Below are 57,671 nucleotides of genomic sequence, written 5' to 3'. Positions count from 1 at the left end.
GATCGATGGCATCGACGCCCGTGATCGTCACCCCCCTCAGGTCGTCGGCAGTACCCAGCACTCCATCATTGCCGGGCAGCGTCACGTTGGCCCAGGTACCGGTGCCGTTGAGGAAGTCCAGGCGATCGGATGGCTCAGTAACACCACCATCGCCAAACACCAGCAACATCGCCGCAGCGCGTTTGCCTTCCAGCGTGGTCGCCGTAGTGATCGTGTCATGCGTGCCATAGGCCGCGATGAAGTTGATCAACGACTCCGGATGCTTGAGGTGCTGCACCAGATCGACCCAGCTGTTGTACGGCTTGAGTTGGGTATCCCCGGTTTGGCTGTAGATGTCGCGGCGGATCGCGTTGAGTGAGGGTATCCCCACATCACGGCCACGGGCGATGTTGATCGCCGGCAAGTCGAGTGGCAGGCCGAGCAGGTTATTGCGCAGCGCCTCGGTGACGAACTCGTCGATTTCGTTACCGGCTTGCCGAGTCACCCCACGAATGATCGCACTGGTCGCATCCTCTGGCGACACGCCACTGGCGGCGTACGCCAACGGGTTGAGGAACGCCGCGATCAAGCCCAGTTGCTGATCGGGATTAGCGCTGGCCGGATCGCCTACCACGCTGAAATCGATATCGAAGCGATCGACGGTCTCGGTCAGCATCGAGTGGCCAAACCGGTACACGGTGTGGGCGAACTCGGCGACGATCGAGGCATCGAGGTCGACGTCATAGACCTGGGTCGGTGCGAAGAACAGGTCAATGTTGGGCTGGATGGTCCGCGCAAACTCCTCGAACACCAGGTGCTGATACTGCATTTCGGTGCCGAACTTGGCCGCCTGGAACAAGCGCTCGCCATTCCACTCCAGCGCATCGAACTCAGCCTGGTTAGCTGGCAACGCACTCACCGGAGTGAGCAACCACTCGTTGAGGAAGGCCACGTCACCCGAATCGAGCACGGTATCCTTGGTTTGCTGGACCAGGCGGTTGTGCTCGGAGTGGAAGATCGCATGCACCGCGGTCAGGCCGATGTTCTCGTTGACCCGGCCGTCGCCAGCGATGTAGTGCGCATCCAGCAGCTCGTTGTCGTAGAAGCCCGGCGCAGGTGTACCACCCACGATATTGTCCGCATCGGGCGCGAGCGCTGCGCCGGTCTGGCCGTCCACCGGCACTGCATTGTGGTTAACGTCGATGAGAAACTGGTGACCGGTGCGCACAGCATTGGTCAGATCAATGGGAGCATCCCGGTTGCCTTCGACCAGTTGAGTGACGTCATCAGCTGTCCCGGCAATGCCGTCAGCACCGTTACCGATGCGAATCACCACCTGCGGCATGCCGTTCGGCCCCTTGATGAAATTGCCGTAGGCGTCGGTCGCCAGCAATGGCACGTTGTCGAAATCGGCATCCGTGAGATTGATGCCGAGCAGATCATGGGCTTGCGCCTTGACCACTTTCCAGGTGGCCATGCCGCCGATCTCGACATCGTCGACAGAGCCGAACACGCCATCGGCGCCCAGATCACGATTGGTGATCAGCTTGCCGGTGGCCACCGGATCGCCAGCTGCGTTGAGCCCATAGGCACGCAGGAACACCTGGTGCGACGGGTGCGAGCTATAGGTCTGGTTCTGGTCCACGAATGGCGTGGTGGTGTTGGTTTGCTCATGGATGTCGTCGGCAGTGCCGAGAACCCCATCCGCCCCTGGCAGGTTGGTCGCGCGGGTCAGCACCATGAAGTTGGCACTGCCGCCTGGCACAAACAACGGATCATCCTCTTTCAGCGGAATGAAGATGGTGCCCGAACCGCCTTTGGTGACCAGGTCCAGGCCATGATCGAAGAACTGCCCGAAGAAGGTCATCCAGGCGTTGAACGGCGCGGACAACCCCGCGTCCGCCGCGACGTTCTCGAAAAAGTACACATCGTGATCATCGGCAGTACCGAACTGACCATCCAGTCCGGGGCTGGCGACTATCCGTACGCCATCCTTGAGTACGTCGTCATTAAGCGGACCCACCACGCCGAAGTCGAGATGCCCGTTCAAGCCCGGGTCGAAAGCCGTGGCATAGGCCGCCGGGTTGTTCGACGTCTGATCGACGATCAGGTTACTGATGGTGCGTGGTTGCGAGTCAAACACATTGCCGCTGTTCTGCGCATACGACGATCCAGGGACAGCCGGCGAGCCGGGGCCAAAGAAGCCGGCAGGAACACCTTCGGCCGGATTGAAGACCGGATCGGTCAATCGCGGAAAGACGTTATCGGCGGCACCAAACTCGGTGTGGTTGTTGCCGTTGAGGTTCATCAGGTTGTTGTTCGACCCGTCGACCGAACGCAGGCCCAACGGCGCGCGGATGTTCGGGATCAGCGAGAGGATGTCCTGACCGGCCGCATCAGCCTCGGCAATCTTGATCTGGTCAAGGATGAAGTTGAGGTCGGAGCGGACCATGTTAAGGCCCGCGCCACCCGCGGTGGCATCGACTACAGGTACCAGCGGCGTTGGCGTGATCGGTGCACCGGCAACTACGGTAGCCGTCGGCGTGGAGAACAGGATCTCCGTGGTGCCGTGACCGTCCTGATAGATCGCCTTGACCCGCAACGACAAGCCGGCGAGGTCAGGAGAGACCTTGAACGCGGTGCCGTCGGCGCTTTGGAACGCCAGGTCGCCTGCCGGCAACAGGATGATGTCCTCGAATACGCCGCTGCCTGGGGTTGCCTCGAACTGCCAGATGTAGGACACCGAGGAGTTGGTGATCAAGCCCAGCGGATTACCCGCCGCGATGTTGTTGCCATCGCGCACCCCGGCCACGCTGACCGTCAGCGTGTCGCCCACCGTTATCGCCCCGCCGTTGCCATCCGTGACGGTCGGGCTGCCAGTTGGTTGTAGATTCTGCCCCGGCACCAGCACTAGCTGATCATCGGCGAATTGCAGGCGTTCGATATGCAGCAGGGTATCGGTGCCGTCGCGCCCCACTACGCTATCTATCACTGTATAGACATCGTCCGCCAAAGTGGCCGTGCCGCGGTCGTCAACAGTAACCGTATACTCGTCCTGAAGCCCGGAGAAGATGGCGGTGTCGAAGGCCGCCCCGCCCGTCGAGGTGCCGGGCATGACTTCCCGCACGGCCTTGAGCTGACCAGGGTTATAGGTGCGGTCCAGCATGAACGGGATCATGTCGACCATGCTGTCAAAGCTGGCAATCTCGGGACCGGTATGGTTGACGTCGCCGGCGGCATAAACGGCAATTCTGACGTTGATCCATTTGTCGCCGTCGATCAGGTCATCGCCACCGCGGCCCTCGATCAGGTCGCTGCCATTACCGCCGAGGATGATGTTGCCAGTGGCAAATCCGGTGGTCGGCAATCCGGCATCGGCCAGGAACTGGTCCAGTCCGCGGATCAACGCGACATTGGTCAGCGCACTGCCCGTGGCACCACCGTGGTTGATGATAGTGTCCGCATCGACATCATCGCCTTTGAGCACATCGCCGAAACTCGAACCGGACAGTCCCTCGACCTCGGCAAAACGGTCGAGAATCGAGGCTGGCGAGGCGCCGACCGGATTGAACACCCCGGCATTCTGATTTGGTGTATTGCCGTGTGGCTGCGCCAGTGCGGCCATGCTCAGGTCAGCGGTCACGCCGACCCTGTCATTCTTGTAGGTCACCCAGTCGAAGCCGGACATACCGTCCATCTTGTCCTGGGCATCGCTGCCGACAAAGATGTCATCGCCACCCTCGCCGATCATTTCGTCAAAGCCGCCACCACCGACAAAGATGTCGTTACCGATCACATCGTCATTGAGCAACGGCGAGAAGTTGTCGCCAGGCGCACCGTCCTGGGTGCCCTTCTCGATCCAGTCATCACCTTCGTTGCCGGTAGGTGGCAGGTTGGTCTTGGCACCGAGGATGAAGTCGTCACCCTGACCGCCGAAGGTGATGCTGATGTCTTCGGTGGTGATGATGAAGTCCTGGCCATCGCCACCCAGGATCAGGTTGCCTGCAGCAAGCATGCTGCCGGCCACGATCACATCGTTACCGGCATTGCCCTCCAGCCGGTTGTCGCCGAACGAGTCGGAGATGATGTCATCGCCCGCGCCGCCCAGTACCGCATCGTTCCCGGCACCGCCTTCGAGGCGGTCGTTGCCGGCGTCGCCGTAAACGGTGTCATCGCCTTCACCGGAAATGATGATGTCATTGCCGGCGGTGCCGCCCATGACGATATGGTCTTCACCGGTGTACTGCAGATAGTTAGTGTCCGCACCGGGGGTGTCGGGGTTGTCGCGGATCACCAGCGGCACGACTTCCACGCCGTTGATCATGATGCCGCCCGTCGGATCGGCGCGGCTATCCAGGCCAAGGCCGGTGAACTGAGTGGCCTGATTCACTTCGAGAGTGAACGTCGGCGTCAGGAACACGGTGTTCGCCAGGTGGGTGACATCGGTATTGAGCATGATCAGCTTGGCAAAGGAGTTGTTCTCCAACTCGGCGCCGAAGTTCAGGCCCGCGGTACGCGACAGGTAGTAGAAGCGGTCGCCGTTCTGCAACGCCTCCATCTGGGTTTCAAACACGAAGTTGAACGTCGAGCCGAGCATCCCGCCGAACGGCATCTTCTGTTCGGCGAGGCCACCGACCCAGAAGTCGATGTCGTCGACGCCTGTGATCGTCACGCCCGTCAGGTCATCTGCAGTACCCAGTACCCCATCCTTGCCGGCCGTCGTTACGTTGGCATAGTCACCGGTGCTGTTGAGGAAGTCCAGGCGGTCAGCCGGCGAACCCGCAACATTGAATACTAGCGCAAAGGCTGCAGCGCGTTTGTCTGCCAGCGTGAGCGCCGCCGTGATCGTGCTATGCGTGCCATAGGCCGCGATGAAGTTGACCAGCGACTCGGGGTGTTTGAGGCTGTCCGCCAGGTCAGCCCAACTAATGTACGGTTTGAGTTGACTGTCGCCGGTGGATGCGTAGAACTCACGCCGCGCCTCGTTCAAGGTGGGGATGCCGGTGTCGCGACCACGCGCCAGGTTCAGGCTCGGCAAATCGAGCGGCAGACCGAGCAGGTTGTTGCGCAACGCTTCGGTGACGAACTCATCGAGTTCGTTGCCGACCTGGCGGGTCACACCGCGAACGATCGCCCCTGCCGCCTGGTCCGCAGTCACCCCGCTGCTGGCGAACGCCAGCGGATTGAGGAAGGCCGCGATCAGGCCGAGTTGCGAGTCCGGGTTGGCCGGGTCAGTGAGGAGCGGATTGAACGCAGGGTCGAAGCGATCGACGGTCTCGGTCAACATCGAGTGACCGAAGCGGTACACCACGTGGGCGAACTCGGCGAGGATTGCCGGGTTGATCGAGGTGTCATACCCGCTGGGCGCAAGGAATTCGTCGACCTGCGGCTGAATGGTCCGCGCGAACTCCTCGAACACCAGGTGCTGGTACTGCATCTCGGTGCCGAACTTGGCGGCCTGGAACAGGCGTTCGCCGTCCCACACCAACGCTGCAATCTCGGCGGGTGTAGTCGGAATCGCGGCCACGTCGACCGCCAGCCACTCATTGAGGAAGGCCAGGTCGCCGGCGGCTATGAGGGTGTCCTTGGTTTGCTGGACCAGGCGGTTGTGCTCGGAGTGGAACACATGGTGCACGGTGGTCAGGCCGATGTTCTCGTTCACCCGGCCGTCGCCGGCAATATAGTGGGCGTCGAGCAGTTCGTTGTCATAGGTCAGGTTGTTGCCGACCCCGTCAGTTGGCTGCGCATTGCCGATAGCGCCATCAGCATCCGCCTGCAGAACCCCATTGGCGACGACTGGCGCGGCATTGTGGGCGATGTCGTCGAGGAAGCCATGCCCGGTGCTCACGGCGTTGGCCAGACTGATCGGAGCAGCCCGATTGCCTTCGACCAGTTGAGTGACGTCATCAGCTGTCCCGGCGATGCCGTCAGCGCCGTTGCTGATGCGAATCACCACCTGCGGCATGCCGTTCGGCCCGCGGATGAAGTTGCCGTACGCATCGGTTGCCAGCAACGGCACGTTGTGTACATCGGCGTCAGTCAGGTCAATGCCGAGAATGTCACGGGCCTGGGCCTTGACCACCTTCCAGGTCGCCATGCCGCCATTTTCGCCGCTGCCATCATCGGCAGTGCCGAACAGGCCATCGGCGCCGAGGTCGCGGTTGGTAATCAAGCGCCCCGTTGCAACAGGATCGCCGGCCGCGTTGAGGACGTACTCGCGCAGGAACACCTGATGCGACGGGTGCGAGCTGTAGGTCTGGCTCTGGTCGACGAATGGCGAGGTGGTGTTGGTCTGGCCATCATCGGTGGTGCCGACTATTCCGTCCGCGCCGGCGGTACGCACCGCACGTGGCAGCACCATGAAGTTGGGGCCACCCGTTACGAACAACGGATCGTCCGCTTGCAGCGGAATAAACACGAAGTCGGTAGCGCTCTTGGTGACCAGGTCGAGTCCGTGGTCGAAGAACTGGCCGAAGAAGGTCATCCACGAGTTGAAGCTGGCGGTCAGGCCGACGTCCGGCGACACATTGGGAAAGAAGAACACATCCTTGTCATCGGCCGTGCCGAACACGCCATCCAGCCCGGGGCTGGTGACTATCTGAACGCCATCCTTGAGTACGTCGTCATTACCCGCACCCACCACGCCGAAGTTGAGCACACCGTCCAGGCCCGGGTCGAACGCTGAGGCATAGGCCGCCGGGTTGTTGGCGGTCTGGTCGACGATCAGGTTACTGATAATCCGTGGTTGCGGATCGATCACCGTCCCTGTCCCGGCATATGCATCCAGAAACGAGGGATCAAGCAGGCGCGGGAAGGCATTGTCCGCAGTGCCAAACTCGGTCTGGCCGGTGACCAGGTTGTTGAAGCTGCCATCAACGGTACGCAGGCCGAATGGCACCTGAGAGTTGGGAAGCAAATCAATGAGGCTTGCGCCGTCGGCATTCGCTTCTGCGATAAAGATTTGCTTAAGGATGAACTCCAGGTCCGACTTGCTGAAATTGGCCATTTTGGATTGCCCTCGATCTATTTGGGTAAAGGCACGGGACGAGAAAATCCTCCCGCGCCAAGTCAAGTGCTGGCTTGCGCAGTGTGTTGGTTATGTTTTTTAGAGAGAGCTCTGGCGTTACCCGAGACCCGGGATACGCGCCTGGAATTCGCGAAATGAATTGCTCGCTTGGCGATCAGGCAGAGCGGATTCGAGCCCTGGGCGGGCCATGGAATCTGGAAGTGAAGGCGAACGTCCTGGTCAGCCCCTTCCCTCTGCAAAAGAACGAAATGATCGACATAACTCTGCTCCTCTCAGGAGAGTCACCGCGCCTTGCGTTGCCAAAGCGATGGCAAGCTTCAGGCGGGCGGGCCCCCCGATAACTAAGACTAAAGTTCCATAACAAACCTTTGTCAATATTACGTCGCTAAAACTGACGACTGGCGCTAGGCATCACAACTAGCTGTTTTTAAAAGATATATAGGAAGTTGAGTGCAGGTATAGAGCGAAATGTTATTTCTAACTACCGGGAGTGCAAATAACAAAGGAATAACGTCGCAGCGCGTAACTACCTAAGTACCTTTCATGTCCTTCATTCAGAAGGAGGTTGTGTCCCTCCAGCCTTGGGTGGAGAGATTGCGCGCGCCGAACCGGAGGTACGGGTGGCCGTCGAAAAAGGCCTGAAGCAAATACAGAAAGCCTGGGCCGATCGTCTCGGTAGCCCTGATGCGGCATGGGCCGTCATCGCTCAATGTGTGGAAGCGCTAGTCCTGTCCCGAGCAGTCGAGAAAGAACGAACTCGCAAGGAAATCATTGCCTCGACCCGCAAAGCTATTGAAAAGAGCTATTTCACGCCGGAAAAATAGAAAAACGTCTCCGATTATGCGAGAGCAGCTCGCAACGCCATGATCATCGCTATCGCTGCAAAACCCTGGTCGATTCAGCCCTCCCTGAATTCCCACACCGAATGCATTTCATGAGGCAATTGAGTGAAAGGAGAAAGGGAGGGCATCCATTGCCCTCCCCTCCGCGGTCCACGCTCCCTGCGACAGTACTGACCAGGACCTCAGGCGACCAGAATGAAGTCCGTCTGATCAACGGTCGCGCTGCTGACACCCACAAGGCGGATGGAGTCCACTCCGATCCCAACCACCGTGTCCGCCCCGTCAGCCGCTATGCTCACGTCGGCAGCGAACGTCGCGCTGCTGATCGCCAGCGCCGTGACATCGAGCAAGTCCTGCCCTGCGGCCGGATTGGCTCCGAAGTCCAGGATCGCATCGTTGCCGAAGCTCGGGCCAAACGCGAAGATATCGTTGCCGCCGCCGCCGAGCAGCGTGTCGTTACCGCCACCGCCGGTGAAAACGTCGTTGCCCGCACCACCCACGATCACGTTGCCGAGCGCGTTGCCAGTGCCCGCGAAGTTGCCGCTGCCGCCGAAAAACAGATTCTCGACGTTGGCATCCAGGGTGGAGCTCGCGAGCGAGCTCCAGACCGAGTCAATACCCTCACCGCCAAGCTCGGTCACCACGTCACCAAGGTCGGTGACTTCGTAGGTATCGTTGCCGACGCCACCGACCATCGTGTCGGCACCTGCACGACCGATGATGGTGTCGTTACCTGCGCCGCCGCTGAGGACGTCGTTACCCGCCCCTCCCACGATGATGTTGGCCAGCCCGTTGCCGGTGCCCGCAAAGTTGCCGCTGCCGCCGAAAAACAGATTTTCGACGTCGGCACCCAGGGTGTAGCTCGCAAGCGAGGTCCAGACCGTGTCGCTGCCAGAACCGGCGAGCTCGGTCACCACATCCCCAAGGTCGTCGACTTCATAGGTATCGTTGTCGACGCCACCGACCATCGTGTCGGCACCTGCGTGACCGATGATGGTGTCGTTACCTGCGCCACCGATGAGGACGTCGTTACCCGCCCCGCCCACGATGATGTTGTCGAGCGCGTTGCCGGTGCCCGCAAAGTTGCCGCTGCCGCCGAAAAACAGATTCTCGACGTTGGCACCCAGGGTGTAGCTCGCCAGCGAGGTCCAGAGCGTGTCGATGCCGGCACCGGCGAGCTCGCTCACCACGTCCCCAAGGTCGGTGACTTCGTAGACATCGTTGCCGCCACCGCCGGCCATCGTGTCGGCACCTGCGCCACCGATGAGGACATCAATACCCGCACCGCCCACGAGCGTATTGTCGAGCGCGTTGCCGGTGCCCGCGAAGTTGCCGCTGCCGCCGAAAAACAGATTTTCGACGTTGGCACCCAGGGTGTAGCTCGCGAGCGAGGTCCAGACCGTGTCATTGCCGCCACCGGCGAGCTCGGTCACCACGTCCCCAAGGTCGGTAACTTCATAGATATCGTCGCCGAGACCTCCAGCCATGGTGTCGACACCCGCTCCCCCGATGAGAATGTCATTGCCCGCGTCACCATTGAGGATGTCGTTGCCACCCAAGCCGTTCAGGATGTCGTTGCCATCACCTCCGCTGGCCACGTCGTCGCCTGCCGTGCCGGTGAATATGTCGGCACCGGCGGTACCGACAAACAGATCACCGACCACTGTCGTTGCGGCAGAGGTGACTCGCTCAAGTGTGCCGAGGTCATCGGTGTAACTCGCGACGACACGCAGTTGCTGACCGACCTGCGCCTGGCCGGGCGTGAAGGTCGTGCCCGTCGCGCCGGCGATGTCGGCAAAGACCGCACCGCTCCCCACCTGCCACTGACGGGTAATCACCGAGGTCGTGGTCCCGTCGGCGTCGGTGAACGCATCCGTGGCGGTCAAGCCGGAGCCTTCCGTCGGGGTCGTATCGCTGATCAGCACCGTGCCAACCGGTAGGACGTTGACGGGGCTGCCGCCGAGCGGCGCAGTTGGCGCGGTCGGCGCCGAGAACACGCTTTCCAGCACGCCGTGGGCGTCCTGATAGACGGCCCTGACGCGCAGCAGCAGTCCCTCCTCAGCCGCGGTCACCGTGAAGGTCGGACCGGTCGCGGTTCCTAGTCCGCCTCCGAGCGCAATACCGATGTCGTCGAAGATACCGGAGCCCGGGTTTGTTTCGACCTGCCATACGAAGGCGATGGGACCGGTGATCGCACCGCCCGTAGTGACATTGTCCGCATCGCTGACGGTGTCGGCCAACACCGTCAACACTTGGCCAACGGCCGGCGTGCCATCGCTGATCCTCAGCAAGCCAACCGGCTCGGTGTTCAAGCCAGCGACGAGAACCTGCGACTGATCGGCGAACTGCAGCCGCTCGATATTGCTGAGCGTGTCGATCCCGTCCCTGCCAACGACACTGTCGGTGACCGTAACGGTGCCGTCGACGTTCTCGATGACGGTGTAGTCGGCCAGAAGGCCGGTGTACAGGGCCGTGTCGAAGGAATGGCCAGGGTTAAGGGGGTCAGGCGCATCCGTCAGGATCTCACGGACGGCGACGAGTTGGCCGGGGTTGAAGGTACCATTGAGCATGAGCGGCACCAACGGGACCATGCTGTCGAACGTTGCGATCTCCGGACCTGTGCCATCAATGTTCTGCCGCACGCTGATACGTACGTTGAGCCACTTGTCACCGTCGATCAGGTCATCGCCACCATCACCTTCGATGATGTCGCTGCCGCCACCGCCGAGGACGATGTTGCCGGCGCCGAACTGATCGTCGGCTGTGCCGGCGATGCCATCCGCGCCGTTGCCGGCGGTGCCGACGAACGAGCGCAGGCCGCTGATCAGGTCGAAGTTGGTGAGCACGCTGCCCTGAGCACCGGCAGCCGCGATCACGGTGGCATCGGCTTCATTGCCACGCAGGATGTCACTGAAGTGCGATCCCGACAGACCTTCCACCTGACGGAACCGAGCCACGGTTGCGCCCAACTCCGGCAGTGGCGCCGCGAGAGCGATGTCGGCGAGGCCCAGGTCGACGCTCACGCCGAACGGGTCGTCCTTGAAGCCGGCCCAGTCGTAACCGGAACCGCCCAGGTAGCGGTCGCCCGCACCGCCGTTGCCGTACATGATATCGTCGCCGCCTTCGGCCATGAATCTGTCGGGCGAGCCGGTGCCGATGAAGATGTCGTTACCGCGTATCAGGTCGAGCCCGTTCGGGTCGAAATTGTCGCCGGGAGCACCATCGGCCGTTCCCCTCTCGATCCAGTCGTCACCTTCGTTACCCATCAGTTGTTCGTCGGCGATACTGCCCATGATGAAGTCGTCGCCCGCGCCACCGAAGACCTCCGAGGAGTCCTCACCGGTGACGATGAAGTCCTTGCCGAAGCCGCCGAGGTTCAGATTCACGCCGTTGCCACTGTGGATGACGTCGTTGCCGTCGCCGCCATGAATGGTGTCGTCGCCCCCGATGTCCGCGATGATGTCGTCGCCGTCGCCCCCGACCATGAAGTCGTTGCCGTAGCCACCCTCGAGGCGGTCATTGCCACCGTCGCCATAGAGCGTGTCGTCGCCGTCGCCAGAAACGAGAATGTCATTGACGGCCGAGCCACCGAGCACCACATGATCTTCGCCGGTGTACTGCAGGTAGTTGGTATCAGGGCCGACCGTCGCAGGGTTGTCCCGAATGACCAGCGGCGTGAGGAGGATGCCGCCGACAGGGTCGGCATTGCCCGGCAGGTTGTCGGCGGCCTCATTGACTGGCGTCAATGGATTGTCGACCAGTATGCCATCCGGCCCGGCAATCACGCTCTCGTTGAACTGCCTGGTCGGGTCGACCTCGAGGGTAAAGGCCGGAGTCAAGAACATGACGGCTGGGAGGTGGGTCGCATCGGTGTTGGCCATCACCAGCCTCGCGAACGAGTTGTTCTCCAACTCGGTGACGAAGTTAAGCCCCGCGTTGCGTTCCAGGTAGTAGAAGCGGTCGGCGTTCTGTAGCTTCTCCATCTGGGTCTCGAACACGAAGTTGAAGGTCGAGCCGAGCATGCCGCCAAACGGCATTTTTTCCTCGGCGAGGCCGCCGATCCAGAGGTCGATGTTGTCCAGACCGGTAATGGTGACGCCGGTCGGGCCACTCGCCCAGGCGCCGGTGCTATTGAGGAAGTCCAGCCGGTCCGCCGGCTCGCCGGCGCCGCCCAACACCAGGAGAGAGGCTGCGGCGCGCTTCCCGTCGAGCGTGGTGGCGCTGGTAATGGAGGCGTGCGTGCCATAGGCGGCGATGAAGTTGATCAGCGATTCCGGGTGCTTCAGGTGTTGCACCAAATCGGCCCAGCTGATGTAGGGCTTCAGGTTGCTGTCGCCGGTCGCGGTGTAGAACTCACGACGCGCCTCGTTCAGGGTCGGAAGCCCGGTATCACGACCGCGCGCGATGTTGAGGGCGGGCAGGTCGAGCGGCAGGCCCAGCAAGTTGTTGCGCACCGCTTCGGTGACGAACTCATCGATCTCGTTGCCGACCTGGCGCGTCACGCCGCGGACGATGGCACCGGCCGCCTGCTCCGGGGTCGGGCCACTGGCCGCAAACGCCAGCGGATTGAGGAAGGCCTGAATCAGGCCGACCTCGCTTGAGACGAAGTTTGGGTCTAGCCGGTCGATGGTCTCGACCAGCATCGAGTGGCCGAGGCGATAGACCGCGTGCGCGAACTCGGCGACGATCGCCGGGTCGATCTCGGTTTGATAATTCTGGTGTTCGCCAAGGAAGGGATCGATGTTCGGCTGAATGGTACGCGCGAACTCTTCGAACACCAGGTGCTGATACTGCATCTCGGTACCGAATTTCGCCGCCTGGAACAGGCGCTCTCCGTTCCAGTGCAGGGCAGCGATCTCAGCCGCGGTTGTTGGCAACACCAACAATTGGGCATCGGGCATCAGCCACTGGTTCAGGAAGTTGACATCGTTGGAGGCGATGGCCACATCCTTGGTGTGCTGGACCAGACGGTTGTGCTCCGAGTGGAAGATGGAGTGGACGGTGGTCAGGCCAATGTTCTCGTTGACCCGGCCGTCGCCGGCGATGTAGTGCGCGTCAAGCAGTTCGTTGTCGTAGAAGCCTGCGGCCACCGGGCCGCCGGCAACGAGGTCGGCATCGGCCGTCAGTGGCGCACCGGTCTGGCTGTCCACCGGAACGGCGGTGTGGGCGACATCGATGAGGAACTGGTGGCCGGTGCGCACGGCATTGACCAGGCTGATCGGCGCAGCAGGATTACCCTCGACGAGAACATCATCGGCGGTATCAGCAATACCATCCGCGCCCCTCATCATGACCATCGGGAAGCCGTTCGGGCCCTTGATGAAATTGCCGTAGGCGTCGGTGGCGAGCAGCGGCACGTTGTCGAAGTCGGCATCAGTAAGATTAATGCCAAGCAGATCGCGTGCCTGCGCCTTTACCACTTTCCAGGTAGCCATCCCACCGATTTCGACGTCGTCGGCAGTGCCGAACAGGCCATCGGCGCCCAGGTCACGGTTGGTAATCAGCTTGCCGGTCGCCACCGGATCGCCGGTGGCATTGAACTCGTAGGCGCGCAGGAACACCTGGTGCGAAGGGTGCGAGGTATAGGTCTGGTTCTGGTCGACGAACGGCGTGGTGGTGTTTGCAGCCTCGTGGATGTCGTCGGCGTTGCCGAGGATGCCATCGGGCCCGGGCAGGTTGGTGGCCCGCGTCAACACCATGAAGTTGGTCGGGCTGCCCGCAACGAACAGCGGATCGTCCGGTTGCAGCGGGATGAACACCGTGCCGCTGCCGCCCTTGGTCACCAGGTCGAGGCCGTGGTCGAAGAACTGACCGAAGAAGGTCATCCAGGTATTGAACGGTGCGGACAGACCTGCGTCCGGCGCCTCGTTAGCCATGAAAAAGGTCTGGAACGTCGTGCCGTCGGTACGGGTTCCAGTAACCACCTGCGCACCGTCCTTCAAGACATCGTCAACCGTGCCGAGGATGCCATCCAGACCGGGATCGAACGTGGCCGCGACCGCCGCCGGGTTGGTGGCGGTGTTGTCGGCGATCAGATTGCTGATGGTGCGAGGCTGCGAGTCGGTCACCAGGCCGCTGGTCTGGGCGTAAGAGGTGCCCGCCTCCGCCGTATCGAACTGCGCCGGAACCAGTCGCGGGAAGACCGTGTCGGCTGCACCGAACTCGTTCTGACCCGTCACCAGGTTGTTGAACGACCCGTCGACCGTGCGCAGGCCCAAAGGCACCCGTGCATTCGGCAGCATGCTGAGGAGATCCTCACCGGCCGCATTCCTTTCCGCGATCTGAATCTGATCGAGAATGAACTGCAGATCGGCCCGGATATAGTGCACACCGGTGCTGGCGACCGGAGTCTCGACCGGCAGCGGGGCTGCCGGTGGCGGAGCAACGCCGGCTACGACCGCTGCGGTTGGAGCAGAGAACGCCGTCTCGAGCACGCCATTTTCATCCTTATAGACAGCCCTGACGCGCAACTCCAGCCCGGCGAGATCCGGGGTCACCCTGAAGGTCGACCCGGTTATGTGCGCCAATGCTGCGCCCCCGTCCGCAAGACGGGTGATGTCCTGAAAGACGCCCGTACCCGGGACTGCTTCGAACTGCCAGTAGAAGGCGATCGGTCCGGCGATCGCACCGCCGGTAGCGACGTTGTCCGCATCAGTCACGTCGGCAGCCGATACCCTCAGCAGTTGACCCGTGGTCGGCGTAGCGTCCGGGGTGTTGCTGGCAGCATCGAGTATGGTCAGCAAGCCCAGCGGGTCGTTGTTGAGCCCGACCCCGTCTGGCAGGGTGAGCGACTCATCGTTGAACTGCAGCCGCTCCATATTGGTCAGGCGGTCGGTGCCGTCGCGCCCGACGACGCTGTCGGCCACGGTGGTCACGCCGCCCACAGTGGTGACGGTATAGTCGAGCCGGTTGCCCGTGAACAAGGCCGTGTCAAAGGCGGGGGCAGCCGTCAGGATCTCGCGGACGATGACGAGCTGACCGGGGTTGAAGGTACCATCGAGCATAAACGGGATCATGGGCTCCATGCTGTCGAAGGTGGCAATCTCCGGCCCGGTTCCATCAAGGTTCTGGCGCACACTGATGCGCACATTCAGCCACATGTCGCCGTCGATCAGGTCGTCACCGCCGCGGCCTTCGATGATGTCGCTGCCACCACCGCCGAGGACGATGTTGCCCGCGCCGAACTGATCGTCTGCCGTGCCCACGATACCGTCCGGGCCGGCTGCAGCCGCACCAAGAAACGCCCGCAGACCGTTGACGAGGTCAATATTGGTGAGCACGCTGCCTGGGACACCGGCAGCGGCGATCGTGGCCGCGTCGGCATCATCGCCGGTCAGCATGTCGCTGAACACCGACCCCGACAGACCTTCCACCTGGGGGAACGTGGTATGCACGCCTGCAACCGAAGGCGACAGGGGCGATTGTTCGAAGGCGATGCGGCTCATGTCCACAGTCACGCCGTAAGGGTCATCCTTGTAGGTGGCCCAGTCGAAACCGGACATGCCCAACATCTTGTCCGGGCCCTCACTGCCGATGAAGATGTCATCGCCGCCTTCACCGATCATTTCATCGAAGCCGCCGTCACCGCTGAAGACGTCGTTGCCGCCGGTCAACTCTGCCAGCAAAGCCAGTGGCAGGTTACCGGCGAAATTGTCGCCGGGGGCGCCGTCCTGGGTCCCGACCTCGATCCAGTCGTCGCCATCGCCGCCCATCATTTGCAGGTTCAGCCGGCTGCCGAGCATGAAGTCATTGCCGGCGCCAGCGAAGACCTCCGTAAAGTCCTCGCCGGTGACGATGAAATCGTTGCCGGCGCCGCCGAGGATGATATTGGCGCCGTTGCCGCCGTGGATGACGTCGTTGCCGGCCTCTCCGTGGATGACGTCGTCGCCGCCCATGTCGGTGATGATGTCGTCGCCATCGCCACCCTCGATCTCGTCATTGCCGTAGCCGCCTTCGAGGCGATCGTTACCGGCGTCGCCCCAGAGCGTGTCGTCGCCGTCGCCAGCGACGAGAATGTCATTGCCGGCGGTGCCGCCGAGCACGACATGGTCTTCGCCGGTGTACTGCAGGTAGTTGGTATCGGGCCCGACCGTGTTGGGGTTGTCGCGGATGACCAGCGGCGTGATCACGACGCCGTTGATGATGATGCCACCAGTGGGATCGGCATTGCCGGGCAGGTCGTCGACGGTGCCCAGTATGCCGTCCGGACCGGCAATCACGCTCCGGTTGAACTGCCTGGTGGGGTCGACCTCGAGAGTAAAGGTCGGGCTCGAGAACATGAGGGCCGGGAGATGGGTTGCGTCGGTGTTGAGCATCACCATCTTGGCGAACGAGTTGTTCTCGAGCTCGCTCAGGAAGTTGAGTCCCTGGGTGCGGTGCAGATAGTAGAGCCGGTCGCCGTTTTGCAGCTTCTCGAGCTGGTCCTCGAAGACGAAGTTGAAGGTCGAGCCGAGCATGCCGCCGAACGGCATTTTTTCCTCGGCCAGGCCGCCGATCCAGAAGTCGATGGCATCAACGCCGGTAATGGTTGCCCCATTTACCAGGTTGGCATAGACGCCGGTGCTGTTGAGGAAGTCCAGGCGATCCGCTGGCTCACCGACGCCGCCCAACACCAGGAGCGTGGCCGCTGCGCGTTTCGCGTCGAGCGTGGTGGCGCTGGTAATGGAGGCGTGCGTGCCGTAGGCGGCGATGAAGTTGATCAGCGATTCCGGGTGCTTCAGGTGTTGCACCAAATCGACCCAGCTGGTGTAGGGCTTCAGCTGGCTGTCGCCGGTGCCGGCGTAGAATTCACGGCGCGCCGCGTTCAAGGACGGGATGCCGGTATCGCGGCCGCGCGCGATGTTGAGGGCGGGCAGGTCGAGCGGCAGGCCCAGCAAGTTGTTGCGCACCGCTTCGGTGACGAACTCATCGATCTCGTTGCCGACCTGGCGCGTCAAGCCGCGGACGATGGCGCCGGCCGCCTGCTCCGGGGTCGGGCCACTGGTCGCAAACGCCAGCGGGTTGAGGAAGGCCTGAATCAGGCCGATCTCGCTGGAGACGAAATTGGGGTCCAGCCGGTCAATGGTCTCGGTCAGCATCGAGTGGCCGAAGCGAAAGACCGTGTGCGCGAACTCGGCGACGATCGACGGATTGATTGTGTCATCGAAGTCAAGGAAGGCATCGACCTGCGGTTGAATGGTGCGCGCGAACTCTTCGAACACCAGGTGCTGATACTGCATCTCGGTGCCGAATTTCGCCGCCTGGAACAGGCGCTCACCGTTCCAGTTCAAGGTCGACAGATCAGCAGGAACAGACGTGACGGGCGTCAGCAGCCACTGGTTCAGGAACGTCAGGTCGCCGGCGGCCGCTGAGGCCAGGACCGTGTCCTTGGTCTGCTGGACCAGCCGGTTGTGCTCGGAGTGGAAGATGGAGTGGACGGTGGTCAGGCCGATGTTCTCGTTGACCCGGCCGTCGCCGGCGATGTAGTGCGCGTCGAGCAGCTCGTTGTCGTAGAAGCCTGCGGCCAGCGGGCCGCCGGCAACGAGGTCGGCATCGGCCGTCAGTGGCGCACCCGTCTGGCTGTCCACCGGGCTGGCATTGTGTGCGATGTCGATGAGGAACTGGTGACCGGTGCGGATCGCCAGCGATGCGTCGATCGGCGCCAGCGGATTGCCCTCGACCAAGCCGGTCGTGGTCACGATCTGCGCAAAGCCGTTCGCCCCCCGAATGAAGTTGCCGTACGCGTCGGTCGCCAACAGCGGCAGGTCGAGGACGTCGAGATCGTCGAGATCGATGCCAAGCATGTCGCGCGCCTGCGCCTTCACCACTTTCCAGGTGGCCATCCCGCCGATTTCGACGTCGTCGGCAGTACCGAACAGGCCATCGGCGCCCAGGTCACGGTTGGTGATCAGCTTGCCGGTCGCCACCGGCTTGCCGGCGGCATCGAGTTCATAGGCGCGCAGGAACACCTGGTGCGAGGGATGCGAGCTGTAGGTCTGGTTCTGGTCGACGAATGGCGTGGTGGTGTTTGAAGCCTCGTGGATGTCGTCAGCGGTGCCGAGGATGCCATCGGGCCCGGGCAGGTTGGTGGCCCGTGTCAACACCATGAAGTTGGTCGGGCTGCCCGGGACGAACAGCGGATCGTCCGGCTGCAGCGGGATGAACACTGTGCCGCTGCCGCCCTTGGTCACCAGGTCGAGGCCGTGGTCGAAGAACTGACCGAAGAAGGTCATCCACGGGTTGAACGGCGCGGACAGGCCCGCGTCCGGCGACTGGTTAGGAATGAAAAAGGTCTGGAACGTCGTGCCGTCGGTACGGGTTCCAGTAACGACCTGCGCACCGGCCTTCAACACATCGTCAACCGTGCCGAGGATGCCATCCAGACCGGGATCGAACGCGGCCGCGACCGCCGCCGGGTTACTGGCGGTATTGTCGACGATCAGGTTGCTGATGGTGCGTGGCTGCGAGTCGATCACCAGGCCACTGGTCTGGGTGTAAGAGGTGCCCGCCTCAGCCGGGAGGAAGACTGGAGTGGTCATGCGCGGGAAAAAGTTGTCGGCTGCGCCGAACTCGCTCTGACCCAGTCTCAGGTTGTTAAACGTCCCGTCGACCGTGCGCAGACCGAAAGCAAATTCCGGGTTCGGTATCAGGCTGGCGAGCGACTGGCCGGCAGTATTCGCTTCCGCGATGAAAATCTGCTGGAGAATGAACTCAAGATCGGATTGATTAAAGTTGGCCATTTGGATTGCCCTCGATATGTCTGGGTAAAGGCACAGGACGAGAAAGTCCCGCCGCGCCGAGTCAAGTGCTGGCTTGCGCAGTTTGTTGGTTATGTTTTTTAGCGAGAGCTGGCGTTACCCGGGACCCGGGATACACGTCTGGAATTCGCGAAGTGAGTTGCTCGCCGGGTGATCAGGCAGAGCGAATCCGAGCCTTGGGCGGGCCATGGAATCTGGAAGTGAAGGCGAACGTCCTGGACAGTCCCTTTCCTCTGCAAATGAACGAAATGAACGACATGATTCGGCTCCTCTCGGGAGAATCACCGTGCCTTGCATTGCCAAAGCGATGGCAAGCTTCAGCGGGCGGACTCCCGATAACATAAGACTAAAGTTCCATAGCAAATCTTTGTCAATTTAACGTCACTAAAACAGAAGACCGGTGCTTGGCAGCTCAACTAGCTGTTTTTAAAAGACATATAGAAAGTTGAGTGCAGGTATAGAGCGAAATGTTATTTCTAACTGTTTCACCGCCACCTACGCTGCTGCATAAGGGAGCAACGCAGCGATTTCGGAAGACTCGCCATCCATAGAGCGACCAGCCTGCGTGTCCATAAGCTGTTTACGGAACTACATTTACCGTTAGCTGTTGCGCCACAAGGGCAACCGGCTTTTCGTAGTGGGAGGACCAACATGCCCAAGCAGTCGAGCATCCGTTCCGAACTGGCCGACGCGCTCTTTCGTATGCGCCGCAGTTTTTACTTGCTGGCAGGGTTCAGCGGCGTCATAAACGTCATGATGTTGACGCCAGCCGTTTATATGCTGCAGGTCTATGATCGAGCCCTGGTCAGTCGCAACGTCACAACGCTGGCGATGTTGACTGTGCTGGTGGTAGGTCTGTTCTTGCTGATGTCCACGTTGGAAATGGTCCGCACCCGCGTACTGATCCGGGTCGGCAACTGCCTCGACATGGACCTCAACCGACGCATTTTCACCGCGGCATTCGAGCGCAACCTGAGCCGCGCCGGAGGCAATCCGGCCCAGGCACTGCAAGATCTCGCCCAGGTTCGTCAGTTCGTCACCGGCAATTCCCTGTTCGCCTTCTTCGATGCACCGTGGACGCCGATCTACCTGCTGGTCGCCTATCTGATCCACCCACTGCTCGGACTGCTCACCCTGATCGGCTCACTGATTCTGGTGGCCCTGGCCTGGCTCACCGAGAAGGCGACGCAGAAGCCGCTGTCCGAAGCCAATCAGGCTGCCCTCTCCTCCGCCCAATACGCCAACAACAACCTGCGCAACGCCGAGGTCATCGAGGCCATGGGCATGCTGCCGTCGATCAGCAAGCGCTGGTTCCAAAGCCATTTGCGCATTCTGGAAATGCAGACCCTGGCCTCCGACCGCGCCGCTTTGATCAGCAGCACCGGCCGCTTCGTGCGTATCACCTTGCAGTCGTTGATCCTCGGTGCCGGTGCGCTGCTGGCGATCGAAGGCAAGATCACCCCGGGGATGATGATTGCCTGCTCGATCCTCACCGGCCGCGCACTGGGCCCGGTGGAACAGGTCATCGCGTCGTGGAAGCAATTGCTCGGCTGCCGTTCGGCCTGGGGCCGGCTTAACGAAATGCTGCACGACTATCCGCGCCGGCCACCGAGCATGTCGCTGCAGCGGCCGATGGGCATGCTGGCAGTGGAAAATGTGTATGCCGGTGCCCCCGGTACCAACAACACGATTCTGCGCGGGGTGGGCTTCAGCCTTGTCCCCGGCGAAAGCCTTGGCATTATCGGTCCATCCGCCTCGGGCAAATCCACCCTCGCCCGCCTGCTGGTTGGCGTCTGGCCGGCGCAGGCCGGCAAGGTGCGCCTGGACGGCGCGGACATATTCACCTGGAACAAGGGCGAACTTGGCCCCTGGCTCGGCTACCTGCCGCAGGACGTGGAGCTGTTCGAGGGCAACATCGCCGACAACATTGCGCGCTTTGGTGAAGTGGACAGCGAAGCGGTCATCCGCGCCGCCAAGATCACTGGCGTGCACGAGATGATCCTGCGTTTCCCGCAGGGTTATGACACCCGCCTGGGCACCGATGGCAGCCCGCTTTCCGGTGGCCAGAAGCAACGCATCGCCTTGGCCCGCGCGTTGTATGGCGAACCCAATCTGATCGTGCTGGATGAGCCGAACGCCAACCTAGACGACGTCGGCGAAAAGGCCTTGGTCGATGCGCTGGCCGAACTCAAGGGCCGCGGCGCCACCGTCATTCTGATTTCCCACCGTCCCAACGTACTCTGCGCCGTCGATAAGGTGCTGATGCTGCGCGACGGCGGCGTGCAGATGCTCGGCACGCGCGATGAAGTATTCGCAGCGCTACGCAAGGCCGCTGTAATGCCTGCAGGCGCGTCGACCCCTCTGGCCTCCGTCAAAGCACGGGAGTGACCGATCATGCAAATGAGCCAACACACCGAGATGATCAAAGCCGATACCAGGAGCATGGTAGATCTGGACGTCGGTAAACCCGCGCGATGGGGCGTGTGGCTGGTGCTCGCCGGCTTCGGCGGCTTCCTCCTGTGGTCCTGGCTGGCGCCGCTGGATGCCGGTGTAGTAGCGACAGGCACGGTCAAAGTCACCAACAATCGCAAAGCCGTGCAGCACCTCTCCGGCGGTACCGTGGAGGCCATTCTCGTTCGCGAAGGCGATCTAGTGACAAAAGGTCAGGAGGTGGTCCGCCTCGACTCGTTGCGTGCCGCTGCCGAAGAGGGTGCGGTCAGCGCCCAGTACATCGTCAGCAAGACCGTGGAAAACCGCCTGGAAGCGGAACGTGACGGCCGCGACGTGGTGAACTTCGATCCCGAGTTGCTCAAGCGCTTCAAGGACGACCACCGCCTGGAGGCCGCCATGGACCTGCAACAGCGCCTGCTGGATACCCGGCGCGCCGGACTCGCTGGTGAAATCAGCATCCTGCAGGAAAACCTGGCAGCCTCGGCAGTGCAGCTCAAGGGACTGCAGCAGGTCTATAGCGCCCGCGCCTCGCAGATCAGCTTCCTCAACCAGGAACTGCAAGGCACCCGCGTGCTGACGGCCGAAGGCTATGTGCCGCGCAACCGCCTGCTTGAGCTGGAACGCAGCAATGCCGAACTCTCCGCCGGCCAGGCCGAGAACCTCAACAACATCGCCCGCGTGCGTAGCCAGACCACCGAAATCAAGCTGCGCATCCTGCAGCGCCAGCACGATTACCTGAAGGAAGTCGAATCGCAGCTGACTGAAACCGCCAAGGAAAACACCACTCTGGCCGACCGCTTGCGCTCGCTCGACTATGAAGTGACCCACACGGTGATTCGTTCGCCGATCGATGGCATGGTCCAGGGCCTGAGCATTGCCACCGTCGGCGGGATCATTCAGCCCGGCTTCAAGATCATGGAAATCGTTCCGGTCAACGAACCGCTGCAGGTCGACGCGATGATTCCCGTGCAGGCCATCGACAAGATGGTCCCCGGCCTGCCCGTGGACATTTCCTTCCCGGCTTTCAACCACGCCAAGACGCCAAACATCCCCGGCCGCGTGAAGACCATTTCCGCCGACCGCCTGATGGACGAGGAAAGCAAGCAACCGTTCTATCTGGCTCAGGTGGAGGTCACGCCCGATGGCATGGGCCTGCTTGGCAGCAATCACATTCGCCCCGGCATGCCCGCCAGCGTCACCATAAAGACCGGCGAACGCAACATGATCAGCTATCTTCTTAAACCAATGCTCGATCGTGTGGACAGCTCATTCAAGGAACAATGAGATGGAACGACGTTGCCTGCTCTTCTGCCTGCTGGGGTTGGCCCTGCCGGCCAACGCCATGGACCTCAAGCAAGCCTGGGATCTGTTGCAGTTCCAGGGCCCTATCTACCAGGCCTCCGTGCATGAAAAAGAGGCTGGCGAGGAAAACCGCGCCATCGGCAAGGCCGGCCTGCTACCGCAGATCAATGCCTCGGGCTACCACAACAAGGTCAATGGCTCCCAAAGCCAGAACAACATCGACAGAGATCTCCACTACGACTCCAAGGGCGCTAACGTGCGCCTGCGCCAGCCGCTGTTCAACAAACAGAAGATGGCCGAATACCGCCAGGGTCAGCAGCGTGCCGACTACAGCGACGCGGTATTCGATGCCAAGACCCAGGACGCCGCGGTGCGCTTGTCCGAAAGCTATTTCGATGTGCTCCTGGCCAGCGAAACCATCGTCCTGGCCAAGTCCAAGCTGACCGCCTTCGAAGAGCAACTCGCTTCGGCGAAGCGGCGCATGGAGCTGGGGGCCGGCACCGTCACCGACATCGACGAGTCGGCCGCTCGCCGCGACCTCGCTGACGCCGAGCTGATCGAAGCGCAAGACAACCTGATCAACGCGCGCCGCAAGCTTGAGGAATATATCGGTGAAACCCCGGAGTCACTGACCACCTTGCGCCCGAGCTTCGATACACCACCGCTGCTACCGAGCAACCTGCAGGACTGGTTGGTCAAAGCCCAGACCGATAGCCCGCTGATCCATGCGCGCCGTTATAGCAGCGACCTCGCAGCAGAAGAAGTGAAGCGTGCCAGGGCTGGCCACTGGCCAACACTGGATTTCATTGCCGGCTACACCGCGGGTGAGAGCCAGTCACTCTCCGAGTTGAATCAACGCAACCACTACGGTTCAATCGGGCTGGAAGTCAATATCCCACTGTACAGCGGTGGCGGCGTCAGCGCGTTGACACGCCAGGCCAGTGCCAATAGCGATAAGGCCATAGACGAACTCGACGCCGCGCGACAGGAAGTCATCACCGAAACCACCCGTGAGTATCAAGGCATACTGAGCGGCGCCAAACGCATTCGCGCGCTGGAGAAGGCAGTGGAGTCCAACGAACGCTCGCTGGCATCGACACGCAAGGGCTTCAAAGAGGGCGGCACCAGCACCAACTCGGACGTCCTCAATGCCGAAGAGCTGCTCTTCGTTGCGCGCCACGATCTGTTCGATGCCAAATTGCGCTATTTGATGTCGCGCCTGCGCCTGGCCTCATCGGTGGGCAGCCTGGGCGACGACGATATCAACCAGATCAACGACTACCTCGGCCCGGAACTGCTGGTCACCAAATAACGTTCACCTGCCGGCCGGTCGAGCCAAATGATGGCTGACCGGCGTTTTCCTCCCATGATCCCCACCCAGTCAATGCGCCTCTCGTTTAACCCGTTCATTCATCGCTGCATCTCGGCGCAGAAAGGCAGCCGCCAGCGAAAAAACCGTCAACGTTGAAATTTGCCCACTAAGCCCTTGATTCCTTTTATGCTCGATCCAGTTCCAAATGAAAAGCCACGCCCAGCTCCAGGCTGTAAACTGTTTCCCCATGCGCAAACTTTTGTACCTGACATTCTCCATGGCATTGCTCGCCGCCTTCACGACCTACGCGATGTGGGCCGCGGACCGGCCGGTGGGTCATTACCTTTCAGACCTGCGGATCAACCTGGCTGTCGACCAGGGTACGCCTGCGGACCGTGGCAATCTGTTGGGCATCCAGCCCGAACTGTTTCCTACCGATTATCAAAGTCCCGAGCGCTTGCACCGCAAGCTCGCGGCCTATCTGCAAGCAGCCCGGGACCAGGGTTTGTTGAACGGCAAGACCGTCGTGGTGTTGCCGGAACACGTCGGTACATGGCTGATGGTCAGTGGCGAGAAGGATGAGTTGTATCAGGCCAGCACCCTCAAGGAGGCCATGAACTGGCTGGCGGTGAGCAATCCCCTGAAGTTCGCCAAGGCGTTGATCAGCGCCGAGGGTGGCAACCGTCTGGACGATGCCCACCTGCGCATGAAAGCCAAGGCGATGGCCAGAGACTACCAGGCATTGTTCGGAGGGCTGGCCAGGGAATTCCACGTAACACTGGTGGCGGGCTCCATCGTGCTGCCCGAACCGAGCATCATCGACGGCACCCTGAAAATCGGCCGCGGCGCGCTGTATAACAGCAGCGTGGTGTTCAACAGCGAAGGCCTGCCGATCGGCCAGCCCCAGCGCCAGATGCACCCGTTCTTCGCAGAACAGAACGGGATCAAGGCGAACGGCGAGCACTCGCTCAACGTCGTTGATACCCCCGCAGGAAGGCTGGGCGTATTGATCGGCCACGACAGCTGGTACCCGGAAAACTACCTCAAGCTCAACGACCAAAGCGTAAAGCTGGTTGCAGTACCGGCCTTTGTGACCGGCCGTGGAACCTGGGATCAACCGTGGCGTGGCTACAGGGGTTCGCCGGAGCCGGCCTCGGTCAACTTGAAGCCTGGAGAAGTCAGTGAAGGCCAGGCCTGGCAGCGCCTGACCCTCACGACCCAGATACCGGTCAGTCAGGCTGTCGCTGGCATGAGTGTGTTCCTGCGGGGCCAGTTCTGGGATCAGGGCAGCGCCGGACACAGTTTCCTCAGCAGCAACGGCCAGCACTTTGCCGACGGCAACGCCCAGGGTGCGCGTTTGCTGAACCTCTGGTTGTAAGCCATGAAACCGCAGCCGATGCGCCTCGGCGATCTGTCGGTGGGCTTTGTTCATAGCCTGGCCGATGCCGTGCGCAGTCATGGCGTCGATCCGCAGCCGCTGCTCGATCAATACGGCCTCGATGCAGCGCGCCTGAGCGAAGCCGGTGCCCGGTTGTCGATACCGCGCTACATGCGCCTGGGCCACAGCGCCATTCAGCTGACCGACAACCCGGCCCTTGGCTTGCGCATGGGCCACCTCAGTCGCCTGTGTCAGGCAGGCCTCGCAGGGGTCACCGCCGCCCAGGCGCCGACCGTACGCGAAGCCGCGCGCTGCCTGATTCGGTTCGAAGCCTTGTATGGTTCGAATTATCGGGGTCAATCAAGCTTTCACGAAGACGCCCAGGGCGCCTGGCTGCGTTTCTATTCGATCAGCCCCTATAACGCCTACAACCGCTTCGTGGTGGATTCGATCATCGCCGGCTGGTTGCAGCAATTATCCAGTGTCAGCCCTGCCCCGCTGCGCGCCGAACGCATCGAGATCGAATTCGAAGAACCCGGCTACCGCGCGGCCTATGACGTTTTGGGTGACTGTCCGATTCAATTTGGCGGCGAGCGCAATCAACTGCGCTTGAGCCTGGCAAGTCTCGCCCAGCGCAACCCCGAGCATTGCCCGAGCACCTGGCGACATTTGCTGCAACTGTGTGAGCGGGAACTGGAACAACTGACACGCACCCGTAGCCTGCGTGAGCGCATCATTGCGCTGCTGGGACCGTTGCTCAGTGGTGGCCGGGAGCCTGACCTGCAAGAGGTGGCGGCACGCCTGAAGCTGCCCACCTGGACCTTGCGCCGCAAGCTCGCCGATGAAGGCACACAATTTCGTGCGATTCTCAACGACACCCGTCGTGACCTGGCGATGACTTACATACGCGACACCGAACTGGCGTTCGGAGAGATCGCCTACCTGTTGGGCTTTGCCTCAGCCGAAGCGTTTCAACGCGCATTCAAACGCTGGAACGGGCAGACACCCGGCGAATTTCGCCGCAGCCATCGCCAATCCGCCTGATGCTTACAACTCGGTAGCGTCTTCCGCCGGCTCCAATGGGTCCAGTTCGAATGCCTGGTACTCGAGCAGCTCTTCTTGATAATCGTCCATTTTTGAATCCCCCAACCCTTATTGAAAAACGTCTGAATAAATGACCAATCCCTTGAGCATAAAGTGCCCGCGTGAAAGAAAAATGACGCGGATACGACACTCTGTCGCTACTGAATAAAACGTAGCAGTTGGTCAGGAATTTATCATTGGTTTTTTCGCGGGAGATCGCAGAACAGCGGGCTTGCTTGATGCGGGTCAATCATTGGGGTGGTCACAGGATCGGGTCATCTGATCCGATCCTGTGGTATCACCCTCACTGGCCGGAGACAGGTATCGCCGGAATGGGTTCGCTCGGCGGTGGCAAGTCACTCGGGTTCGCCGGTGGCGTGACGATTTCCAGGGACGGTGCAGGCGCTACACTCCCGGTCGGCGTGATCGGCGCCGCTTCAGGAGGCGGGGCAATCGGCTCGGAAGCCGCAGGCGCCGCTTCAACTGGTACAGGTGCAGGGGCAGCTGCAGCAGGCTGTGTAGCGGGTACCGCTGCCGGGGCAGGTGCCAGCGGTGCCGGTGCAGCCTTGGCTTCAGGCATGCCCAGGTCTGTTTTCGGCTTTTCGGGGATGTGCGCAGCCTTTTTCGCTTCCGGCGGCAGGAACAGCTCGACCAGTGCGAAGAAACGCTCGTAGAACTTGGCGGACGATACGGTTTCGCTGGCGACCTTGACCATCGAGTCATCGGAGGAGCCGATCGGCATCGACACCGAGCCCAACACACCCACACCGAGACTGGCGGAGTTGTTGGTTTTCTTCAGTGCGTAACGATCCTGCAGGGCGTTGGCGAATACGGTCGCGTGATGCCCTTCGCTGCCGTCATCGGTACAGACCACACTGAAGCTGATCTCCATGTGGTTCTCACCGGTCTGCTGGAAGCTCTTGTGACCGCTGACCAGCTTCGAATCGTTGCTGGTGATAATGTAACCCTGGCTGAGCAAGGCGCGACGGGCGGCTTCACAGCTCTGGGTATCGGTGACCGGATAGTTGCGGGAAAAGGTTCCGGAATCGTCGAAGTTCTCATGCTCGTAGATGGCGGCCTTGTTCGATGAACAACCGGCCGCAGTGGCAAGCACGGCTGCCAGCCCGACAACCCGCATGGGAAGTGATTTAAACATTGAACATCCTGAGGAAAACGGTTCGGGGCATATTGTGCAACAGATCGATGCTTAGCGGAGCATCGATCGTGTCTTAAAACGGTTACAGGCTGATTGACCCCGGTTTTACGGAAAAGTCACCGCGGCAAATGACGTACGGCCAAACAAAAAGACCCCGGCATTTCGGCCGGGGTCTCCTGTGCAGCGCTAAACCTGGTCAGGCATCAGTAACGCTTGATGTCCGCCTGGCTTTCCAGCTGCTTGCGATAAGCCGCAAAGTCTTGCTGGCCGATGCGGGAAGCGAGGTAGCGACGATACTGTGATTTCTCTTCCTCGGTCGGTGCCGCTGCTTCGTTCACGCCATTGAGGCGCACGATCATCAGGCTGCCATCAGCCAGCGTCACGCTGGTGAAGGTCGGCTTGTCCTTGGCCGCTGGCTTCGCCATGCGGAACAGCGCTTGCAGCACAGCAGGGTCGACCCCTTCCTGAGCGCGGGTTGCCGCTTCAGTGACTTTCCAGGCCTGGCCATCGACCGCCCGATCCAGCGGGGTCTTGCCGTCGCGCAGGCTGGCAATCAGGGCTTCAGCCCTGGTCTTGGCATCGGCGCTGGCGTGCTCCTTGGCCAATTGCACGCGGATCGCGGCAGAAACGCTTTCCAGCGGCAATTGCGAAGGCTTCAGGTGTTCCTTGGCACGCAACACGACCACGGTTTCCGGATCGAGTTCGATGGCGGTGCTGTTCGCGCCCTCATCCAGGACTTCCGGGCTGAACGCCGCAGTGATCACGGCACGGTTGGCTGCAATACCCTCACCGCCTTCACGGCCGAACGGCTTGGACGTTTGGACGGTCAGTTTCAGGTCCTGCGCTGGCTGAGCCAGATCGGACGCTTCGAACGAGGCGTCTTCCAGTTGCTTGCTCGCCTCAACGAAACGCTGCTCGACCTGTTGGGTTTTCAGACCACGGGTCAGCTTGTCTTTCAGGCTGGCAAACGTTGGCACTTCTGGCGCTTCAACACCCAACAACTTGATCAGGTGGAAACCGAAGTCGGTGCGAACCGGCCCCGAGACCTGGTCCATGGTCAACGAATACAGGGCTTTTTCGAACGCAGGGTCGTAGACGCCAGGACCGGCATAACCCAGGTCACCGCCGTTGTTCGCCGAACCCGGATCCTGGGAGAATTCCTTGGCCAGCGCCTCGAATTTCTCGCCCTTGGCCAGACGGGCCTGGATCTCTTCGATCTTCGCCTTGGCTTGTGCCTCGGTAGTCTTGTCGTTCACTTCAATCAGAATGTGCGCAGCCCGGCGTTGCTCGGACAGGTTCGCGATTTCTTTCTGATAGGCCGCTTGCAGGTCTTCGTCGTTGACGCTGACCTGATCGAAGAACGAGGCCTTTTTCAGCTCGAGGTAATCGATGACCACCTGATCCGGCGTCATGAACTCCTTGGCGTGTTCGTCGTAATAGGCCTTGACCTCATCGTCGGTCAGTTTCACAGCCGCCGGGTCGGCCTTGATGTTCAGGGAGGCGAAATCGCGGGTCTGTTTTTCCAGACGGGCAAACGCCAGTACCTGTGCATCGGTCACGAAACCGCTACCTGCCAGACCGGCACGCAGCTGACCAATCAGCATTTCCTGAGCCAGCATCTGGCGGAATTGCATGCGGCTATAGCCGAGTTGGCGAATCACCTGGTCGAAACGCTCGGAGCTGAACTTGCCATCAACCTGAAACTCTGGTGTTTGCAGGATGACCTGATCAAGTGCCGCTTCGGAAAAAGCGAATTTCGAGTTTTCTGCGCCTTGCAGCAGCAGTTTGCGATCGATCAGGCCCTTGAGAGCCGATTCGCGCAACATTTTTTCATCCAGCAAGGAAGCATCGAAATCCTTGCCCAGCTGTTGCATGAGCTGACGGCGTTGCATATCGACCGCCTGGCTCAGCTCGTTCTGGCTGATTTCATCGCCGTTGACCTTGGCCGCATCATTACTGTGCGACGTGGCCTTGAAAATGGCGTCGAAACCGGTCAAAGCCATCAGAACAACGATGACCCCGATAATAGTCTTGGCAATCCAGCCTTGTGAATTGTCCCTGATATTCTGCAGCATGCGTCCCCCAGAAACGGTTGAACTTCAAAATTAGGCAACCGTGGAGCGTGGGTAGAATCCGGATAGAAGAAAGGCGCATCCGAGGATGCGCCTTCTCGTAACTGGCGGAGCGGATCGAGGGCTCTAACTGGCGACCCTCGGTGTCTTGAACCGGCGACCTGCAGTCAGGACTGCCGCTCCGCTGCCAAGTCAGGCATGACCCCGACCCGGATGGGTAAAAACCTGAATCGAACTTAGTTGACAGCTTCTTTCAGTGCTTTACCGGCTTTGAAACCTGGTTTTTTGGCTGCCGCGATTTCCAGCGTCTTACCGGTCTGTGGGTTACGACCAATGCGAGCTGGACGATCAGTTACGGAGAAAGTACCGAAACCAACCAGAACAACAGAGTCGCCAGCCTTGAGAGCGCCAGTAACGGATTCGATTACAGCGTCCAGCGCACGGCCAGCAGCAGCTTTCGGGATATCAGCGGATGCAGCGATAGCATCAATCAGTTCCGACTTGTTCACTCTAAGTCCCCTTATATCTATTTGAGTATGATTCTAAGTTTTTTTGGTGAAAGCAAAAACGAGTGCTGAATGGCCTACAGACACTTAAGAGCCGCTTTATAACAAGGGCTCTAAAAAGCTGTCAAGAAAGCCCCCCAGGCAAATACGTACTAATGCGTGCTAATTCTTTCCTTAGAATCTGCGTCGCGCTTCTCATCCTTCGCGACTATCTCCGGAGCCACGTCCGGCAAGGGCTCCGGCGCGTATTGCAACGCAATTTGCAGGACCTCGTCAATCCATTTAACCGGTTTAATCTGTAGATCCTGCTTGATATTGTCCGGAATCTCTTTGAGATCGCGCACATTCTCTTCAGGAATGATCACCGTCTTGATTCCACCACGATGGGCAGCCAGCAGTTTTTCTTTCAAGCCGCCAATGGCCAGCACCTGACCACGCAAAGTGATTTCGCCGGTCATGGCGACATCCGCGCGTACCGGAATGCCGGTCAATGCCGACACCAGGGCCGTGCACATGCCTACACCGGCGCTAGGACCGTCCTTCGGAGTCGCCCCTTCCGGCATGTGGATGTGCGTGTCGCGCTTCTCATGGAAGTCCAGGGGAATGCCCAGGCTCTTCGCCCGACTGCGAACAACAGTCAAGGCGGCGGTGATCGACTCGACCATCACATCACCCAAAGAACCGGTCTTGATCAACTGGCCCTTGCCCGGCACCACAGCGGCTTCGATGGTCAGCAGTTCGCCGCCCACCTGGGTCCACGCCAGCCCGGTCACCTGACCGATCTGATCCTGCTGCTCGGCCAGGCCGTAGCGGAATTTACGCACGCCCAGGAAGTGCTCCAGCATGTCTGCGGTCACCTTCACCGAGAAGCGTTTTTCCAGCGCGTGCTCCTTGACGGCCTTACGGCAAACCTTGGCAATCTGACGCTCCAGCCCACGCACACCGGCTTCACGGGTGTAGTAGCGAATGATGTCGCGGATCGCCTCTGCGTCAAACTCCAGCTCGCCTTTCTTCAAGCCGTTGGCAGCAATCTGCTTTGGCGAAAGGTATTTGACGGCGATGTTGATCTTCTCGTCTTCGGTGTAGCCCGGCAGACGGATCACTTCCATCCGGTCCAGCAACGCCGGCGGGATATTCATCGAGTTCGAGGTGCACAGGAACATCACATCGGACAGGTCGTAATCGACTTCCAGATAGTGATCGTTGAAGTTGTGGTTCTGCTCGGGATCGAGCACTTCCAGCAACGCCGATGCCGGATCGCCACGCATATCGCTGCCCATTTTGTCGATTTCATCGAGCAGGAACAGCGGGTTGCGCACACCCACTTTTGTCATCTTTTGAATCAATCTTCCTGGCATCGAACCGATGTAAGTACGGCGATGACCACGAATTTCCGCTTCATCACGTACACCGCCGAGGGCCATGCGCACGAATTTGCGGTTGGTAGCGTGAGCAATCGACTCCGCCAGGGACGTTTTACCCACCCCGGGAGGACCGACCAGGCACAACACCGGACCACGAATTTTCTTCACGCGCTTTTGCACGGCGAGGTATTCGAGGATGCGTTCTTTGACTTCTTCCAGGCCGTAGTGGTCGGCATCCAGAATGTCTTCTGCACGCGCCAGATCCAGGCGCACCTTGCTCTGGGCCTTCCACGGCACCTGAACCAGCCAGTCGATGTAGGAGCGCACCACGGTCGCTTCCGCGGACATCGGCGACATTTGCTTGAGCTTGTTCAATTCGGCCGTCGCCTTGGCCAGGGCGTCTTTCGGCAGGCCGGCGGCATCGATACGCTTCTTCAGCTCTTCGACTTCGTTGTGACCTTCGTCGCTGTCGCCGAGCTCTTTCTGAATGGCCTTCATCTGCTCATTCAGGTAGTACTCGCGCTGACTGCGCTCCATTTGCTTTTTGACGCGGCCGCGAATGCGTTTTTCGACTTGCAGCAGATCGATCTCGGCATCCAGCAACGCCAGAACGTGCTCGACCCGGGCCGACAAATCGATGATTTCGAGGATTTCCTGCTTCTGTTCGATCTTCAGGGCCATGTGCGCGGCCATGGTGTCCACCAGGCGGCCTGGCTCATCGATGCTGTTGAGCGACGACAGGACTTCAGCCGGGACTTTCTTGCCCAACTGCACATATTGCTCGAACTGAGACAGCAGGCTGCGAACGAACACTTCCGACTCGCGCTCTGGCGCGTCGACTTCGTCGATCAGGGAGACTTCGGCACGGCAGTGGCCGTCCACTTCGCTGAAACGCTCAACGGCGCCCCGCTGCTCACCCTCGACCAGAACCTTGACCGTTCCGTCAGGCAGCTTCAGCAGCTGCAGAACGGTGGCAATTGTACCGACGCGATACAGGGCATCTTCACCGGGATCGTCGTCAGCCGGGTTTCTCTGGGCCAGCAGAAGAATCTGCTTGTCACCCGTCATCGCAGCCTCGAGGGCTTCGATGGATTTCTCGCGCCCCACGAACAGCGGGATAACCATGTGCGGATAAACCACGACATCACGCAATGGCAGGAGAGGCAATTCGATGGTTGTCTTCATGATTTCGCCTCTACGGCGGCCGTAAGGCCGTAAACAGATGGAAGTAAGCTTGAAACCAAGATGGGGGCTGCTTTGGAAAAAAACAAGCGGATAAAAGAACCACTTGAAAGATTGCAGCTTACGAAAGCTGCTGCGATGGGCCGGACAGGTCTTCAAAGACCGTCTTCACTGGCAAGCCAGCGCCTACGGGCCGGCTCCCACAATAGCAAAGGGGCCCGAAGGCCCCTTCTTTATTCAAGCTGCGTGACGCTTAAGCGTCTGGCGCGGCCTTGGCGGTCGGCTCACTGTTTTCGTAGATATACAGTGGCTTGGACTTGCCTTCTATCACGCTTTCATCGATCACTACTTTACTCACCTCGGATTGCGAGGGGATTTCATACATAGTGTCGAGCAATACACCTTCGAGAATCGAACGCAGGCCACGGGCACCGGTTTTACGCTCCAGGGCACGCTTGGCGACCGATTTCAGAGCGTCGGAACGGAATTCCAGATCAACGCCTTCCATCTCGAACAGCTTGGCATACTGCTTGGTCAGAGCATTTTTCGGCTCGGTGAGGATCTGCATCAACGCAGCCTCGTCAAGCTCGTCCAGCGTCGCAAGGACCGGCAGACGACCGACGAATTCCGGGATCAGACCGAACTTGACCAGATCGTCAGGCTCGACTTCACGCAGGGATTCACCGACTTTCTTGCCTTCTTCCTTGCTGCGCACTTCTGCGTTGAAGCCGATGCCGCCCTTGGTGGAACGGTTTTGAATAACCTTTTCCAGACCAGAGAACGCACCACCGCAGATGAACAGGATGTTACGGGTGTCGACCTGCAGGAATTCCTGCTGCGGATGCTTGCGACCACCTTGAGGCGGAACGGAAGCGACCGTGCCTTCGATCAACTTGAGCAGGGCCTGCTGCACGCCCTCACCGGAAACGTCCCGGGTAATCGACGGGTTGTCAGACTTGCGCGAAATCTTGTCGATTTCATCGATGTAGACAATACCCATCTGGGCTTTTTCCACGTCGTAATCGCACTTCTGCAGCAGCTTCTGAATGATGTTCTCGACATCTTCACCCACGTAACCCGCCTCGGTGAGGGTGGTTGCGTCAGCGATCGTGAACGGAACGTTCAGCAAGCGGGCCAGTGTTTCGGCAAGCAGGGTTTTACCCGAGCCTGTCGGGCCGATCAGCAGGATGTTGCTCTTGCCGAGTTCGACGTCGTCATTCTTTTTGTCACGCTGGTTCAGACGCTTGTAGTGGTTGTACACCGCTACGGCCAGAACCTTTTTCGCACGCTCCTGACCAATCACATACTGATCAAGGATGCCGCTGATTTCTTTAGGCGAAGGCAATTTATGCGCGCTGCTTTCGGCCTGTGCTTCCTGCACCTCCTCGCGGATGATGTCGTTGCACAGGTCGACGCACTCGTCGCAGATAAAGACCGAGGGGCCGGCAATCAATTTGCGTACTTCATGCTGGCTTTTGCCACAGAAGGAGCAATAGAGCAGCTTGCCGTTGTCCTCGCCGTTGCGGGTGTCAGTCATTCGTTCGATCCAAATCCGATAGGCTTGCAACACAAGATGAAGGCTATTGCGGGCTTTTTCAAGCCCGCTGGTGATCGGACCCGCCGACCAACCCTATTTTGAGCTGCTTATTTTAAGCAGGGCGCTGGCTGATCACTTCGTCGATCAACCCGTACTCACGCGCAGCTTCTGCACTCATGAAATTGTCGCGGTTGGTATCGCGCTCGATTTCTTCAAGAGTGCGCCCGCTATGCTGGGCCATCAGCGTGTTGAGACGCTCACGAATAAAGAGGATTTCCTTGGCATGGATTTCGATATCCGACGCCTGGCCCTGGAAACCGCCCAGTGGCTGGTGAATCATCACACGCGAGTTCGGCAGGCAGTAACGCTTGCCAGGGGCACCGGCCGTCAGCAGAAACGCGCCCATGCTGCACGCCTGACCGATACAGGTGGTCGCCACGTTGGGTTTGATGAACTGCATGGTGTCGTAGATCGACATGCCCGCCGTCACCGAACCGCCCGGGGAGTTGATGTAGAGATGGATGTCCTTGTCCGGGTTTTCCGCTTCAAGGAACAGCAGTTGCGCACAGATCAGGTTGGCCATGTAGTCCTCTACCGGACCAACCAGAAAGATCACTCGCTCCTTGAGCAGGCGCGAGTAGATGTCGTAGGCGCGCTCGCCACGAGCGGACTGCTCGACAACCATCGGGACCAGGCCGCCTGCGGCCTGGATATCAGAGTTCTGCTGAATATACGAATTACGGAACATGCTCTGCAGTCACTCCCAAATAGTTATGTCTTGAATACGCATAAGCCAGCTCGAAGGCTGGCTTATGGTGTTTGCTTCTTACCGCAAAAGTGATCAGTCGGCTTGTGGAGCTTCTACCGGCTTGACCGCTTCTTCGTAAGAGACCGACTTGTCGGTCACGCTAGCTTTCTGCAGAACAGTATCCACAACTTGCTCTTCCAGCACAACCGAACGAACTTCGTTCAGTTGCTGGTCGTTCTTGTAGTACCAGGACACAACCTGCTCAGGCTCCTGGTAGGCCGAAGCCATTTCCTGAATCATCTCGCGAACGCGGGTTTCGTCTGGCTTCAGGTCGAATTGCTTGACCACTTCAGCCACGATCAGGCCCAGCACTACACGGCGCTTGGCTTGTTCTTCGAACAGCTCGGCCGGCAGCTGGTCAGGCTTGATGTTGCCGCCGAACTGCTGGACAGCCTGCACGCGCAGACGGTCAACTTCGTTGGACAGCAGAGCCTTTGGCACTTCGATCGGGTTGGTGGCCAGCAGACCGTCCATTACCTGATTCTTGACCTTGGATTTGATCGCCTGACGCAGCTCGCGCTCCATGTTCTTGCGAACTTCGGCACGGAAGCCATCCAGACCGGTTTCCTTGATGCCGAATTGAGCGAAGAATTCTTCGGTCAGTTCTGGCAGCTTTGGCTCGGAAACGGTGTTGACGGTCACGGTGAACTCGGCGGTTTTACCAGCCAGGTCCAGGTTCTGATAGTCCTCTGGGAAAGTCAGGTTCAGAACACGTTCTTCACCGGCTTTTGCGCCAACCAGGCCATCTTCGAAACCAGGGATCATGCGGCCGGAACCCAGAACCAACTGAGTACCCTTGGCGGAACCGCCAGCGAACACTTCACCGTCAACCTTGCCGACGAAATCAATGTTCAGCTGGTCTTCGTTCTGGGCAGCGCGATCGGCCACTTCGAAACGGGTGTTCTGCTTGCGCAGGACTTCCAGCATTTTGTCCAGATCGGCATCAGCCACGTCAGCGCTCAGGCGCTCGACGGTGATACCTTCGAAACCGGCAACGGTGAACTCTGGGAACACTTCAAAAACAGCGACGTATTCCAGGTCCTTGCCTGCTTCCAGGGATTTAGGCTCGATCGAAGGCGAACCAGCCGGGTTCAGCTTCTGCTCAACCACAGCTTCGTAGAAGGAAGACTGGATCACGTCGCCTACAGCTTCCTGACGAGCATCGGCACCGAAACGGCGCTTGATTTCGCTCATTGGCACTTTGCCTGGACGGAAGCCAGCAATCTTGGCCTTTTGGGCGGTCTGCTGCAGACGCTTGTTGACCTGGCTCTCGATGCGCTCAGCCGGCACGGTGACGCTCATGCGGCGCTCAAGAGCAGTAGTATTTTCAACAGAAACTTGCATGGATATTCCTCGTTGCACAGACGTTAGCCGGCCGTTTCCGACCCCAGAATCAAGGGCATGCATTCTAGTGGGTCAAACTCAAGAAGTCACCCTACTGAAAACGGGTAAAAACGCAGCAGGCAATTTATAGGTGCGAATGCACGAATGCACCTCGCCCCGATGGCAAATACAACCAATCACGCCAGGGCTCTGCGCCAACCCTTCTATATAGATGAGTCGCCAATCATTTCCCTGACAGCCGGTCTCGCAAGCAAGGCCGGCGGACAGGACGGCATCATCGAGAAACAAAAATACGACGAAACGCCCTGCCCCTGCAGCCCATAACCTGCGGCCGCTGAAACAAAAAAGGCGCCAGACTTTTCAATCTGGCGCCTTTCGAAATATGGGGTGGACGATGGGGATCGAACCCACGACAACGGGAGTCACAATCCCGTGCTCTACCAACTGAGCTACGCCCACCATATTGCCTGTTAAAGAAGTCAAACAACTTCTTTATCAAGCTCCAGCCAGGCCAACAGCCTGAGTGAAGCTTTATTTGGTGCGGATGAAGAGACTCGAACTCTTACGCCTCGCGGCGCTGGAACCTAAATCCAGTGTGTCTACCAATTCCACCACATCCGCGGGTTGAAGCTTTTAAAGCAAAGGCGCCAGACTGTTAATCTGGCGCCTTTCGAAATATGGGGTGGACGATGGGGATCGAACCCACGACAACGGGAGTCACAATCCCGTGCTCTACCAACTGAGCTACGCCCACCATATCGCGTTACTTGTGCCAAAGCTGCCTAATGGCGCACCCGGCAGGACTCGAACCTGCGACCATCCGCTTAGAAGGCGGATGCTCTATCCAGCTGAGCTACGGGCGCCTTGTTAGCTGTACCCTTGGAGGACTACAAACTAAGTGCTTTCCAGTCTCGCAGAACCGTAATCCTGCTCAACCTTCTTAACCAGTGCTAGGCTGTGCCCGACAAGTGCGACGAATAGTATAGAGCCCCCCGAAGGTCGTCAAATCCTTTTTAAAAAAAATTCATTTAATTAAAGGAGTTAGGGGAATTTGCAGACCAAGCGCCTTTGCCCTCACCGCATGACATGCGAGAATGCGTTCTCTTTTTTTCCCCTCTCGATGGTTAATCACGCGCAATGACTGCACAACTAATCGACGGCAAATCGATCGCCGCCAGCCTGCGCCAGCAGATCGCCCAACGTGTCACCGAGCGTCGCCTGCAAGGCCTGCGCACGCCCGGCCTTGCGGTGATCCTGGTCGGCAGCGATCCTGCCTCTCAGGTTTATGTCTCGCACAAGCGTAAAGACTGTGAAGAGGTCGGCTTTCTATCCCAAGCTTATGACCTGCCTTCCGAAACCACTCAAGAAGCGCTGACCGAGCTGATCGATCGCCTGAACGACGACCCTGCAATCGACGGCGTTCTGCTTCAGCTTCCACTTCCCGAACACCTGGACGCCTCCAGACTGCTGGAGCGCATTCGTCCGGATAAAGACGTCGACGGTTTCCATCCTTATAACGTCGGTCGCCTGGCCCAGCGTATCCCGCTGCTGCGCCCATGCACCCCCAAAGGCATCATGACCCTGCTGGAAAGCACCGGTGTCGACCTTTACGGGATGGATGCCGTGGTTGTCGGTGCGTCCAATATTGTTGGCCGCCCGATGGCGATGGAGTTGCTGCTGGCCGGTTGCACCGTGACGGTCACCCACCGCTTTACCAAGGACCTGGCCGGCCATGTCGGCCGTGCGGACCTGGTCGTTGTCGCCGCCGGCAAGCCGGGCCTGGTCAAGGGTGAATGGATCAAGGAAGGCGCGATCGTGATCGATGTCGGCATCAACCGTCAGGACGACGGAAAGCTGGTCGGTGACGTGATCTACGAAACCGCCCTGCCCCGCGCCGGCTGGATCACTCCGGTGCCAGGTGGCGTTGGCCCGATGACCCGTGCCTGCCTGCTGGAAAACACCCTGTACGCCGCTGAAACCCTGCACAGCTAAGTTTCAACGCGGACACAGACAGCGAGTCAAAGAACCCCGCCCTTGGCGGGGTTTTTTTGACTGCGAAAAAACCTCGACCACCCGCCGGAAAATGACATTTTTTTCATGTTTCTCAGGACTTTCACCTGTTACTTGAACAACCATCGACAGTTATTCAGCCATACTCCAGAATGTCGCGCTTTTTACGAAATAGCCCGTTACAAAACGGCTTATCAACACCTTATGAGTCTGCCAGCGTGAAAATCCGTCTTTCCATCCTGAGCCTATTTTTTGCAGTTACAGGGACGTTCATCACGCCTGTTGCCAGCGCTGGCGAAACCACGGCGGCACCGCGAGATACTTCACATCTCAAGATCGCCTCCGGCAGCGCCTTACTCATGGATCTGCAGACCAATAAAGTCATCTACGCCAGCAACCCTGACGTGGTCGTCCCCATTGCGTCGGTCAGCAAGCTGATGACGGGCCTGGTGGTGGTTGAAGCCCGCCAGAACATGGACGAATACATCAATATCAACATCAGCGACACCCCGGAAATGAAAGGTGTGTACTCCCGGGTCAAGCTCAACAGCGAAATGCCGCGCCGGGAAATGCTGCTGATTGCCCTGATGTCATCTGAAAACCGAGCCGCTGCAAGCTTGGCCCACCACTATCCGGGTGGCTATGCCGCGTTCATTGCTGCAATGAACGCCAAGGCCCGGGCCTTGGGCATGACCAATACCCATTTCGTCGAACCGACAGGTCTCTCGCCGCGCAACGTTTCGACCGCTCGCGATTTGAGCAAACTGTTGATTGCCGCGCACAAGTACCCGCTGCTGACCGAGCTGAGTACAACCAAGGAAAAGACCGTTTCGTTTCGCAAACCGAACTACAGCCTGGGTTTCCGCAACACCGACCATTTGGTCCGCAAGCCGGACTGGGACATCCAGCTGACAAAAACCGGTTTCACCAACGAAGCAGGTCACTGCCTGGTGCTGGTGACCCGAATGGGTAACCGCCCGGTGGCCTTGGTGATCCTTGACGCCTATGGCAAGTACACCCATTTTGCCGATGCCACGCGCATTCGTAATTGGGTAGAGAGCGGCAAGAGCGCGGACGTGCCTTCCGTAGCCTTGCAGTACAAGGCAGACAAGAACCTCAAGCAGCGGCAGAGCGGCGTGGTTGAAGCGTCGAAGTAACCTTGCTGCAAACGCATGAAAAAGCCCCGAACATTCGGGGCTTTTTTTCGTCGCAAAGTTAGTCGTTAGGCAGCGGCATCTGGTCGTCATCCGGAATACCGTCACCGGTACACGGATCTCTCCAACCCTTCGGCTGCTCAGTGGGTACCACCGTTGGCCGCGCCAGAGGATCCCTCAACGGGCTGTCGGGATCCATCACCGGATCAGTGCTTTGCTCGGGGGTTGTGGGGACAGTTTCCGGACGTTTGTCATCGAAACTGGAATCGGTAGACATACGCACCTCCATTGGACCTAAGGCTTCAGGTTGCCCAGTGGATCATAGGGCTTGGCCGGAGCCTTGGGGTTGTCACCCGGCTTCACGTCCCTCGGCGCCTTGGCGGGCCCGATCGGGTCAACCTGAGGATCGGCAAGGTCCGGTGAGTCAGGATCAAAACCCAGTTCATTGCCAGACGAATGTTCAGACGAGTGCGGACCGACGGGCGTTTTGGAATGAGCCATGGGTGCCTCCTGATCTCGGCCCGAAGCAATGTTCCGGGCCCTTAAGATCAGAGGCTGGCGATAGGCGATGGTGCCCGGCAGGTGACCAACGGACTTACTGGCTGGCCAAGGCTTTTTTCGCCCTGGCGGCGGCCTGCTCCTGACCGGCCTGAGCCAGATCGTTGGCGGCCTTGAGCCAGCGCTGTTGATCGACCTGGGCCGGGATTTGCGTCGGTTTCTGGATCAGCACGGCCCAACCACCGGCGTCCTTGAACGCCGACTCGAAGGAACTGAAGCTCATCAGTTCGCGGCGATTCATCCCTGCCCGCAGCAGGACCGTCTGCTTCTGGCGGTTGTAGCCGGCCAGAATGGCGTAACGCGGTTCGGCCCACATGGCCGAACCTTCAGTGAAGCGCACCATCACCGGATAACCGGCGGCGACTTGCGTCAACAAGGCCGCAAGGTTGCTGTCGAGGGGATAAACGACCATCCCGTACTCGCGGGCCAGGTTCTGCATGTTCTGTTGCAACTGAGCTTCGCCCCCCGGCAGATGCAAGGGCTTGTCGAGCAACCCCGGGGTAATCACGATGCCCTGCTGGGACAGCATGCTGGCCAGCACCTGCGGCCCGCTTTGATACGCATCGCCCCGGTAGAATCGGCCGCTGAGCTCGACTCGCTCCGGCAAACGCTTGATCTCGGGCGCAACGCTCCCGGCACAGCCCACCAGACCTGTCACGCAACCGGCGATCAGCATGGCCGACAAAATTCGAGAAAATACCCGCACCATCATCTCTCTCTTGTTCAGGTTCAGACGCCAGGCAATCCCATTCCCGGCTGGGTCGTCGATCATAGGTCGCCGCGCCGCTACGGTATAGCTCTAAACGGTAGTCGCGTGCATTCGATAGAGCGAACTGGTTGGTGACTGCCGACTTTCGGTCAATAGCCTGAAATACAGCAACGGCTAGACTGTTCCCTGAAGGGACGACAGCGAAGCGCGTGTGCCCGCAGAAGGGCAAAAAGGAGGCACAGATGAGCCTGGCAATGATCATTGTGATGTTGATTTCCGGTTGGCTGGCGGTAGCCGCCGCCATGCTGTGGGGCGTGCTACGCATTACCCGTCGCCACCATCACCCTGTTCAACCGGCGCCTGCACCGGAAGCGGACAAAACGCGGAGCCAACACGCCAACGCTCACTGACAAACACATTTACCCGACACCAACAAAAACGGCCGCCTGCACTCCATGGAGTTCAGGCGGCCGTTTCTTTTAGCGTGGGTTAAGCCTCAGTGGCTACCCGCTTCTGCCTGGCCCGGCGGGACATCATGTTCAACGCCTCGATCGAAGCCGAGAATGCCATGGCCGCATAGACGTAGCCTTTCGGTACATGGGCGCCAAAGCCTTCGGCAATCAGCGTCATGCCGATCATGATCAGGAAGCCAAGGGCCAGCATCACCACCGTCGGGTTGTCGTTGATGAACTTGGCCAGCGGATCAGCCGCCAGCAACATCACCAGTACCGACACCACCACCGCGATGACCATGATCGGCAAATGCTCGGTCATGCCGACAGCAGTAATGATGCTGTCGATGGAGAACACCATGTCCAGCATCAGGATCTGACCGATCGCAGCCGCGAAGCCCAGGGTCACGGTCGAGGTCGCCGACTTCGGATCTTCCGGTGCCGGGTCCATGCTGTGATGGATCTCGGTGGTCGCCTTCCACAACAGGAACAGGCCACCGGCAATCAGGATCATGTCTTTCCAGGAAAACGCGTGGCCGAGAATCTCGATCACCGGATTGGTCAACTGGACGATGAACGCGATGGTGCTCAGCAAGCCCAGGCGCAGAATCAACGCCATGCCGATACCAATGCGCCGTGCCCGCTGTCGATTGTGCAAGGGCAGCTTGTTGGTCAGGATCGAGATAAAGATCAGGTTATCGATGCCGAGCACGATTTCCATCACAATCAGGGTGGCAAGGGCGACCCAGGCGGTGGGGCTGGCGGCAAGTTGTAAAAGGTAGTCCATGGGTCAGTCCTGACTCGTTGTAATACGGTTTAGATTTCCTGGGAGGAAGATTCGGTTTTTTCCGATTCTTTTTCCGATGATTCTTTTTTGCTGATCAACCCGCTGGTGGCGTCACTGAGTGCTTGCTCGGCAGCCTTGTGGGTATCGTCAATCGCCTGTTTGGCGCTTTCGGCAGCCTTGCCCATCAACTGCTGCGCGCTTTTCTCGGCCTGGTCGCAACCGGCCAGTACCAGTAAAGACGTGATCAACAGTGCCGTGGTTTTCAGCTTCATGATGCTTTCCTCGATAGAACAAACGGGACCTAAACGATGGCCCGTTGATAACGACGCATTCTAGGGAAGTGAATACTTCAGGAAAATTCGTATTTTCAGCGGTTATACTTCGATTTTTACGAAGTGTTAGACGCCATGCTCAACTATCGGCAATTGCATTACTTCTGGGTGGTGGCCAAGACCGGCAGCATCGTGCGCGCCTGCGAGCAACTGAACCTCACGCCACAAACCATCAGCGGGCAGATTTCATTGCTGGAACAGACCTTTGGCATCGAGTTGTTCCGCCGGGTGGGTCGGCAACTGGAACTGACCGAGGCCGGCCGCCAGGCACTGCCCTACGCCGAACAAATGTTCCAGCTCGGTGGCGAACTGGAACTGATGCTGCGGGCACAACCCAATGAACAGCAGATTCTGTTTCGCGTCGGCGTGGCCGACGTGGTACCCAAGTCGATCGTCTATCGCCTGATCGCACCAACCATGGAGCTGAGCGAACCGCTGCGCATCACGTGCCGCGAAGACAAGCTTGAACGTTTGTTGGCTGACCTGGCGATCCAGCGTCTGGACCTGGTGATTTCCGACAGCCCGATGCCGTCGCACCTGGACATCAAGGGCTACAGCCAGAAACTCGGCGAGTGCGGGATCAGCTTCTTCGCCACCCCTGAGCTGGCGGCCCGTTACGGTCACGACTTTCCGCGCAACCTGCACGGTGCGCCGCTGCTGATTCCCGGCCCGGAAACCGTGGTGCGCAGTCGTTTGCAACGCTGGTTTGCCGAGCAGCAGGTCCAGCCGCAAATTGTCGGCGAGTTCGACGACAGCGCCCTGATGCAGGCCTTCGGTCAATCCGGCAGCGGGATCTTCATCGGCCCGAGCGTGATTGCCGATGAAGTGCAACGCCAATATGGCGTGGAGGTGATTGGCCAGACCGACGCCGTGAGTGAGTCGTTCTATGCCATCTCAGTGGAACGCAAGGTCAAGCACCCTGGCATTGTCGCCATTACCGAAGGTGCCCGACGCGAGCTGTTTACAGCGCTGTGACCTCTTCGCGCGACTTGAAAGTCATCAGGGCGATGGCCAGCAGGATCGAAGCCAGAATGAAAGCGGCGGCTGCAAAGCCAAGCCCTTGCAAGCCAACACTGTCGATCACCCGCCCCCCGATCATCGCGCCAAGACCGATACCGAGGTTGGCCCCGGCGATGTTCAGCGACGCAGCAAACGCCGGCGCCTCGGGTGCGGCTTTCATCAGACGCACATGGCTGACCAGGAACAACGCCGCCTGGGTCACGCCCCAGATACCCATCGCCGCCGCCAAGCCGACCGGCGAATGAATGTTCGGCACCAGCGCTACCAAACCAGCAGTCATGAACGCGCAGAACATCATCGACGCCATCAGCGGATGACGATCCACCGCCCGGCCACCCAGGGAGTTGCCGATCAGCCCGACCGCACCGAAGCCCATCAGGCACCAGCCGACCACCGTGCCATTGAAACCGGCCAGGCGTTCGAGGATGTCGGCCAGGTAGGTGTAAGCCGTGAACATACCGCTGAACACCACCACCGACAGCAACACATGACCGAGCATCAGCGGGCTGCGCAGGATCTTGAACTGCGACAGTAAGCTCACCTGATGCTGGTGCAAATTGGTTTTCGGCAGATAGATAAACAGCAGCAACGCCTTGGCAAAGGCAATGACCGCCAGAATGGCAAAGGCACTGCGCCAACCGAACGCATCGGAAATCAGCGTACCCACCGGAATCCCGAACACCGTCGCGCAAACAATGCCGAAACCGATCTTGGCAATGGCGCGACCGGCGTAATCCGGCCCGACGATGTCCACCGCCGTCTCGCTGGCCAGCGCCCAGAACACCGGCAGCCCCAACGCCGGGATCAACCGGGCAAACGCCATCACCCAGATGTTCGGCGCCAGCGCCGCCAGCGTGTTGGCCAAGCCAAACATGATCAGCACCGAAATGAACAGCTTGCGGCGCTCGAAGCGGGCGAAGTATGCCGTCAGGAACGGCCCGAACGCGGCCACGGTGAAGGCGAACAACGTCACCAGCAAACCAGCCTGCGGGATGCTGACCTCCAGGTCCCTGGCGATAGCCGGCAACAGGCCAACGATGATGAATTCCGTGGTCAGCACCGTGAAACCGGCGGCAGACAACAGAAGAATGGGCAACAGCATGCAGAACTCCAGAAAAAACGACGACACCAGCGATAGCCCGAAGGCCCACTGGCAGACATGAAAATGAGGATGGCGAATCTTAACAGAGTGTTTCCGCACACGGTTGCACGAACCTGCCTATCTCGTTGAAAGGCATGGTGGCAGTTCGTCACAGGTCTGCAGGATCGTGCCTACGCTGTGATAAAGTCCGCGCCCTGAAAAACGTACACCCTGTGTTCGTCGGCCATTTTTTGGCGTCGATGTCGCGATATCCCTCGGTTTTCTGCCTGCCCCCGCAGCGAAATCATGCATTTATAAAAAATCAGAGATGCCGTTTTATGACTGCTTCATCCCCTTCTCTATTACAACGCCTTAAAGGCTTGAGCCTGGTTACACAGATCGTGATCGGCCTGATCGCCGGTATTGCCCTGGCCCTGTTTGCCCCCGACATGGCGAAGTCCACGGCGTTCATCGGCAAAGTGTTTGTCTCGGCACTGAAAGCCGTCGCACCGATTCTGGTGTTCGTACTGGTCATGGCGTCGATTGCCAACCACAAGCACGGTCAGGAAACCCATATCCGGCCGATTCTGTTCCTGTATCTGCTGGGCACTTTCGCCGCGGCCGTGGTCGCGGTGGTTGCCAGCATGACGTTTCCGTCGAGCCTGGTGCTGTCGACTCAGGACGTCGCGGTCACTGCGCCAGGCGGGATTGGCGAAGTGCTGCAAAGCCTGTTGCTGAGCGTGGTCGATAATCCGGTCAGCGCGCTGATGAACGCCAATTTCATCGGCATCCTGGCGTGGGCCATCGGCATGGGCATCGCCATCCGCCACGCCGGCGACACCACCCGTGAAGTGCTGGGTGACCTGTCCAACGGCGTGACGGTGATCGTGCGCCTGGTGATCAGCTTCGCCCCGCTGGGCATCTTCGGCCTGGTGGCCTCGACCCTGGCCACCTCCGGCTTCGGCGCCTTGATCGGCTACGCGCACCTGCTGGCCGTGCTGCTGGGCTGCATGCTGTTCGTGGCGCTGGTGATGAACCCGCTCATCGTGTTCTGGAAACTGCGTCGCAACCCGTACCCGCTGGTGCTGACCTGCCTGCGCGAAAGCGGTATCACCGCGTTCTTCACCCGCAGTTCGGCGGCGAACATTCCGGTCAACCTGGAATTGAGCAAGCGTCTGGGCCTGCACGAAAACACCTACTCGGTATCGATCCCGCTGGGCGCGACCATCAACATGGCCGGCGCAGCGATCACCATCACCGTACTGACCCTGGCGGCCGTGCACACCCTCGGCATCGCGGTGGACATTCCGACCGCGATCCTGCTGAGCGTCGTCGCGGCGATCTGCGCCTGTGGTGCTTCAGGCGTGGCCGGTGGTTCGCTGTTGCTGATTCCACTGGCGTGCAGCCTGTTCGGCATCCCGAGCGAAATCGCCATGCAGGTGGTGGCGGTCGGTTTCATCATCGGCGTGTTGCAGGACTCGGCGGAAACCGCGCTGAACTCCTCCACCGATGTACTGTTCACCGCGGCGGCTTGCCTGGGTGAAGAGGCAAAAGCAGAACGCTTGGCCTGACACAACCCCCTGTGGGAGCGAGCTTGCTCGCGATAGCGGTGAGTCATTCAACTTTGATGTCGACTGACACTCCCTCATCGCGAGCAAGCTCGCTCCCACAGGGTTCGTGGTGTAGCGGATAAATGCGTACACATGAAAAAGCCCCCGCAGCCAAAGACTCCGGGGGCTTTTTTGTACCTGGACGGTTTAGAACGCGCCCATGTAGTCGCGCTTGCCCACTTCCACGCCGTTGTGGCGCAGCAGTGCGTAAGTGGTGGTGACGTGGAAGAAGAACTGCGGCAGGCCGTAGCTCAGCAGGTAGGACTGGCCGCTGAAGCGCTTCTCTTTAGGCGTGCCCGGACGGGTCACGATCTCGATGCCTTCCTTGCCGTTGATCTGCTCTGGCGTGAACTCGCCGATGTAGGCCAGAACCTTGGCGATCAGTGCTTGCAGCTCGGCGAAGGTGGTTTCAGTGTCGTCGTACTTCGGCAGTTCGACTTCGGCCAGACGCGAAGAAATGCCTTTGGCGAAATCAACGGCGATCTGCACCTGACGCACCAGCGGGAACATGTCCGGAAACAGGCGTGCTTGCAGGAACGCATTCGGGTCGATGTTTTTCTCGGTGGCGTGGGCTTCGGCCTTTTTCAGCACGTCACTGAGGGCGTTGAGCATTTGCTGGAAAACAGGCACGGAAGCGTCGTACAGGGAAATGGTCATGGCAGGTCTCGTGTGGTGACTGGAGGGATTGCGGGTAACCTGTGGGAGCGAGCTTGCTCGCGATGGACGTGAACGATAACGCGTTCTGTCTGAATAAACGCGTCGCGCTGGAGTTCATCGCGAGCAAGCTCGCTCCCACAAATCATCGGCTTTGAAATCGACGGCCGATTATAGCCGCGCGCCGCCCTCCCGAGACCGTTCTTTTTCAGCTGCCGTAAACCTTCGCCGCCGGAACGGCCTGAGCCACCAGCTGGGCGACGGCATCACCCATCTCGCCAACCGCCCAGCGGCCCTGGCGATCCAGTTGCGGACCACGGCGCCAGCCATCGGCGATGGACAACTTGCCGCCCTCGACTTCAAACATCTGCCCGGTCACCTCGGCGGAAGCCTCGGAGCCCAGCCACACCACCAGCGGCGCGACGTTTTCCGGGGCGAAGTAATCGAAGCCTTCTTCAGGCTTTTTCATGGTGTCGGCAAACACTTGCTCAGTCATCCCGGTACGCGCGGCCGGCGCCAGGGCGTTGGCGGTGATCCCGTAGCGGTGCAGTTCAGCCGCCTGCACCAGCGTCAGCGAGGCAATACCGCCCTTGGCCGCCGCGTAGTTGGACTGGCCAATGGAGCCCTGCAAACCGGCGCCGGAACTGGTGTTGATGATCCGCGCATCGACCTTGGCGCCGCCCTTGACCTGCTCACGCCAGTACTTCACGGCGTGGCTGGAAATGCAGAAGTGGCCCTTGAGGTGCACGGACACCACGGCATCCCAGTCGGCTTCACTGAGGCTGGCGAACATGCGGTCGCGGCAGATGCCGGCGTTGTTGACCACCACGTTCAAGTCGCCAAAGGTTTCGATGGCCTGACGCACGATCAGCCCCGCCGAGTCATAGCGGGTAATGTCGTCACTGTTGGCCACGGCACTGCCGCCCTGACCGAGGATTTCGCCGACCACGGCCAGCGCCGCTTCGCGGTTGATGTCGTTGACCACCACTTTCGCGCCTTCGGCAGCGAAGGCCAGCGCGTAGGCGCGGCCCAGACCACCGCCGGCACCGGTGATGATCACGACACGGTTTTCACAGATCTTCATGTTGCTGCTCCACTCAAATTCGTTGCTTACAAGCGTTCGATGATCGTCACGTTGGCCTGACCACCGCCCTCGCACATGGTCTGCATGCCGAAGCGACCGCCGCTGCGTTCCAGTTCATGCAGCAAGGTGCACATCAAGCGGGTGCCGGTGGCGCCCAGCGGATGGCCGAGGGCAATCGCGCCGCCGTTGACGTTGGTCTGTTCATGGGGATAGCCGGTCTCTTTCAACCAGGCCATGGCCACCGAGGCGAAGGCCTCGTTGATCTCCACCCGGTCGATGTCTTCGAGCTTCATGCCGGCACGCTTGAGTGCGTAGGCGGTGGCCGGGATCGGCGCGGTGAGCATCCAGATCGGGTCTTCGGCGCGCACGCTCAGGTGATGGATGCGTGCCCGAGGCGTCAGGCCGTAACGCTTGAGCGCCGCTTCCGAGACGATCAGCATCGCGCTGGCCGCGTCGCAGGTCTGGCTCGATACTGCGGCGGTCACCCGGTCGCAGCCGAACAGGAATTCCAGCTCGGCCATCTTTTCCAGGCTGGTCTGGCGCGGCGTTTCGTCGTGCAGCACACCGGCCAAGGGCACGATCTCGCGGTTGAAGCGGCCTTGCTCGATGGCCTGCAAGGCACGTCGATGGGACTCCAGCGAATAGGCTTCAAGCTGCGCCCGTGACAGATCCCACTTCTCCGCGATCATCTGCGCCGAACGGAACTGCGTTGGTGGTTGCGCGCCGTAGCGCCGCACCCAGCCTTCGGAGCCGCTGAACGGATCGGTGAAGCCCAACGGCTCGGCGGCGATCATCGCCGAGGAAATCGGGATCTGGGTCATGGTCTGCACGCCACCGGCGACGACCACGTCCTGAGTGCCGCTCATCACCGCCTGGGCGGCGAAGTGCACCGCTTGCTGCGACGAACCGCACTGGCGATCGATGGTGGTGCCAGGCACCGATTGCGACAGGCCGGCCGCCAGCCAACTGGTACGGGCGATGTCACCGGCCAGCGGGCCGATGGTGTCGACACAGCCGAAGATCACGTCGTCGTAATCCTCGTCGGGAATGGCGTTGCGCTCGACCAGCGCACGCAACACATGGGCGCCCAGGTCGGCGGCGTGGATCTGGCTCAGACCACCCTTGCGCCGCCCGGTGGGCGTACGCAGGGCGTCGACGATATAAGCTTCAGGCATGGTCTACCTCGGTGAAAAAATTGAAATCTGGTATTGAGAGCGCCGAAAAACCTGTGGGAGCGAGCTTGCTCGCGATGAGGCCGGCACATCCAACATCGATGCCATCTGACGCACCGCCATCGCGAGCAAGCTCGCTCCCACAGGGATGTAGTCACCCTTACTGACTGGTTAAAACGTACTGCCCGCACCCAGCTCTGGGTTGCCGTCAAATAGGGCCGCACGAATCCGCCCTTTGTGATGGCCGCGATCGCCCCAGACCTTGTCCAGCGCCCAGGCGCGTTTCATGAACAGGTGCAAATCGACTTCCCAGGTGTAACCCATGGCGCCGTGGGCCTGGATGGTGTTCTTCGCCGCGAGCATCGCCGCTTCCGCGGTCGCCAGCTTGGCGTGGGACACCAGCACATCCTGCCCCGGTTGCTGCTCGGCCAGCGCATAAGCGGCGCGGTACAGCGGACCTTTGGCGAACTCGATCTGCACCGCGACGTTGGCCATCAAGTGCTTGACCGCCTGGAACGAACCCACCGGTTTGCCGAACTGCTTGCGCTCGAAGGTGTAGTCCACCGCCAGGTCGACCATGCGTTTGGCCAGCCCCAGCAATTGCGCGGCACTGGCGAGGGCGCCACGGTTGAAGGCGGCCGTCCACAGACGTCGGCCCTGGTCACCGCTGGCGACACAAGTGGCGGGGGTTGGTGTCCACTCGACCTGGAACAGTTGACGGCTCGGGTCGACCGATTCGTTGCGAGTCAGGCGCACGGCATCACGCTCCAGTGCATGCACTTCATCGCCATGGGCCAGCAACAGCAGATCGGCAACATGGGCATCGCTGACCAGCGGATTACCCGGTTCAGACACGGCGAGACGTGCACGACCCTCGGCCACTCGCGACAGCCAGGTCTGTTTGAGCGACGCGTGTTGCTCATCCAGGGCGGCGAGCAATGGCACGCCGACCAACATGGTGTCCACCAGCGGTTCGGGCAGGCCGGCGTAACCGCATTCCTGAGCGATCAGCACGAAGTCCAGCTCATTCATGCCCATGCCATCCTGCGCCTCGGGCACGGTCAGGGCGGTCAGGCCGAGTTCCACCAGTTGCGCCCAGAGCTGCTCACTGCGCCCGCTGTCGCTCTGCCACAGTTCGCGAATGCGTTCCGGGGTGACTTCGTTGATCAGGAAGCTGCGGACGTTGTCCTGAAACAGCAGTTGGTCGCGGCTGAAACTAAAGTCCATGGTCTATTCCTCAGGCACGCGGCATGCCGAGCATGCGTTCGGCAATGATGTTGCGCTGGATCTCGTTGGTGCCGGCGTAGATCGGCCCGGCCTGGGCAAACAGGAAACCTTCGAGCCAATGACCGACGTCACCGGCGGCCGGGGCTTGCGGCAGCAGTTCGCCACGCAATCCGAGAATGCTCATGGCGGTGTCGTGCATGCGCTGGTCGAGTTCGGACCAGAAAATCTTGTTGGTCGACGACTCCGGCCCGATCTTGCCGCCCTGCACCAGTTGCGAAGCGGTCATGTAAGTGCTCAGGGTGTAGGCCTCGGCATCGAGCCAGGCGCGCATCACGGCCTCACCAATGGCCGGATCGCGGTCGGCGTGCTCACGATTGGCCAGGTACAGCTGCACCAGGCGCTTGGCGGTTTCCTGGAAGCGCGCCGGTGAACGCAGCAACAAACCACGCTCGAAACCAGCGGTGGACATCGCCACGTGCCAACCCATGCCTTCGCCACCGAGGGCGTTCTCCACCGGCACCTTGACGTCGTCGAAGAAAATTTCGGCAAAACCAGGCAAGCCGTTGAGCTGCGGAATCGGCCGCACCGTGATGCCCGGCGTGTCCAGCGGCAGCAGGATGAAAGTCAGGCCGTGATGACGCTGGGACTGCGAGTCGGTACGGAAAATACCGAACGCCCAATCCGCCCACACCGCGCGAGTCGACCAGGTTTTCTGGCCGTTGATCACGTAGTGGTCGCCCACCCGTTCAGCCTTGGAACGGATCGCCGCCATGTCGGAACCGGCACCCGGCTCGGACCAGGCCTGAGCCCAGATGTCTTCGCCTGTGGCCATGCGCGGCAGGAATCGCGCCTTTTGTTCTTCGCTGCCGTATTCCATCAAGGTCGGGCCGAGCAGGAAGATACCGTTCTGGTTGACCCGTGCCGGGGCGCCAGAGCGGTAGTATTCCTCTTCGAAAATCAGCCACTCGATCAGGTCGCAGCCGCGTCCGCCGAGTTCGGTCGGCCAGGTGACCATGCCCCAACGGCCTTCATTGAGCTTGGCTTCCCAGACGCGGTGCTCGGCAAAGCCCTGTTCGGTGTCGAACGATTGCAGCGGTTCACTCGGTACATTGGCCGCCAGCCAGGTCCGCGCCTCAGCACGAAAGGCCTGCTGGGCCAGGGTATAGGTCAGGTCCATGGATATGCCTTCAGCCGTTGAATCGGGCATCGCGTTTCTCGACGAACGAGTCGCGTGCTTCCTGAGAGTCCAGTGAGCGGTAGGCTTCGAGGGTGAAGCCCTGCTCCCAGCGGTATTTGTCTTCCAGATTGCCGTCTTCGATGCCGCTCAGCGCTTCCTTGGCCAGGCTGATCATGCCGGGGCTCTTGGCGGCGATGGTGCGGGCGATCTGCAACGCGGCTTCGCGCAAGTCTTCGCGCTTGACCACCCGCTCCACCGCGCCCAGGCGGTAAGCCTCGGCGGCGTCGATGGCTTCGCCGGTGAAGTACATGTGGCGGACTTTCTGCACCGGGAACAGGCGCTGCAAATGCGCACCGCCGCCCATGGCCCCGCGATCCACTTCCGGCACGCCGAAGGTGGCGCACTCGGCAGCGACGATGATGTCGGCGGCGCCGCAGATGCCGATGCCACCGCCCAGCACGAAGCCGTGCACGGCAACGATCACCGGTTTCGGGTTGCGGTGAATGGCCTTGAAGCTGTCGTAGTTGCCCTTGTTCACCGCGACGATCAGGTTGCCGTCGGTGGCCAGTTCCTTGATATCGACCCCGGCACAGAAGCCACGGCCTTCGGCACGGATCACGATCACCCGCACGTCGCTGTTGCGGCCCAGGCCCTCGATCTCGCTGGCGATATCGGCCCAGCCCTGGCAGTTGAAGGCGTTGACCGGTGGTCGGTTGAAGACCAGTTCGGCAATGCCGTGTTCGATGCTGACGCTAAATGGTTTCATGGTTTCCTTCCTTCACAATGCATGGCCCCTTACGACACACGGCGGCACAGTTCGCCCAGGCGCGCTTCGGCGTCGCGGACGATCTGTTCAATCAATTGGGCGCAACTGGGCAAGCTGTCGATGGATGCGGCGATCTGCCCGGCGGGCAAGACGCCCGCGGCCGGTTGCCCGTCGACCATGGCTTTCTGGATCACCATCGGTGCGTTGGCGGCCATGATGCTTTGTGCGGCGGTCAACTCTCCGGCACCGCGCATCTTCAAGGCGCTGCTGAGCAACTGGGTCAGGCTCATGCCCGTATGGCGGCGGTAGGCCAGGCCACTCTGCAAGGCCAGCAACAGGCGCTTGAGACCACCGCTGTTTTCCAGCTGGTTGAGCAATTCGTTGCGGATCATCCGTTGCGGCATGCCGTCGATGGCGCGGCTGATGATGATCGCCGCCGGGTCCTTGACCGCCAGGTAACGCGCAAGCGTCGCCTGCGGCACCGGGCTGTCGGCGCACATCAAAAAGCGCGTGCCCATGGCGATGCCTTCGGCGCCGTAGGCCAAGGCCGAAACCAGGCCCCTGCCGTCCTTGAAACCACCGGCCGCCACCACGGGCACCGACACGGCATTGACCACTTGATCCAGCAACATCGAGGTCGGTACGGAACCGGTATGTCCACCGCCCTCGCCGCCCTGTACGGTCACCGCATCGGCGCCCATTTCCACGGCTTTCTGCGCATGCTTGAGCGCACCGACCGTGGGAATGCACACCACCCCGGCGTCCTTCAGGCGGCTGATCATTTGCTTGCCCGGCGAACGGCTGTAGCTGACCGCCCGGACTTTGTGGCGCAACACCAGCTCGACGATATCGCCGGCATTGGCCTGGTACATATGGAAATTCACCCCGAACGGCTGATCGGTCAGGCGCCGGGTTTCGATAATCGCCGCTTCCATCTGCTGCGGTTCGATGGTCGCTCCGGCGAGAAAACCGAAACCACCGGCATTGCCCGTGGCCGCCACCAGTTTCGGGTCGGCAACCCAGCCCATGGCGGTCTGGATGATCGGGTAGCGGCAACCGAGCAGTTCAGTCAAACGAGTATTCAACGAGATCGCCATGTTCACGCCTCGCCCGTTTTGCGCTGGGAACTGGCCATGGCCTTGGCGTCGTAGCCGCCGAGACGGTCGCCGGACACCAGTTCATTGTGGGCATGGGCGAAGTGATGCAGGCCGAACACCATGTCCATGGTCGCGCGCTTGCCCATCAGGTCTTCGGCGTTGTTCACCGCTTGCTTGCTCAGTTGCAGGCCCAGGCGCGGCATCTGGGCGATGCGCCCGGCGATGTCGAAGGTCTGTTGTTCCAGCTCGTCGCGAGCAACTACCCGATTGAGCATCCCCATCTGATAGGCACGCGGTGCCGGCATGCGCTCGCCGAGGAACAGAAACTCCTTGGCGATGCGTGGGTTCAGTTCATGCACATGAGCGAAATACTCCACACCGGGAATGCCCATGCGCACCACCGGATCGGCGAAGTAGGCATCTTCGCTGGCGACGATCAGGTCGCAGACCCAGGCCAGCATCAGCCCACCGGCAATGCACGCGCCCTGGACCATGGCGATGGTCGGCTTGGGCATTTCGCGCCAGCGGCGGCACATGCCCAGATAGACTTCCTGCTCACGGGCATAGAGAAACTCGCCGCCCGGTTTGTTCACATGGTCGTACCACAGGCTGGCGCGGTCGAACGTCTTGTCGACGTCGCGGCCCGGGGTGCCGATGTCATGCCCGGCGGAGAAATGCTTGCCGGCGCCACGCAGCACAATGACCTTCACGTCATCGTCATCGCAGGCCCGGCGAAACGCCGCGTCCAGCGCATAAGTCATCTGCGAGTTCTGCGCGTTGTGGAACTCGGGGCGGTTCATGGTCACCAGGGCCATTGCGTCGCGCACCTCGTACAGCACCACCTCGGCCTGATTGTTATCGTTATGTTCAGCCATCACTTTTCTCCGCAACGCGTTGCTCAGCGTTGGCCTGGCGGGTTGTCTTTGAGTTGCAGGGCGCGCAGGTTGTGCGGGTCCAGACGCTGGATCAGCTGCAACTGCTCGGCCGTCGGTGCTGCCGTGGTCGGACAGTCATCCGGCACGTGCAGCTCGAAGCCGGTGTTGTCCTGGACTTGCGCCGCCGTCACGCCGGGGTGCAGCGAACGGATGCGCATCTGCCGCTGCGGGCCCTGGAAATCCAGGATGCAGAGGTCGGTGATGATCAGGCGGATATCGATGTCGTCCAGCGACCAGCCCCGCGCCAGGCGGGCCGGGTTGTAGCCGACCGAGGCGACCATATCGACCTCGCCTTCAACGAACACCCGACGGTTATGGCTCGGCACGCAAAACGAGTTGGCGTGGCTGATCGAGTTGCCGGGGAAACCGCGCACACCGAGCATCTGCGCCTTGGGTTTGGCGTAGTCGCCGATGCAGGAAATGTTCGCCTGGCCAAAGCGGTCGATCTGGGTCGGGCCGACCAGGGCATGGCGCTTGCCGCCCCAGACGTTGTCGAAAATCCGCGAGAAACCCATCCAGCTGTCGCGCTTGGGTTCATAGCCCTTGCGCGCGCCCAGGGGCACCGGCTCGGCAACCATGTAGGCTTCGGAATCGGTCATCAGCAGTTGCGGGTTGCTGGTCAGCATGGCCAGCGATGCCGCCAGGCGCGGGATCACGCCGATGCCGGAGGCCAACACTTCGCCGTCTTCGCGCCAGGCTTCGGAGGCCGCGCAGATCATCAACTCAGCGAGGCTGAAATCAGTAGTGCTCATCGAAAGGCTCCTTAGAAAATCGGCAACGGCAGTTCACGGATCGCAGCCAGGCCGCCGACCTTTTCCAGATACTGTTCGTGCGTGCAGTCGACGTAGTCGCGGACATAGCCCTGCCAGCCGTCGGCCGCCTGTACCGTGGCGTTGTAGGCCTTGAAGTGCGCGACATCAAAACCGTACAGCGGCGCGCAGGACGACGGATGCGCCCCGCCCGGCACGTGGGCCACGGCGGTGGTCAGGTTGCGTTCCCAGAACACTTGATGGGCGTGGGCGCTGTCCTGATGGAAATACTCGCTGTCGACCAGCTCATCGCAGGTCACATAGCTGTGGGTCGCGGCCCGCACGAACAGGTCGTCCATGTAGTGATCCGGACCGCTGATCTGGCACACGCCGCGTTTGTCGGCACGGTCGACATGCACCAGCGCCGCGTCGAGTTTGAGCGCCGGCATCGCCACCCAGTCCTTGCCATCGGCATAGGGCGAGGCGATCAATTTGATCTGGCGGTTGTGGCGCAGCACATCGGTGCCCAGGCCCACGGCGGTCGGAATGAACGGCACGTTCATCGCTGCGGCGCGCAGGCCAAGCAGCAACATGCCTTCGTCGATTTCCATCACTTCCAGCGCCGCTTCCTGGCGCGCCTTGCGGAAGTACGGTTCCAGCGGAATGAAATCCAGGGAAACGAAGGCGAACACCAGTTTCTTGATCTTGCCCGCCGCGCAGAGCATGCCGACATCGGCACCGCCGTAGGCGACCACGGTCAGGTCCTTGAGGTCCGAGCGCAGAATTTCGCGCACCAGCGCCATCGGCTTGCGGCGCGGGCCCCAGCCACCGATACCGATGGTCATGCCGTCACGCAGTTGGCCGACGATCTCGGCGGTGCTCATTTGCTTGTCCATCGTCTTGTTCCTCATTGGCGACCGACACTGAAGTCGTGGCCCCAGTGGCTGACCACGGTGCTTTCGAACGGCGTGTGACGGTCCCAGTCGACCACCAGGCCATCGCAGCCGTATTCCAGGTCAAACCCGGACGGGGTCTTGATATAGAAAGAAATCATCTGGTCGTTGGTGTGCTGGCCGAGAGTGGCCGACAGCTTCACGCCGTTGGCGTGAACGCGGTCCAGGGCGCGGCCGACTTCGTCCAGCGCGTTGACCTCGACCATCATGTGCACGCAGCCGTGGGGCATCGGGCACTCGAAAATCGCCAGCGAGTGGTGCCGGCCGTTGTTGCAGTGCAGGAAGTGAATACGCTTTTGCGGCTCGGCCGGGTCCGGGGTGAAGCGGACTTTCATCAGGTCCGACAGGCCGAAACCCATCACCTGCTCGTAGAAATCGCGGCAGCGTTCGAAGGCCGGGGCTGGCAATACGACGTGGCCCATGCCGAGATCGTTGGTGACAAAACCTTTGACGCCCACCGGCGAGACGAAACGGGCGAAATCCTGCAACGGGCCCCAGAAAATTTCGTGGCGATTGCCATCAGGATCGCTGAAGTGCACCAGCTCCTGGACCTTGCGCAGTTCCGCTTCGGCCGCGGTGCCACGGGTCACTTGCACGTCGGCCTGCTGCAACTCGCTGACCGCCTGTTCCAGCGCCGCCTTGCCGGCCACCTCCCAACCGCAGGCACCGAAACCGTTCTCGGCGTTCTTCTGCACGAGGATGCGGTAATGACGTTCGTCCATTTTCAGGTACAGACGCTCATCATCGCCGCTGACCATCATGCCCAACACCTGGCTTGCGTAGTGGCGCCATTGCGCCAGGTCGCTGGACAGCAGGGTGACGTAACCCAGACCACGGATATCCATGGATGCACTCCTCGTTTTTCTCAGGCCGTGCCGCCCTTCGGCTGGTGCCGGGGGAGACTTTATGTAGGGGCTATATGTAGGAGCTATTCAAACGGGTTCGGGGAGGGGCAACATCGTCCAATGGGACTAGCGGAAATGATGGCGCGGAACATGAAAACCTGTGGGAGCGAGCTTGCTCGCGATGGCGGCGTGACAGTCACCGGGGATGTTGGATGACAGGGCCTCATCGCGAGCAAGCTCGCTCCCACAGGGGGTCAGTGGTGTGGCGGGCTTATGCGACCGGTTCGATTTGATCGAGCACGCGGTTCGCGGTGATCTCAGCCAGCATGACGCTATTGGAAATACCCAGCAGCGCATTACGGTCACCGCCCTCCAGATGATCCACCAGTTGATGCACCATCACATCGACCGAGGCCAGGGTCTCGACCAGATAGACCACCAGGGTTTCGGTCGTGGCCTCGGGGTCGACGCTGAACAGCGTGCTGATGGTTCGAGGGGGTGGCTTTGATGTCGGCGGTCGAGGGGAAGTGGTAAGCGAGGGCACGCTCGGCGGCCTCGTTGAGTTTTTTTGAATCGGGTTCGTATGGGGATACTGGATCGGTGTCCGGCGGGTTTGGTGTGACTTTGAACATAGTGTGGATTCCTGATGTTGGCTGGAAACCGCTTCTCTACTAAAAGAAGGGGTGGCAGCTGTACGCAGGTTAGTAGACCGGGGAATCCAAGAAGCCGGCGCGCCCAAGGGCGCCCTACGTACAGCCACCATCAAAATGCAGGCACAAAACCTGATTGATGCGTCGTACGTCTCGGATTAAGCCACGGGCTACTAAACCCGATCACTGGGAGTCAGTGACGCGAATCAAGTTACCGAGGGGGTCCAAGGCGTACAAGCCGGCGGATTCTGGCGCACCTGTAGGCAACGACGCAAGGCGTTGTAGCTTTCATCGAGTAACACTGACAGCCGTTAATCAATCCATGTTTAACGACCCAAAAACCTGTGGGAGCGAGCTTGCTCGCGATGGGGCCATACCAGTCAACATCGATGTTGAATGTAAGACCGCCATCGCGAGCAAGCTGAACTGGTCAAGTAATCTTGGACACCCGTTAAGGTTTACGCCGCCAGTCTCTCCTTCGCGACTGGCGACCGGTAGTCGTTGTAGCTGTGAGGCCTGCTGATGTTGTAGCGCGAGACATAGCGCTGCACATCTGCTCGGGCCTCATGT

At 60.4% G+C, this 57,671-nt stretch carries 37 protein-coding genes, 4 tRNA genes and 1 pseudogene (1 of these 42 running past the window's edge); 11 read left to right on the top strand and 31 right to left on the bottom strand.

Features of this window, described 5'->3' with window-relative positions:
• Window positions 1-6,985, bottom strand: partial view of a peroxidase family protein gene (locus AC1D1M_RS23970; RefSeq protein ID WP_477777517.1) — the 5' portion only. Its footprint begins 3,707 nt before the window's first position; 6,985 of the gene's 10,692 nt are visible here — the first part of the coding sequence; its start codon is at window positions 6,983-6,985; its stop codon lies off the left edge, out of view.
• Window positions 6,986-7,626: 641 nt separating this feature from the next.
• Here AC1D1M_RS23970 and AC1D1M_RS23965 point away from each other — a divergent pair.
• The gene (locus tag AC1D1M_RS23965) at window positions 7,627-7,830 is read left to right on the top strand and encodes a hypothetical protein (RefSeq protein ID WP_477777516.1); all 204 of its coding nucleotides are present in this window, start codon (window positions 7,627-7,629) and stop codon (window positions 7,828-7,830) included.
• Between the two features lie 200 nt (window positions 7,831-8,030).
• Here AC1D1M_RS23965 and AC1D1M_RS23960 read toward each other — a convergent pair whose 3' ends face one another.
• Window positions 8,031-18,566, bottom strand: coding sequence for a peroxidase family protein (locus AC1D1M_RS23960; RefSeq protein ID WP_477777515.1), 10,536 nt, complete (start codon window positions 18,564-18,566; stop codon window positions 8,031-8,033).
• 669 nt (window positions 18,567-19,235) lie between these two features.
• Here AC1D1M_RS23960 and AC1D1M_RS23955 point away from each other — a divergent pair.
• From AC1D1M_RS23955 to AC1D1M_RS23935, 5 genes are all read left to right on the top strand, one after another.
• Window positions 19,236-20,972, top strand: a complete 1,737-nt coding sequence (locus AC1D1M_RS23955; RefSeq protein WP_477777514.1) for a type I secretion system permease/ATPase — start codon at window positions 19,236-19,238, stop codon at window positions 20,970-20,972.
• A gap of 6 nt (window positions 20,973-20,978) precedes the next feature.
• On the top strand, window positions 20,979-22,319 hold the full coding sequence (locus AC1D1M_RS23950) for an HlyD family type I secretion periplasmic adaptor subunit (protein ID WP_477777513.1): 1,341 nt from the start codon (window positions 20,979-20,981) through the stop codon (window positions 22,317-22,319).
• Window position 22,320: 1 nt separating this feature from the next.
• Window positions 22,321-23,649, top strand: coding sequence for a TolC family outer membrane protein (locus AC1D1M_RS23945; protein ID WP_477777512.1), 1,329 nt, complete (start codon window positions 22,321-22,323; stop codon window positions 23,647-23,649).
• 247 nt (window positions 23,650-23,896) lie between these two features.
• The gene (locus tag AC1D1M_RS23940; RefSeq protein WP_477777511.1) at window positions 23,897-25,027 is read left to right on the top strand and encodes a nitrilase-related carbon-nitrogen hydrolase; all 1,131 of its coding nucleotides are present in this window, start codon (window positions 23,897-23,899) and stop codon (window positions 25,025-25,027) included.
• Window positions 25,028-25,030: 3 nt separating this feature from the next.
• On the top strand, window positions 25,031-26,071 hold the full coding sequence (locus tag AC1D1M_RS23935; protein ID WP_477777510.1) for an AraC family transcriptional regulator: 1,041 nt from the start codon (window positions 25,031-25,033) through the stop codon (window positions 26,069-26,071).
• A gap of 343 nt (window positions 26,072-26,414) precedes the next feature.
• On the opposite strand, the gene AC1D1M_RS23930 is transcribed toward AC1D1M_RS23935, so the two are convergent.
• The 11 genes from AC1D1M_RS23930 to AC1D1M_RS23880 all read right to left on the bottom strand — a co-directional run bounded on the left by AC1D1M_RS23930 (window position 26,415) and on the right by AC1D1M_RS23880 (window position 36,942).
• Complete coding sequence (locus tag AC1D1M_RS23930; RefSeq protein WP_477777509.1) at window positions 26,415-27,266, bottom strand: DUF2242 domain-containing protein; 852 nt, start codon at window positions 27,264-27,266, stop codon at window positions 26,415-26,417.
• Window positions 27,267-27,469: 203 nt separating this feature from the next.
• Window positions 27,470-29,341 (bottom strand): SurA N-terminal domain-containing protein, encoded by a 1,872-nt coding sequence (locus AC1D1M_RS23925; RefSeq protein ID WP_477777508.1) that lies wholly within the window; start codon window positions 29,339-29,341, stop codon window positions 27,470-27,472.
• A gap of 233 nt (window positions 29,342-29,574) precedes the next feature.
• Window positions 29,575-29,847, bottom strand: coding sequence for an HU family DNA-binding protein (locus AC1D1M_RS23920; RefSeq protein ID WP_002552737.1), 273 nt, complete (start codon window positions 29,845-29,847; stop codon window positions 29,575-29,577).
• A gap of 149 nt (window positions 29,848-29,996) precedes the next feature.
• Window positions 29,997-32,393 carry an endopeptidase La gene (gene lon, locus AC1D1M_RS23915; RefSeq protein WP_477777507.1) on the bottom strand — a complete coding sequence of 799 codons (2,397 nt, stop codon included), beginning with the start codon at window positions 32,391-32,393 and terminating at the stop codon, window positions 29,997-29,999.
• A 250-nt stretch (window positions 32,394-32,643) separates the two neighbouring features.
• Window positions 32,644-33,927, bottom strand: a complete 1,284-nt coding sequence (gene clpX / locus AC1D1M_RS23910; RefSeq protein WP_007982210.1) for an ATP-dependent Clp protease ATP-binding subunit ClpX — start codon at window positions 33,925-33,927, stop codon at window positions 32,644-32,646.
• Window positions 33,928-34,039: 112 nt separating this feature from the next.
• Window positions 34,040-34,675 (bottom strand): ATP-dependent Clp endopeptidase proteolytic subunit ClpP, encoded by a 636-nt coding sequence (clpP, locus tag AC1D1M_RS23905; protein WP_008048846.1) that lies wholly within the window; start codon window positions 34,673-34,675, stop codon window positions 34,040-34,042.
• Window positions 34,676-34,768: 93 nt separating this feature from the next.
• A complete protein-coding gene (tig, locus tag AC1D1M_RS23900; RefSeq protein WP_477777506.1) occupies window positions 34,769-36,079 on the bottom strand; it encodes a trigger factor in 1,311 nt (436 codons plus the stop codon).
• Window positions 36,080-36,462: 383 nt separating this feature from the next.
• A tRNA-His gene (locus AC1D1M_RS23895) sits at window positions 36,463-36,538 on the bottom strand.
• Window positions 36,539-36,615: 77 nt separating this feature from the next.
• A tRNA-Leu gene (locus AC1D1M_RS23890) sits at window positions 36,616-36,700 on the bottom strand.
• A 57-nt stretch (window positions 36,701-36,757) separates the two neighbouring features.
• A tRNA-His gene (locus tag AC1D1M_RS23885) sits at window positions 36,758-36,833 on the bottom strand.
• 32 nt (window positions 36,834-36,865) lie between these two features.
• Window positions 36,866-36,942: transfer RNA gene (locus tag AC1D1M_RS23880), tRNA-Arg, on the bottom strand.
• Between the two features lie 274 nt (window positions 36,943-37,216).
• Here AC1D1M_RS23880 and folD point away from each other — a divergent pair.
• The gene (folD, locus tag AC1D1M_RS23875; protein WP_477777505.1) at window positions 37,217-38,071 is read left to right on the top strand and encodes a bifunctional methylenetetrahydrofolate dehydrogenase/methenyltetrahydrofolate cyclohydrolase FolD; all 855 of its coding nucleotides are present in this window, start codon (window positions 37,217-37,219) and stop codon (window positions 38,069-38,071) included.
• Between the two features lie 236 nt (window positions 38,072-38,307).
• Window positions 38,308-39,246, top strand: coding sequence for a D-alanyl-D-alanine endopeptidase (pbpG, locus tag AC1D1M_RS23870; RefSeq protein ID WP_477777504.1), 939 nt, complete (start codon window positions 38,308-38,310; stop codon window positions 39,244-39,246).
• 58 nt (window positions 39,247-39,304) lie between these two features.
• Here the strand turns inward: pbpG and AC1D1M_RS23865 are convergent, their stop codons facing one another.
• The 3 genes from AC1D1M_RS23865 to AC1D1M_RS23855 all read right to left on the bottom strand — a co-directional run bounded on the left by AC1D1M_RS23865 (window position 39,305) and on the right by AC1D1M_RS23855 (window position 40,573).
• A complete protein-coding gene (locus AC1D1M_RS23865; RefSeq protein ID WP_477777503.1) occupies window positions 39,305-39,520 on the bottom strand; it encodes a hypothetical protein in 216 nt (71 codons plus the stop codon).
• A 17-nt stretch (window positions 39,521-39,537) separates the two neighbouring features.
• The gene (locus AC1D1M_RS23860; protein ID WP_477777502.1) at window positions 39,538-39,744 is read right to left on the bottom strand and encodes a DUF6021 family protein; all 207 of its coding nucleotides are present in this window, start codon (window positions 39,742-39,744) and stop codon (window positions 39,538-39,540) included.
• A 94-nt stretch (window positions 39,745-39,838) separates the two neighbouring features.
• Complete coding sequence (locus AC1D1M_RS23855) at window positions 39,839-40,573, bottom strand: peptidase C39 family protein (protein ID WP_477777501.1); 735 nt, start codon at window positions 40,571-40,573, stop codon at window positions 39,839-39,841.
• 179 nt (window positions 40,574-40,752) lie between these two features.
• On the opposite strand from AC1D1M_RS23855, the gene AC1D1M_RS23850 reads away from it, so the two are divergent.
• Window positions 40,753-40,920 (top strand): hypothetical protein, encoded by a 168-nt coding sequence (locus AC1D1M_RS23850; RefSeq protein ID WP_477777500.1) that lies wholly within the window; start codon window positions 40,753-40,755, stop codon window positions 40,918-40,920.
• A 79-nt stretch (window positions 40,921-40,999) separates the two neighbouring features.
• Here the strand turns inward: AC1D1M_RS23850 and AC1D1M_RS23845 are convergent, their stop codons facing one another.
• Together AC1D1M_RS23845 and AC1D1M_RS23840 are read right to left on the bottom strand one after the other, a co-directional pair.
• Window positions 41,000-41,749 (bottom strand): TerC family protein, encoded by a 750-nt coding sequence (locus AC1D1M_RS23845; protein WP_477777499.1) that lies wholly within the window; start codon window positions 41,747-41,749, stop codon window positions 41,000-41,002.
• A gap of 29 nt (window positions 41,750-41,778) precedes the next feature.
• A complete protein-coding gene (locus AC1D1M_RS23840; RefSeq protein ID WP_223462332.1) occupies window positions 41,779-42,021 on the bottom strand; it encodes a hypothetical protein in 243 nt (80 codons plus the stop codon).
• Window positions 42,022-42,156: 135 nt separating this feature from the next.
• On the opposite strand from AC1D1M_RS23840, the gene nhaR reads away from it, so the two are divergent.
• The gene (nhaR, locus tag AC1D1M_RS23835; protein WP_477777498.1) at window positions 42,157-43,056 is read left to right on the top strand and encodes a transcriptional activator NhaR; all 900 of its coding nucleotides are present in this window, start codon (window positions 42,157-42,159) and stop codon (window positions 43,054-43,056) included.
• Here nhaR and AC1D1M_RS23830 read toward each other — a convergent pair.
• On the bottom strand, window positions 43,043-44,203 hold the full coding sequence (locus tag AC1D1M_RS23830) for an MFS transporter (protein ID WP_477777497.1): 1,161 nt from the start codon (window positions 44,201-44,203) through the stop codon (window positions 43,043-43,045). The genes nhaR and AC1D1M_RS23830 overlap by 14 nt on opposite strands.
• A gap of 317 nt (window positions 44,204-44,520) precedes the next feature.
• Here AC1D1M_RS23830 and sstT point away from each other — a divergent pair, with 317 nt between their 5' ends.
• On the top strand, window positions 44,521-45,753 hold the full coding sequence (gene sstT / locus AC1D1M_RS23825; protein WP_477777496.1) for a serine/threonine transporter SstT: 1,233 nt from the start codon (window positions 44,521-44,523) through the stop codon (window positions 45,751-45,753).
• A gap of 186 nt (window positions 45,754-45,939) precedes the next feature.
• Here sstT and AC1D1M_RS23820 read toward each other — a convergent pair whose 3' ends face one another.
• The 12 genes and pseudogenes from AC1D1M_RS23820 to AC1D1M_RS23765 form a co-directional block, all read right to left on the bottom strand.
• Window positions 45,940-46,449 (bottom strand): DUF1993 domain-containing protein, encoded by a 510-nt coding sequence (locus AC1D1M_RS23820; protein WP_477777495.1) that lies wholly within the window; start codon window positions 46,447-46,449, stop codon window positions 45,940-45,942.
• Window positions 46,450-46,654: 205 nt separating this feature from the next.
• On the bottom strand, window positions 46,655-47,530 hold the full coding sequence (locus AC1D1M_RS23815) for an SDR family oxidoreductase (protein WP_477777494.1): 876 nt from the start codon (window positions 47,528-47,530) through the stop codon (window positions 46,655-46,657).
• A gap of 26 nt (window positions 47,531-47,556) precedes the next feature.
• Entirely contained in the window at window positions 47,557-48,705 is a 1,149-nt protein-coding gene (locus AC1D1M_RS23810; protein ID WP_477777493.1) for an acetyl-CoA C-acetyltransferase, read from the bottom strand.
• A 168-nt stretch (window positions 48,706-48,873) separates the two neighbouring features.
• Window positions 48,874-49,929, bottom strand: coding sequence for an acyl-CoA dehydrogenase family protein (locus AC1D1M_RS23805; protein WP_477777492.1), 1,056 nt, complete (start codon window positions 49,927-49,929; stop codon window positions 48,874-48,876).
• A 10-nt stretch (window positions 49,930-49,939) separates the two neighbouring features.
• Complete coding sequence (locus AC1D1M_RS23800; RefSeq protein ID WP_477777662.1) at window positions 49,940-51,106, bottom strand: acyl-CoA dehydrogenase family protein; 1,167 nt, start codon at window positions 51,104-51,106, stop codon at window positions 49,940-49,942.
• Between the two features lie 10 nt (window positions 51,107-51,116).
• A complete protein-coding gene (locus tag AC1D1M_RS23795; RefSeq protein ID WP_477777491.1) occupies window positions 51,117-51,872 on the bottom strand; it encodes an enoyl-CoA hydratase family protein in 756 nt (251 codons plus the stop codon).
• 29 nt (window positions 51,873-51,901) lie between these two features.
• The gene (locus AC1D1M_RS23790) at window positions 51,902-52,969 is read right to left on the bottom strand and encodes an NAD(P)H-dependent flavin oxidoreductase (protein ID WP_477777490.1); all 1,068 of its coding nucleotides are present in this window, start codon (window positions 52,967-52,969) and stop codon (window positions 51,902-51,904) included.
• A 2-nt stretch (window positions 52,970-52,971) separates the two neighbouring features.
• Complete coding sequence (locus AC1D1M_RS23785; RefSeq protein WP_477777489.1) at window positions 52,972-53,844, bottom strand: enoyl-CoA hydratase; 873 nt, start codon at window positions 53,842-53,844, stop codon at window positions 52,972-52,974.
• Window positions 53,845-53,867: 23 nt separating this feature from the next.
• The gene (locus tag AC1D1M_RS23780; protein ID WP_477777488.1) at window positions 53,868-54,656 is read right to left on the bottom strand and encodes a CoA-transferase subunit beta; all 789 of its coding nucleotides are present in this window, start codon (window positions 54,654-54,656) and stop codon (window positions 53,868-53,870) included.
• 11 nt (window positions 54,657-54,667) lie between these two features.
• Window positions 54,668-55,549, bottom strand: coding sequence for a CoA transferase subunit A (locus AC1D1M_RS23775; RefSeq protein ID WP_150753052.1), 882 nt, complete (start codon window positions 55,547-55,549; stop codon window positions 54,668-54,670).
• A gap of 11 nt (window positions 55,550-55,560) precedes the next feature.
• A complete protein-coding gene (locus AC1D1M_RS23770) occupies window positions 55,561-56,451 on the bottom strand; it encodes a VOC family protein (RefSeq protein WP_477777487.1) in 891 nt (296 codons plus the stop codon).
• 271 nt (window positions 56,452-56,722) lie between these two features.
• Window positions 56,723-57,083: pseudogene (locus tag AC1D1M_RS23765) on the bottom strand (DUF6124 family protein).
• Between the last annotated feature and the right edge of the window lie 588 nt (window positions 57,084-57,671).

The organism is Pseudomonas sp. P1_F7, from assembly GCF_056405655.1.
The sequence above is the reverse complement of the archived record's forward strand: the minus strand, read 5'-3'. Positions and strand labels throughout refer to the sequence as shown.

Bases quoted from the DNA above. Each gene is read 5' to 3' on its own strand.
- AC1D1M_RS23800 (WP_477777662.1), bottom strand. From the start codon at position 51,106: ATGGACCTGACCTATACCCTGGCCCAGCAGGCCTTTCGTGCTGAGGCG.
- AC1D1M_RS23810 (WP_477777493.1), bottom strand. From the start codon at position 48,705: ATGCCTGAAGCTTATATCGTCGACGCCCTGCGTACGCCCACCGGGCGG.
- AC1D1M_RS23945 (WP_477777512.1), top strand. From the start codon at position 22,321: ATGGAACGACGTTGCCTGCTCTTCTGCCTGCTGGGGTTGGCCCTGCCG.
- AC1D1M_RS23780 (WP_477777488.1), bottom strand. From the start codon at position 54,656: ATGAGCACTACTGATTTCAGCCTCGCTGAGTTGATGATCTGCGCGGCC.
- lon (WP_477777507.1), bottom strand. From the start codon at position 32,393: ATGAAGACAACCATCGAATTGCCTCTCCTGCCATTGCGTGATGTCGTG.
- AC1D1M_RS23785 (WP_477777489.1), bottom strand. From the start codon at position 53,844: ATGGCTGAACATAACGATAACAATCAGGCCGAGGTGGTGCTGTACGAG.
- AC1D1M_RS23845 (WP_477777499.1), bottom strand. From the start codon at position 41,749: ATGGACTACCTTTTACAACTTGCCGCCAGCCCCACCGCCTGGGTCGCC.
- AC1D1M_RS23805 (WP_477777492.1), bottom strand. From the start codon at position 49,929: ATGGACTTTAGTTTCAGCCGCGACCAACTGCTGTTTCAGGACAACGTC.
- AC1D1M_RS23860 (WP_477777502.1), bottom strand. From the start codon at position 39,744: ATGGCTCATTCCAAAACGCCCGTCGGTCCGCACTCGTCTGAACATTCG.
- folD (WP_477777505.1), top strand. From the start codon at position 37,217: ATGACTGCACAACTAATCGACGGCAAATCGATCGCCGCCAGCCTGCGC.
- AC1D1M_RS23865 (WP_477777503.1), bottom strand. From the start codon at position 39,520: ATGTCTACCGATTCCAGTTTCGATGACAAACGTCCGGAAACTGTCCCC.
- AC1D1M_RS23820 (WP_477777495.1), bottom strand. From the start codon at position 46,449: ATGACCATTTCCCTGTACGACGCTTCCGTGCCTGTTTTCCAGCAAATG.
- AC1D1M_RS23930 (WP_477777509.1), bottom strand. From the start codon at position 27,266: ATGTTTAAATCACTTCCCATGCGGGTTGTCGGGCTGGCAGCCGTGCTT.
- AC1D1M_RS23840 (WP_223462332.1), bottom strand. From the start codon at position 42,021: ATGAAGCTGAAAACCACGGCACTGTTGATCACGTCTTTACTGGTACTG.
- AC1D1M_RS23855 (WP_477777501.1), bottom strand. From the start codon at position 40,573: ATGATCGACGACCCAGCCGGGAATGGGATTGCCTGGCGTCTGAACCTG.
- AC1D1M_RS23940 (WP_477777511.1), top strand. From the start codon at position 23,897: ATGCGCAAACTTTTGTACCTGACATTCTCCATGGCATTGCTCGCCGCC.
- clpX (WP_007982210.1), bottom strand. From the start codon at position 33,927: ATGACTGACACCCGCAACGGCGAGGACAACGGCAAGCTGCTCTATTGC.
- AC1D1M_RS23950 (WP_477777513.1), top strand. From the start codon at position 20,979: ATGCAAATGAGCCAACACACCGAGATGATCAAAGCCGATACCAGGAGC.
- AC1D1M_RS23770 (WP_477777487.1), bottom strand. From the start codon at position 56,451: ATGGATATCCGTGGTCTGGGTTACGTCACCCTGCTGTCCAGCGACCTG.
- AC1D1M_RS23775 (WP_150753052.1), bottom strand. From the start codon at position 55,549: ATGGACAAGCAAATGAGCACCGCCGAGATCGTCGGCCAACTGCGTGAC.
- tig (WP_477777506.1), bottom strand. From the start codon at position 36,079: ATGCAAGTTTCTGTTGAAAATACTACTGCTCTTGAGCGCCGCATGAGC.
- AC1D1M_RS23790 (WP_477777490.1), bottom strand. From the start codon at position 52,969: ATGGCGATCTCGTTGAATACTCGTTTGACTGAACTGCTCGGTTGCCGC.
- AC1D1M_RS23960 (WP_477777515.1), bottom strand. From the start codon at position 18,566: ATGGCCAACTTTAATCAATCCGATCTTGAGTTCATTCTCCAGCAGATT.
- AC1D1M_RS23795 (WP_477777491.1), bottom strand. From the start codon at position 51,872: ATGAAACCATTTAGCGTCAGCATCGAACACGGCATTGCCGAACTGGTC.
- AC1D1M_RS23925 (WP_477777508.1), bottom strand. From the start codon at position 29,341: ATGCTGCAGAATATCAGGGACAATTCACAAGGCTGGATTGCCAAGACT.
- AC1D1M_RS23955 (WP_477777514.1), top strand. From the start codon at position 19,236: ATGCCCAAGCAGTCGAGCATCCGTTCCGAACTGGCCGACGCGCTCTTT.
- AC1D1M_RS23850 (WP_477777500.1), top strand. From the start codon at position 40,753: ATGAGCCTGGCAATGATCATTGTGATGTTGATTTCCGGTTGGCTGGCG.
- sstT (WP_477777496.1), top strand. From the start codon at position 44,521: ATGACTGCTTCATCCCCTTCTCTATTACAACGCCTTAAAGGCTTGAGC.
- AC1D1M_RS23830 (WP_477777497.1), bottom strand. From the start codon at position 44,203: ATGCTGTTGCCCATTCTTCTGTTGTCTGCCGCCGGTTTCACGGTGCTG.
- AC1D1M_RS23935 (WP_477777510.1), top strand. From the start codon at position 25,031: ATGAAACCGCAGCCGATGCGCCTCGGCGATCTGTCGGTGGGCTTTGTT.
- clpP (WP_008048846.1), bottom strand. From the start codon at position 34,675: ATGTTCCGTAATTCGTATATTCAGCAGAACTCTGATATCCAGGCCGCA.
- AC1D1M_RS23815 (WP_477777494.1), bottom strand. From the start codon at position 47,530: ATGAAGATCTGTGAAAACCGTGTCGTGATCATCACCGGTGCCGGCGGT.
- nhaR (WP_477777498.1), top strand. From the start codon at position 42,157: ATGCTCAACTATCGGCAATTGCATTACTTCTGGGTGGTGGCCAAGACC.